Genomic DNA, 55,629 nt, shown 5'->3' on the forward strand with positions numbered 1-55,629 from the left:
ATCTGGCGCTGCCAAAAATCAACGCGTTCTTGAGTGGTCATAGCGGAAATCCCAACGTAGATACGATGGGTTTCAGTGTGCCGAGGTGATCTCAGTAAAAACAGGTGCTGATTCAGGGGCGCTTACAAAATAACCATAGCAATAACAGCGGCTGATACCGATAACTGAAGGATGGCGATAATTACGGCGTTTTCATCCAGGGAATGGGGTGATTTTGATAAAAGTCACCATTGCCAAGCACTAAAACAAACCAGTTTGACTTGCATCAAGCCTGAATTTTTTTTATAGCGCAAAATCGTGCCCAGCAAATCTATCCCTTAAGGAGGCAGATGTGGATATTATCAAGACCGATGTTGCTATCATCGGTGCCGGTGGTACTGGCCTGCGTGCCGCTATCGCCATTGCAGAAGCCCATCCGGAACTCGAAATCGCCCTGATTTCCAAAGTCTATCCGATGCGTAGCCACACAGTGGCTGCGGAAGGCGGTGCGGCAGGCGTAGTACGCGATGACGACTCACTCGAAAACCATTTCAATGACACCGTTTCCGGTGGTGACTGGTTGTGCGAGCAAGACGTGGTCGACTACTTCGTCAACAACGCCACCAAAGAGATGGTCCAACTTGAGCACTGGGGTTGCCCCTGGAGCCGCAAGCCGGATGGCAAAGCCAACGTGCGTCCTTTTGGTGGAATGAAGATCCCCCGCACCTGGTTTGCAGCAGACAAGTCCGGTTTCCACATTCTGCATACCCTGTTCCAGACCTCTATCAAATACCCGACCATCAAGCGCTTCGATGAGCATTTCTGTCTCGATTTGATCGTGGATGATGGCCGTGTACAAGGTGTTCTGACCTTTGACATCCAGAACGGCATTACCCGTTTCATCCAGGCCAAATCCGTGATTATGGCTACCGGTGGTGCGGGTCGTGTTTACCGCTACAACACCAACGGTGGCATCGTCACCGGTGACGGCATGGCACTGGCTTATCGTCACGGCGTCCCGCTGCGTGATATGGAGTTCGTCCAGTATCACCCGACCGGCCTGCCTGGTACCGGTATCCTGATGACCGAAGGTTGCCGTGGTGAGGGTGGTGTTCTGCTGAACAAAGATGGCTACCGTTACCTGCAAGACTACGGCTTGGGCCCGGAAACGCCGATTGGCCAGTCAAAAAACAAACACATGGAGCTGGGTCCGCGTGACCGTCTCTCTCAGGCATTCTGGCAAGAGCAGCAAAAAGGCCGCGTGATCCAGGGCCCGATGGGCGATGTGGTTCACCTTGACCTGCGCCACCTGGGTGAGAAGTACCTGAAAGAGCGTCTGCCTTTCATCTGCGAACTGGCCAAAGCCTACGTGGGTGTGGATCCGGCCAAAGAGCCGATCCCGGTACGTCCGACTGCCCACTACACCATGGGTGGTATCGAGACTGACAACAAGTGCGCAACCCGCATGCCTGGCCTCTACGCCGCAGGCGAGTGTGCTTCTGTGGGTCTGCACGGTGCCAACCGTCTGGGTTCCAACTCCCTGTCCGAGATCGTGGTATTCGGCAAGCTGGCGGGTGAACAGGCTGCCGAGTTCGCAGCGACTCAGCAGCACGGCAATACCGAAGCACTGCTCGCCAAAGCCGAAGCGCTGATCAAACAGCACCTCTCGCTGATGGACATCGACGGTACCGAAAATCCGGCGGATATCCGCAACGAATTGGGCCTGTCCATGGAAGCCGGTGTCGGTATCTACCGTACCGAAGAGCTGATGCAGGGCACCATCGACAAGATTAACGAGCTGAAAGCCCGTTACAAGAAGGTCAAGATCAACGACAAGTCCTCTGTCTTCAACACGGATCTGCTGTACGCCATCGAACTGGGCTACATGCTGGACGTGGCCGAAGCCATGGCTCACTCCGCCATCAACCGTAAAGAGTCTCGTGGTTCCCACCAGCGTCTGGACGGTTATGAGGAGCGCGATGACGTGAATTTCCTCAAGCACTCTCTCTCCTTCTACGCACCGGAAGGCGCCCCGACCATCGATTATTCCGATGTGAAGATCACTAAATCCCAACCGGCCAAGCGCGTGTACGGTTCCGAGGGTGAGAAACAAGACGAGGCTAAGAAGAATGGCTGAGATGATTGAAATTGAAATCCTGCGCTACCGCCCAGAGCAGGACAATGAACCCTGGATGCAAACCTTCCAGGTACCGTACCTCAGAGAGATGTCTCTGCTGGATGCCCTGCAATACATCAAGGATCACCTGGACTCTACCCTGAGCTTCCGCTGGTCCTGCCGGATGGCGATCTGCGGCTCCTGCGGCATGATGGTCAACGGTGTACCCAAGCTGGGTTGCAAAGCGTTCCTGCGCGACTATCTGCCAGGCAAGATGACCATAGAGCCGCTCAACAACTTCCCGATCGAGCGCGATCTGGTGGTCGACATGTCCGATTTCATCGAGAAGCTGGAGAGCATCAAGCCCTACATCATCCCGAGCGAACCGCGCAGCCTGTGTGATGGCGAATATAAGCAGACCCCTGCTGAAATGGCCCAGTATCACCAGTTCTCCCAGTGCATCAACTGTGGTCTGTGCTACGCCGCCTGCCCGCAATATGGCATCAACAAGAAGTTCACCGGTCCGGCGGCACTGGCGTTGGCCTATCGCTACAACGCCGACAACCGCGACAGCGCGTCCAAAGAGCGGATGAAGATCATCAGCCAGGATGAAGGCGTCTGGGGTTGTACCTTCGTGGGTTATTGCTCCGATGTCTGCCCGAAAGGTGTGGATCCGGCCGCAGCCATCCAGCTTGGCAAGGTCGAGAGCGCCAAGGACTACATGATCGCCATGTTCAAGCCAGATTGAGATCAGGAATGAGACCATGAACAACACCAATAGCAAACGTAAGCCTTACGTCCGCGAAATGAAGAAAGACTGGTGGCTGAAGAATGCCTTCTACACCGGTTACATGATCCGCGAAGGCACCAGTATCTTCGTCTCCATCTATGCCGTCGTGCTGATGTGGGGTCTGCTGCGTCTGGTCCAGGGTCAGGAAGCATTTATCGGCTGGCTGGAATCCCTGCAAAGCCCGGTGGCCATCCTGTTCCACGTGATCGCACTGGCAGCCTGCCTGTTCCACGCCAAGACCTGGTTCGCCCTGGCGCCCAAGGCCATGCGCATCTTCCGTGGTGAAGACCTGGTGCCGGAGAAGCCTATCGTTATCGCCCAGTATGTGGCGCTGGCAGTGGTATCCCTGCTGATCCTGATCATCGTGGCTTGAGGAGAAAATAATGAGACGTTCTGACGAACCCATTTACTGGGGTCTGTTTGGTGCCGGTGGCATGGTGGTTGCCATGCTGCTGCCGGTGATTGTCCTCATCACAGGTCTGCTGGTGCCCATGGGCATCATGGACGTGGAGACCATGAGCTACGAACGTGTACTCGAGTTCGCCAGCTCCTGGTGGGGTGCCTGCATCCTGCTGGTGATCATAGCCCTGCCCATCTGGCACGGCATGCACCGTATCTACCACGGCCTGCACGATCTCGGGATCCACACCACCAAGCTGCACCACTATGTGTTCTATGGCTTCGCTTTCCTGGTGTCTGCCATTACCGTCGGTCTGCTGATGGTGCTGGTATTCCAGTAAGCGCATCCTGACTGAATGACCAACCGGGCCAAGTGCCCGGTTTTTTTATGACGTTCACTTCATCGGCGGCAAGAATCTGCGCATCACCTCGTCGCTGTCATCACTGCCCTGAAAGTCGATGAATACCTGATTGAGACTGATCGCCAGCGCATAGACACATGGCCAGCCCCTGCGACTGGGCTGGGTGAGGGTGAGCAGACCGCTCTCGCTCATCAGCAGCTCGATGTCACTTGGCAAACAGTCGCAACGACGCCCCCAATCCTATCAACAGCCGCATGGCTCGGTTCATCTTGTCCTCCTTGACAACCCTTTGCCGCTTAGTTCCGATGGGCAGTATCGATCACATCCATCAGGTGCCGTCGAGATCGCGCCACAGGGCCAGCAGGGGGGGGAATGGCGCCGTATTGCAGGCGCGGGGTCAGCAGCCACTGGGCCGCCAGTTGCAGATGACGGGCGTCCATCAGCGAGAGATGGGGCATCGACATGAAAAACCACTCCTTGGTTTCAGGGTGCCGCGCTCGCCGCGCCAGTGCGATGATAAACGGGGAAGCAACGTCCTGCGGTCAGGTCATCAGCATGCCCAACTCGGCGGTAAATGAAAACGCCCCGCTCAGGGTTTGGTGATGACGGCCACATCGGCATGGGGAAAGAGAACGTCGGCCTGCCAGCGGGCCGCCAGGGCGCGAAACGAGGCCTCGGCAAAGAAGACAATGTGGGTCGGGTCGTGGCGGTAGCGCCAGCGCCTGAAACGCTCGTCGCTGAGTACCCGCTGGGTCTGCAACACCAGGATGCCGCCTGGCTTGAGGCAGTCCCAGAGCCCGTCCAGCACGGCGCGCGGCTCGGCGATATGTTCGATCACCTCGGTGCTGGTGATGAAGTCATACTGCCGCGTCAGCAACTCAGGGAAGTCGGCATAGAACTTGTCGTAACCCGCCATCTCGTAGCCCGCCTCTGTGCCCATGGCCACCAGCGCCGGCCCCGGGCCGCAACCGAAATCGAGACCGCTGGCAGGCAGCGGCACCCGACTCAACACCTCGCCAAAGGCCCGCATCAAAAAAGCGCGATAACGGGGATCATCCACCTGATTATCGTGACCGTCATAAACCGCCTTCTCCGCCGCTGGCGCCAGATGACCGCTGGCATCCAGCCAGACCAGCTCGCAGGCCTGGCACCGATGGTACTGCTTGCCGGCCACCGGCAGCACATAGGAGTCGACTGCACCGCACAGCGGGCAAGGGGACGGGCACATGGGGTTTCCTCACGAGAGTGGCTGGCCCAATCCGGGATGGGCTCGAAATGGGCGCCAGCTTGCCTGCCCTGACCGCCGCTGACAAGGGGTTTGTCCCCGGGGATCACGCCCTGCCATTTGGCTGACAACCCCGTTTTTCACCACCTACCGGTACAAATCGACACTTATTTTCCCCTCTTAAGGGTTTCTTAAGTTTGCCCATTTAGTCTGACAGCAACAGACCAGAAGGAGCCATCCATGACCACAGACATTCAAGCACCCTACCGTTTGGTGCTGGCCGATACCCAAGAGCAGGTCATGGCGTTGCAGGCCTACATACAGGCGGCCTACAGCCACGAGTTCGACGCCCGCATTCCCCATTTTCTGCCCTGCCTGCTCGGTCTCTATCGGGCAGATGGCATCCTGGTGGGTGCTTGTGGCCTCAAGTTGGCCAGCACCGAGCATCTCTATCTGGAACAGTATCTGGACCACCCCATAGAGGCCTCCATCGAAACCCGATTGGGGGTACGCGCCCGGCGGGATCGCATCGTCGAGGTGGGCAATCTGGCTTGCAGCGAACCAGGCAACGCCCGCCTGATGTTTGCCGCGCTGTGCCGCCTGCTGTGTGACAACGACCTCGATTACGTTGTGTTCACCGGCACCGCCAAGCTGCGCAACAGCTTCCATCGCCTGCACCTCACCCCGGTCGAGCTGGCTCCCGCCCAAGCCGACAAGGTGGGTGACGATGCCAGCGCCTGGGGCGCCTATTACCACTGCCAGCCCAAGGTGATGGTCGGGGATCTCGGCCAGGGACGTCAGGCGCTGACCCAGGGCAGCCTGCTGCTTTCCCTGCTGGCGCCCATGCCATTCCTGTTCAACTGCCCGCACCGGAGCGCCTTATGATGCTGTTTGACCAGATAGCCCACTTCACCCTCCATGCGCCCCACAGCCCGGCCCTGAGCGGCAGCGAGCATCGCATCAGCTACGCACAGTTGTGGTTGCAGATCTCCGCCCTGGCCGAACGCCTGCAACAGGCTGGTATTGCCCGGCTGGCGCTGCAACTGGACAACGGCCTGCCCTGGGCACTGATCGATTTGGCCTGTGCCAAGGCTGGCATAGTGGTGATCCCGGTCCCCCACTTTTTCAGCCCGGAGCAACAGGAGTGGCTGCTGGAGAGCAGCGGGGCCGACGCCCTGATCGGCCCCCATCACCCGGGCTGGCAAGCAAGCGAACCGCTGCACCTCTCGATCGGTGAGCTGCCACTGTGGCGCAAAGAGCCGCCCCACATAACTCCCCTACCTGCTGGCACGGCCAAGATCACCTACACCTCCGGCAGCACGGGGCAACCCAAGGGGGTCTGCCTCTCCCTTGCACATATGATGGCGGTCTGCGAATCGCTGGCGCAGCGTGTCGCCCCGGCCGGGGTCGAAAAGCACCTGACTCTGCTGCCACTGACCACCCTGTTGGAGAACCTGACCGGCCTCTACGTGCCACTGCTCACCGGCGCCAACAGCCATATTCCCTCGCTGGGGGAGCTGGGCTTTTCCGGCTCCAGCAAACTGGATCCCGCCACCCTGGCCCAGGCCCTGCTGCGCTGGCCCACCCACAGTCTGGTGCTGGTGCCCGAATTGCTGCGCCTGCTGCTGGCCCTGTGCAACGCCAATCCGGCACTGGCCAAACAGCTGGCGGCGCTGCGTTTCGTCGCCGTGGGCGGGGGCAAGGTCTCGCCCGAGCCCATCAGTCGCGCTCGCAAGCTGGGGCTGCCGGTCTATGAAGGTTATGGCCTCTCGGAATGCGGCTCAGTCGTGGCACTCAATGGCCCGGATGGACACAGCCTTGGCAGCGTCGGCCAACCGCTGCCCCACTGCCGGGTATCGATCGCCGCCGACGGTGAAATTCTGGTGGAAGGAGCCGCTATGCTCGGCTATCTGGGGGCTGAGGAGCCACAACGGCTCCAGCTTGCCGTCCCCCAGCTGATTGCCACCGGCGATCTGGGCCACCTGGATGATGAGGGCTATCTGCACATCACGGGACGCAAGAAGAACGTGCAGATCACCGCCTTCGGTCGCAACTTCTCCCCCGAGTGGATCGAGGCGGAAGCCCAGCTCTGCCCGGCCATCGCCCGCATCGTGATCTTCGGCGACGGCCAGCCCGCCAACGTGGCCCTTATCCAGCCGCTGCCCGGTGCCGACGCCCAACTGGCCCAACAGATAGCGCAGCTCAACCACCGCCTGCCCGATTACGCCCGTATCCATCACTGGCTACCGGTGGCACTGGATCAGCATCCCGACCTGCTGACCGCCAACGGTCGCCCCCGCCGCGAGCGGATCTATCACCACTTTTCCCGGCAAATCAGCCAATGCCTTACAGGAGAAACCTCATGAGCTTCTATCACCTGCTGCAACAAGCCACAGCCCCGGATCGGGAGCATCTGTTCAAGGCCCCCATCATAGAGGCGTGTCGCAAGGGCGAGATCTCCCGTGACACCTATCTGCGCTTCCTCTCCCAGGCCTTCTATCACGTGCGCCACACTGTGCCGCTGTTGATGGCCACCGGCGGCAAGCTAGGTCAGGAGTATGAGTGGGTACGCGGCGCCATTGCCGAATATATCGATGAGGAGTATGGCCACCAAGAATGGATCTTAAACGATATCCGCGCCTGTGGTGGCGATGCCGAGGCGGTGCGGCACGGCCAGCCCGGGCTGCCCATCGAGCTGATGGTGGCCTTTCTCTATGACCAGATACAGCGAGGCAACCCCATGGGCTTCTTTGGCATGGTGCAGGTGCTGGAAGGCACCAGCGTCGCCATCGCCCTCACCGTGGCAGACCAGCTGAAAAAGGGCCTAGGTCTGCCCCCTCAGGCGATGAGCTACCTGAGCTCCCACGGCGCACTGGATCAGGAGCACCTCAAGTTCTTCGAATCCCTGATGGATCGGGTCGAAAACCCGGCGGATCAAGCCGCCATCATTCACTCGGCCAAGGTGGTTTACCGCCTCTACGCCGACATGCTCTATCAACTCACGGAAACACAAGCATCATGAAGCTTGAAGGAAAAAAGGTGTTGCTCACGGGCGCGAGCGGCGGGATCGGCGAAGCGCTGGCCCAAGCGCTGGCGGCCCAGGGGGCGCACCTGCTGCTGCATGGACGCAGAGCCAGCGTGCTGGAGCGCCTCTGCAAGGAGCTGCCGTACCCGGAGCGCCATCAGATAGTGATCGCCGATCTGGGATCTCCTCAGGAGCGGGCCCGGCTGTTGCAACATCCCGCGCTGGAGGAGGGGCTGGACGTGCTGATCAACAACGCTGGCTGCAACCAGTTTGCCTGGCTGGAAGATCAGAGTGTGGAGCAGGTAGAACGCCAGCTGCTGCTTAATATCGAGGCGCCGATCCAGCTGACCCGCGCCCTGCTGCCCCGGCTGCGCAAACCCGCCGTGGTGATGAACATAGGCTCCAGCTTCGGCGCCATCGGCTATGCGGGTTACAGCGTCTACTGCGCCAGCAAGTTCGCCCTGCGCGGCTTTAGCGAGGCGTTGGGCCGCGAGCTGGAAGGCACCGGCATCAAGGTGCTGCACTTCGCCCCCCGCGCCACCCGTACCCGCCTCAATTCGGAGGCGGCCTACGAGATGAACGCCGAGCTTGGCACCCAGACTGACAGCCCGCAGGACGTGGCCGAAGCCGCCGTCATCGCCCTGTGCAACGAGACTCGCCGCAGTTGGCTCGGCTGGCCGGAGAAGCTGTTCGTGCGACTCAACGCCCTGCTACCCGGCCTCGTTGACCGGGCGCTGGCCAAGCAAAAACCCATCATAGAGCGCTACGCTCGCCACTCGCCGCCCCCACCCGCTGCGGGCAAAGGCAACCCCACCGCCGTCATGACAGAGAAGGAACGTTAACATGAAGCACGCCACTCTCCGCCCCCGTTTGGGTCATAGCGCTATCCTGCTCCTCGCGCTGGGCTCTGGCCTGGCTCAGGCCGCCGACGCCCTGCACGTCATCCAGCAACAGTGGGCCGTCTGCCAGTATCAGCAGACCGGCAAGGCCAAGGAGAGCTGCCTGGAGCAATTGAGCAGCCTGGCCGATGAGGCCAGCGCCAAGGAAGCCTTTCGTACCGACCTGTTGATCTGGTCGGCCATCGTCAAGAGCAGCTGGGCCGGCGCCAAGGGCGGGCTGGGGGCGCTGGGTCTGGTCAAGGAGGCCAAGGCCAAGCTGGAGATAGCCCTCAAGCAGGATCCCAAGATGCTGGAAGGCTCCGCCTACACCAGCCTGGGTTCGCTCTACTATCAGGTGCCGGGTTGGCCGGTGGGATTTGGCGATAACGAGAAGGCCGAACAGCTGCTCAAGCAGGCGCTGGCCATCAACCCGACCGGCATAGATCCCAATTTCTTCTACGGCGACTTCCTGCTCGATCAGGGCCGCAAGGACGAAGCCAAAACCTATCTGGACAAGGCACTGGCGGCGCCGGACCGCCCCGGCCGCGAGGTGGCTGATCAGGGGCGTCGCATCGAGATCCGGGACCGCCTTGCCAGGCTATAAAATCAAGCTGGATCAAACAGCTATTTAAACTCTGCCCGCCCGCTTGCATACTGGTGGGCAGCGTCGTTTAAGGGGGAGTGACTATGCGGATCCTGTTGGTCGAAGATGATGTGATGCTGGGCGATGGCATGGTGGATGCCCTGCGCAGTAGTGGCTATACGGTGGACTGGTTGCAGCAGGGGCTGCCCGCCCTGCAGGTACTCAAGAGCGAAGAGTTTACGGCCCTCATTCTGGATCTCAACCTGCCGGATATCGACGGCATCAGCCTGCTGCGCAAGTTGCGACGGGAAGGCCAGACACTGCCCGTGCTGATCCTCACCGCCCGCGATGCCCTGGACGACAGGGTACTGGGGCTGGATGCTGGCTCCGATGACTACATGGTCAAACCCTTCGCCCTGCAGGAGCTCAACGCCCGTCTGCGCGCTCTGGTGCGGCGCAGCAAGGGGCAGGCTCAGGCAATACTGGAATATGGCGAACTGCTGCTCAATCCCGAGTCACAGCAGGTCACCTATCGGGGCGAACCGGTCAAACTGACCCCTCATGAATACAAGCTGCTGCAGGAGCTCATCACCCAGAGCGGCCGGGTGCTGAGCAAGGATCAGCTGCAACAGAGCCTCTACGGCTGGGACGAAGGCGCCGAAAGCAACGCGGTGGAGGTCCATATCCACCACCTGCGCAAGAAGTTCTACAGCGACCTCATTCGCAATATTCGCGGGGTCGGCTACATCATTCCGCAGCTTGAACTGCCACAGCACAGAGACAACCGGGCATGAATCGTCCCCGCTCCATCCGCCATTTTCTGCTCTCAGGCATACTGGCGCTGGTCAGTGCCAGCCTGGCTATCAGCGCCCTTATCGGCTATCTCGAGGCCAGCCATGAGATGGAGGAGCTGTTCGATGCCCGCCTCGCCCAATCTGCCCGCATCACCAACCAGTTGCTCAGCCGCTATCTGGAGCAAAATGGCGATCTGCCCGCCAACGGCACCGTCTACGAAGATTGGGAGCAGCACAACCCGGATCAGTGGCAGAAGGACACCAGCCTCAATCTGCGCGGCGAAGACAGGGAGCTGACCCCCTTCGGCCACGAGTTCGAACGCAACCTCTACTTCCAACTGCTGAACGAGCAGGGCAGCATACTGCTGCGCTCCCCCAGCGCCCCAAGCCAGCCGCTGGTCGAACTGGCACCCGGTTTCAACACGGTCGAAAAAGACCAGCATCCGTGGCGCACCTTCACCCTCTACAACCAGGACGAACATACCTGGCTGGTGGTGGCAGAGCGGGACGACGAGCGCAGCGAACTGGCCAGCAAGATGGCCACCCTGGCCATGTTGCCGCTGCTGATCACCTTGCCCTTCCTGCTCGGCCTGCTGTGGTGGCTCATCTCCCGTGGTCTGGCGCCGCTGCGGCTGCTGGCCCAGGCCATAGGCGAACGCCACCCCGCCAATCTGAGCCCGCTCAACCTGAAGATCCGCGCCCAGGAGCTGACCCCGCTCACCAACGAGATCAACCGCCTGATGCACGCTCTGGCCGACACCATAGAGCGGGAGAAACAGTTCACTAACGAGGCGGCCCACGAGCTGCGCACCCCGCTGGCGGTGCTGCGCATACACAGTGAAAATGCGCTGGCCGCCGAAGATAACGCCAGCCGCGAGCAAGCATTGCAAAAGATGCTGCTGGCGCTCGATCGCAGCGATCGCCTGCTGCGCCAGCTGCTGACTCAGGCCCGCATCGACAGCCAGCAGGGGGTGGCGCTGACCGAGCTCAACCTGAACCAACTGCTGCAAGGCACGCTGGCGACCCTGGCCCCCATCGCCCTGAAAAAGGATCAGCAGCTGTCGCTGGAGGGGGCGGAGCAGCTGACCGTGATGGGCCAGGCCACCCTGCTGGATCTGATGTTCAGCAACCTTATCGACAATGCGCTGCGCTACACCCCAGCCCGGGGTGAGATTGCGGTCGAGGTGCGGCACGAAGGTAAACGGGTCAGGGTCGATATCCGCGACACCGGCCCCGGTATCCCCACCGCCGCCCTGCCACGCCTGTGCGAACGCTTCTTTCGGGTCAATCCCCAGCAGGGAGACGGCGTCGGCCTCGGCATGGCCATCGTTTCGCGCATCGCCCAGCTGCACGGCGCGGATCTGGATATCCACAACCGGCCAGAGGGAGGGCTGGAGGTGAGCGTGCTGCTGCCTGTTCCGCCGCGGCCTTCCTCATAAAACCGAGTCGGTGCACATAGCACACGGGGGCCTGAGCCCCCGTTTCTGTTGTTTGCAGCGCATCGGTGCGACACCACTCAGCGGCAGCCGGGCTGCACCGTGAAGGTACGGCGCGAATCCACGGCCCCCAGATCCGCCAGCAGACGGCGACCAAGCAGCACCGGATAGATCATCTTGCTGCGATCCCGCAGGGTGAACCACTCCTCATACACCTTGTCACCCAGGCAGATAGCCATGGTGACAGTGGGTCTCTGCTCCATGCCGCCAGCGCCGCGCACCGTCACCATGTGCTCCACCGGCCGCTCCAGGGTCTGGCGCACCTGCTGGGCGGTGTTGGCATCCGTCAGCTGCAAGGTAAAGCGCACCCAGGGTTTGCCATCGCGCTTGAAGTGGTGCAGATCCCGTGCATCCATCGAGGAGGTGAGTGCCCCGGTATCCAGCTTCATCTTCACCGCCACGCCGCTTGGCATGAGGAGCCCCTTCTCGATCCAGCCATACACGGCGGGAGCAGAGGCGGCACGGGCCGCCCCCGGCAGGGAGAGGCAGGCCAGCAGCAACAGCGGCATCATTCGCGATCCAAACATGTCAGTTCCTCGTCCAGACAGGGCCCAGGCTGGCCCGAGAGGCCAAGAATGAGGATGCAAACGGCGGCTGTCAACTGGCGAAACCCGGCGGCTGGCGGGCTTGTTCTGCCGGGGTCGGAGGCGCCACATGGGTGGGTAAAAAGACGTGATTGAGGGCTATGTTCGCAGGGAGGTTCAAGCCGAAAAACGGCGTTGGATGACACCCAGCGCCGCACTCAGGTTGTGACGCCAAAGGCTAACACAATGATGCGCGAATTATCAGTCTTGTTCTGGCGGGATTTGTGCCTACACTGTTGTAAACCGGAGGCCCTGAAAACCACCGGTTTTTTTGCGCCTGCCGAAAATTGACCACTGCAAAAGTGACTTTCAACAAGGCTCAATAAGGAATTCGTCATGCGTATCGAAGAAGACTTGAAGCTCGGTTTCAAGGATGTTCTGTTTCGCCCCAAGCGCTCTACTCTCAAGAGCCGTTCCCAAGTTAGCCTGACCCGTCAGTTCACCTTCAAGCACACCCAGACTCAATGGCAGGGCGTCCCCGTCATCGCCGCCAACATGGATACCGTCGGCAGCTTCGCCATGGCCAGAACCCTGGCCGGTTTCGAGATGATGACGGCGGTACACAAGCACTACAGCCTTGCGCAGTGGCAAACGTTCGTGAGCGAGACAGACCCGACCCTGCTCGGCCATGTTATGGTATCGACCGGCACCTCCGAAGAGGACTTCATCAAGACCCGCCAGATCCTGGCCATGTCAGCAGCCCTGCGCTTCATCTGCGTGGACGTGGCCAACGGCTACTCCCAGCATTTCGTCGAGTTCCTGCGCAAAATACGTGAAGCCTGCCCGAACCACGTCATCCTGGCCGGCAACGTGGTCACCGGCGAGATGGTGGAAGAGCTGATCCTCTCCGGCGCCGACATCGTCAAGGTCGGCATAGGCCCGGGCTCGGTCTGCACCACCAGGGTCAAGACAGGTGTCGGCTACCCCCAGCTCTCTGCCATCATAGAGTGCGCCGATGCGGCCCACGGCCTCGGTGGCCAGATCGTCGGTGACGGCGGCTGTACCTGCCCGGGGGACGTGGCCAAGGCGTTTGGCGGCGGCGCCGACTTCGTGATGCTGGGCGGCATGCTGGCAGCCCACGAGGAGTGCGGTGGCGAAGTGGTTGACGTGGATGGCGCCCCTTTTATGAAGTTCTACGGCATGAGCTCATCGAGTGCCATGGACAAGCACGCCGGCGGCGTCGCCGACTATCGCGCATCCGAGGGCAAAACCGTGCTGCTGCCCTATCGCGGCCCGGTCGAGAACACGGTGCGCGACATCCTGGGTGGCGTGCGATCCACCTGCACCTACGTCGGCGCCAGCCAACTCAAAGAGCTGACCAAACGCACCACCTTCATCCGGGTGCGTGAACAAGAGAACAACGTCTACGGCAAGGAATGAGCTGACCCCGAGAAATGAGCCGAACTCAGCACACACCACCTTCATCCGGGTGCGCGAGCAAGAGAACAACGTCTACGGCAAGGAATGAACCTGTCCCGAGAAAGGCGCTGAACTCAGCACACACCACCTTCATCCGGGGGCGCAAGCAAGAGAACAACGTCTACGGCAAGGAGTAAACCGGCCCCTGCTAGCCACGAGCGCAAAAAGCTGAGGCAAGCAGAAGGCGACGGCCCCTCTGCCAGGGGGAGCAGGGAGAAGGTCAATGCCCCCTTAGAAGCCAATCCACCGGTGTGCTACCCTGCACACCGGTTTTTTTGTATCTCTCATTTCCATCGGATCCCTGACATGACGACCTCTTCGCCACGCAATCTGCCGCCATTCGACTGGGATATCTTCTGCTGCGTCGTGGATAACTTCGGTGACATAGGCGTCACCTGGCGGCTCGCCCGCCAGCTGGAGCAGGAGGGGCATGGTAAGGTGCGGCTCTGGGTGGACGATCTGGCCAGCTTCGCCCGCATCTGCCCGGGACTCGATCCCGCGCAGGATGGCCAGTGGGTAGCCGGCATCTATATCCAGCTCTGGCACGACACCCTGCCGGCGGATGTGACGCCAGCAACGGTGGTCATAGAAGCGTTCGCCTGCAAACTGCCCGCCCCCTTTATCGATCGCATGGCCGGGCTCACACCATCCCCCTGCTGGGTCAATCTGGAGTACCTCTCGGCCGAATCCTGGGTCGAGGATTGCCACGGCCTCGCCTCGCCCCAGCGGGTCGGCAACCTGAGCCTCAACAAATACTTTTTCTTCCCGGGCTTCACGGCTAAAACCGGCGGTCTGCTCTGCGAGCGTGGGCTCATCGCCGAACGCGATCAGTGGCAACAGGATAAGGCGGGCCTTGCCGCTTACTGGGCCAGCCTCGGTTTGCCAGCGCAACAAGAGAACGAGCTGCGGGTCAGCCTCTTTACCTACGAGAGCGACGCGCTGGTGAGCCTGGTTGCAAGCTGGTGCCAAAGCCCAACCCCTGTCACCCTGCTGCTGCCGCTCGGTCGCTCGCTACAGGATGTGCTGCGCGGCGCTGGCCTTGAACAAGCTATCGCCACCGCCAAGGCGGGTGACCTGCTCCACTCGGGCAACCTCACCATCAAGCTGCTGCCCATGACCGATCAGGCTGGCTACGACCGGCTGCTGTGGAGCTGCGATCTCAATCTGGTGCGCGGCGAGGACTCCTTCGTGCGGGCCCAATGGGCCAGCCGTCCCTTCCTGTGGCACATCTACCCGCAGGAAGAGCAGGCCCACATGGTCAAGCTGGACGGTTTTCTCGATCACTACCTGGCAGACTTGCCCCCGGACGCAGCCCAGTGGCTGCGCGCCTTCAGCCACGCCCTCAATCAGGGGGAGCAGACCTGCGAACTTTGGGCCCAATGGCCCCGATATAACGCCAGTTGGCAGCAACATGGGCGAAGCTGGTCACAGAAGCTACTCACGGACGGGGATCTCGTCACGCGATTGGTGAAATTTTTAGAAAGCCGTATATAATCTGGCAGTTTTTATCCGTCCGTTTCACGAACAGGAATTTTTTACATGAAAACCGCACAGGAAATCCGCGCTGGTAACGTAGTCATGATCGGCACCGAGCCGATGGTGGTCCAGAAGGCTGAGTTCAACAAATCCGGCCGTAACTCCGCCGTGGTCAAGATGAAACTGAAGGGTCTGCTCAACGGTAGCGCGACCGAGACCGTATTCAAGGCCGACGACAAGCTGGACGTGGTTCAGCTGGAGCGTAAAGAGTGCACCTACTCTTACTTCTCCGACCCTCTGTATGTCTTCATGGACACCGAGTACAACCAGTACGACGTCGAGAAAGACAACCTGGGTGACGTGCTGAACTACCTGGTAGACGGCATGGAAGACATCTGCGAAGTGACTTTCTACAACGAGAAAGCCATCTCCGTAGAACTGCCGACCACCATAGTGCGCGAAGTTGAGTACACCGAGCCGGCCGCCCGTGGCGACACCTCCGGTAAAGTGACCAAGCCTGCCCGCCTGAAGGGCACTGCCTACGAGCTGGCTGTTGCCGCCTTCGTAGAGATCGGTGACAAGATCGAAATCGACAGCCGCACCGGCGAATTCAAGCGTCGCATCTCCTGATCGACCCCTTGAGTTGAATGCAAAAAAGCGAGCCAATGGCTCGCTTTTTTATTGATGCCATACACGCGCTTCAGAAAACCGGCCCAGTGCCGCTAACTCAGTTAACCGGGGAGCGCACTATGGCCAGATTATCCTTATCACTGCTGTTACTGACCCTGCTGGCAAGTCACGCTTCGCAGGCCAGCGACGTCGCGCCCCCCATCGCCAAGCCACAGCCCCTCGACTACTGGCAAAATAGCGACTGGCAGGGGCTACCCAACAGCATCCAGATAGACAAGCAGACGGTGCTGTTTGCCAAGCACGACAGCGACAGCTATGTCGGGCTGGCGATCCTGCTGCCGGACTGGCAGCGCAGCGGCCAGCTGTGGCAGCTGACCCGCGCCCTCGGCCAGCTTGGCTTCGATACCCTGCTGCTGCTCCCCTCCCCCCAACAGATTGAGCTGGATCCCGCTGCCGAGAAGAAACAGCAGGCCATTGATGACTTTCGCAAGCAGTTTGCCACCCGCATCAGCATGCTGGGGGACGCCAAGCTGCAGGAGGGGGGCTTCAAGCTGATACTGGCGCAGGGCACCAGCGCCGCCTGGGCCGTCAACCTCATCGCCAGCGAGCAACTGCCCGCCCCCGATGCCCTGGTGCTACTGGACGGCTTCTTCCCCAATCAGCAGAGCAATCAGACCCTGGCCAAGCAGATAGCCCAGGCCACCATGCCGACCCTGGACCTCTATCAGGAAGAGGGCGGCCGCTGGCCCCTGCTGGCCGCCGAGGCCCGCCAGAGCGAGAGCCGCCGCAGCCACAAGCTCAACTACCGTCCCTACGCCCTGATGGATCTGGATGAGACGTCAACCCGCATTCAGGGATGGCTCACCCACCTCGGTTGGCTCTGAGCCCTGCCGCCGCGCCAAAATGCTGCCTGCCTCACATCCGTCGCGATCAGATCGTCGCTGAGCCCGTTCGGGCTGGCTCCCGGACGCCCATGTTTGGCATCATGACGGCTCCAATGGCAGGAGGCGTCATGCAGCAGATAGTTTTTCTCGATAGCGATACCCTGGATGCGGGTGTCACCCTGCACCATCCCGGCTTCCCCCACCACTGGCAAAGCCATGCGAGCACGGCTCCCGAACAGGTGGTGGAGCGGCTCCGATGCGCCAGCATCGCCATCATCAACAAGGTGCGCATCGGTGCCGCCGAACTGGCCCAATTGCCGGATCTGAAACTCATCGCCCTGGCCGCCACCGGCAGCGACAACGTGGATCTGGAGGCATGCCGCGCCGCTGGCGTCGGGGTGTGCAACATCCGCAACTATTCGGGCCCCTCGGTGCCGGAGCACGCCATGGCGCTGATGCTGGCCCTGTCGCGCAATGTGTTCGCCTGGCGCCAATCTCTGCAGGAGGGGCGCTGGCAGCAGAGCGGCCAGTTCTGCTTCTTCGATCACCCCATCATGGATCTGCACGGCAAGCGGCTCGGCATCATCGGCAAGGGCACCCTGGGCCAGGCGCTCGGCGAGCGGGCCAAGGGGATCGGCATGGAGGTGCGCTACGCCCAGAGTCAGGTGGGTGCCAGTCACGATGAAGATCGGCTGCCACTGGACGCGCTGCTGCAAAGCTCGGATGTGATCAGCCTGCACTGCCCGCTCACCCCCTACACCCGTCACCTGATTGGCGAGCGGGAGCTGGCGCTGATGAAACCGGGCGCCCTGCTGATCAACGTGGGCCGGGGCGGTCTGGTGGATGAAGAGGCCTTGCTGCGGGCGCTGGCCAACGGCCGGCTCGGTGGTGCCGGCTTCGACGTGGCGAGCGTCGAGCCGCCTCCCCCCGATCACCCGCTGATGCAGGCCCTGCAATACCCCAACTTTATCCTGACCCCACACGTGGCCTGGGCCAGCGAGGAGTCGATGCAGCGTCTCGCGGATCAGCTGATCGACAACATCAACGCCTTCGCCGAGGGACGGCGCCAGCACCGGCTGGTCTGAACCACAGCATGCGAAAAGGGGCCGGTTGGCCCCTTTTGCTTATGACTCATCACTATGGTGCGCCAACCAGCACGGCTGACATCAGTCATCGTGGTGCCATCTGTGTTTCTTGTGCTTCTTGTGTTTCTTGTGATGCCTGTGCCTATCGTCGTAGTAGCGGTCGTTGTTGCTCTTGTGACCGTCTCCCGTCTTGGCACCTATGGCCGACCCACTGGCACCGCCGATGCCAGCACCGATCAGCTGGCCCGTGCTGCCTCCCACGCTCTTGCCGATGGCTGCCCCGCCCAGCGCACCGACTGCGCCCCCCAGGGCCGCTTCATTCTTGTTGCCCTTGTTGGCAGTGGCGGCGCCACCGGCCGCGCCACCGACGGCCGCTCCCACCAGGGCGCCGGTATCGCCTCCCAGCTCCTTGCCGATCATGGTGCCCGCCACGCCACCGGCACCGCCGCCGAGTATGGTGTTGAGGGTTTCCGAGGCCTGCACTGCGCCGCTCACCAGCAACAGGGAGCCCAACAGGGCCAGGGCGCTCATGCCGTGCTTTTTCATCTCCATGGGGTACTCCTGTCAAACCTGATTAATTTCCCCTGCACTATACAAATCGCCGCTCACTCCGCCAGTGGCCCCCGCGGCCTGACACCTCATACAAAAGCATCCGAGCCAGGAAAAGGTGTTCAAGATGAAAGACTAATCATATGAAAATAAAGATAAAAAAATGCTGTTCAGCACAAGGTGAGCGGTATCCCCCCCCGGCCCGAACTGTCGCAGCCCGCTACGCTCACGCCGGGATAAGACAGATATTGTCAGCGAAGGGGAGCCAGACTCACCGCCACTCTCCGGTGACGAAGAGGGATGCCAGCGATCCCGCCCCAGCCACTTGCGCTGATAGCGGCAGTCGTCGCCCGCTCGAACAGAAAGAGGGCGAACAGCCGGTGTGACCGTATCTGATGGTGAAAATACCGGATTACTCATTGATTTAAATACGCTGAACGAGGGCTAGTTGACAAAAAAGATAACAATGTGAGCGCTCTCATTCAGGCTGCGCATATGTATATCCACAAAAAGTAAAAACAGTGACCACTGTGCGTTGACGGTTAAGCGGGAAGGCGGTGTTATAGTCTATAGCTTGCACAATCGGAGCCGGATGGCCTTCTCTCTGGCCGCCGAATGCGATTATCTGTCAAACCAAGGAGATGTTATGAGCAGTCCGTTTATCGAACAGATCAAAGCACGTCGTACCATCTATGCCCTGGGCGACCAGGTCTCTCACACACCGGAGCAGCTGACGGTCCTCATCCAGGATGCCATCAAGCACAGCCCCTCCTCTTTCAACTCCCAGAGCTCCCGTGCCGTCATTCTGTTTGGCGCCCAGCACCACACGCTGTGGGACATCGTCAAGGCGGAGCTGAAGAAGATAGTACCGCCGGAGGCCTATGCGCAAAGTGAAGCCAAGGTGGATGGCAGCTTCCGGGCCGGCTTCGGTACCGTGCTCTTCTTCGAAGACACCGACGTCATCAAAGATCTGCAACAGAAATTCGCGCTGTATGCCGACAACTTCCCCATCTGGTCCGAACATGCCACCGGCATTGCCCAGTTTGCGGTCTGGACGACCCTGGCTCAGGAGAAGATCGGCGCCTCCCTGCAGCACTACAACCCGCTGATCGACGAAGCAGTGCGCAAGGAGTGGAACCTGCCCGCCAGCTGGCTGTTGCGCGCCCAGATGCCCTTTGGCAGCATCAAGCAACCGGCCGGTGACAAGACCTTTATCGACGACACCAGCCGTTTCCGCGTGTTCAAATAACGGTTGAGATAGCAAAACGCCCCCGGAGTTCGGGGGCGTTTTTATTGCGGCAGGCCGTGCTGATGGCGATAACTCATACCGCAATATGCGGCCGCCGCGCGCTCCGCCGCTCAGGCGGGCAGCGTCACTAGCAGGGACTCGCCTTCCCCCAACTCCACCTTCACCTCTCGCCAGTCGCGGATCACCGCCACCACCGCCGGATTGAGCGGCGCATCGCCCCCTACCTGCACCACGGTGCAGCCTGCATGCAGGGCGCTCTCGATACCGGCTGGCGCATCCTCGAACACCAGACAGCGAGCGGGCGGTACGCCAAGTCGCGCGGCGCCCAGCAGATAGGGTTCGGGATCGGGTTTGCCATTGGTCACCGCTTCGGCCCCCACCAGCACGGCGGGCAACGGCAAACCGGCACAATTCAGGCGATGGCGAGCAACCCGATCACTGGCGGAGGTCACGATGGCCCAACGCTGTGGCGGCAAGCGGCGCAGCAGCTCGTCACACCCGGCGATGGCCTCGCCACCGGTATGTTCCATCTCCAGCTCGTCGAGCCGCGCGGCCTCCCACTCCACATCCAGTTGCGGGGCCAGCGCCCGGATCACCTCCCGCGAGCGCATGCCGTGACACATGGCCAGCACCGGCTCGGGGGCAAGCTGATGATGCTGGCACCAGAGCCGCCACACCTTCTCCACATCACCGGTCGAGCAGACCAGGGTGCCATCCATATCGAGCAGCAGGGCGGATACCGACAAGGTGATGTTACTCATGCCGGCACTCCTTTCTGTTCTCATATCGGCGCTCATACCAGTACTCATGCAGACACCCCGGCCAACTCGGGTGCAGCGCCAGAGATCGCATCGGCAAAGGCCTGTTGCTGGGCGGCACGCTCGTAACAGGCCAGCGCCTGCTCGGCATTGCCCGCCCAGACCTGCTGGGGGGCCACCCAAAATCCCTGCTGCAACAAGCTCGCTAGCAGCTCCCCCGTCTCCGGTGCCGCCAATGGCTGGGCCATCACCAGGGTTCCCTTGATCAAAAAAAGATAACGTTGAGTCGACATGATATGGCTCCTTGTTTCAGGTCGGAGGGAGCCGCGACTCCCTTTACCGGACCATTAGAACAAGTCGATTAGATAATTTATAATCAATAAATCGCCACTTTAGATAACCATATGGAATGAAATTCGACCTGAGGCAACTGCAGGCGTTTGTGACGCTGGCCGAGACCGCCAACTACCGGGAAGCCGCCAGCCGGCTGTTCATCACCCAACCGGCCCTGACCAAGCAGATCCAGGGGCTGGAGCAGGCCCTTGGCAGCACCCTGTTCAATCGCGGTCGCCACGGCGCCGGATTAACGGCCATCGGCGCCCAGCTGCTCACCCAGGCGAGCGCACTGGTCGAACACGGCAGGGAGTTTGAAAGCCACGCGCTGGCGGTGGCGAGTGGCGTGGCCGGGCGGCTCAAGATTGGTTTCGGCCTGTCGAGCTTTGCACTGGCCCCTGCGCTGGTGGCCCGCTTCAAACAGCAGGTCACGGACGTGATGGTCCATCTGCAGGATATGCCCTCCGCCATCCAGCAGGAGCAGCTGCTCTCCGGCCAGTTGCAGCTTGGCTTTATGCGCAGGCCCCAGATACCACAGCTGCGGGAACACCGGCTGCTGATCGATCGGCTGGTGCTGGCAGTACCGACCCGGATGACCGCGCCCGATCCGGCCGCATTCGATGTCCAGCACGCCTTGGCCAGCCAGCCACTGCTGCAGATGGTGGGCCGCCGCTGTCCCGGTCTCAGCCAGCAGATCGCCGGTTTTCTCGGCGCCAACCGGCTGACGGGCATGATCCAGGAAGCCGAAGATATCCAGACCCTGGTGGCACTGGTGGCCGCAGGCATCGGCAACGCCATACTGCCGCGCAGCGTCAGCTTTATCGCAGGCTCCGATGTCACTCTCTACCCCCTCTTTGGCCCCGGCTCCGAGTGGGAAGTCAGCATGGTATGGAACCCTGATGTGGCCGACCCCATCCGGGATCACTTCGTCAGGCAGGTGATCGCCAGCCACCCCACGCCGGTATCGGCCACTCCCGAGCGCTGATACCAACGCTCACGGGCGGCCAAAACAGTGCGCCCCATAAAGGGGCGCATTCAGAATGAGAGCAGCAGCAAGGATCAACAGTTGGCGCAGTGACGGCGGTGTTTACCCGCCCCTTTGACGCAATAGAGCGCCGCATCGGGCACCGCCAGCCCTCCCTTCCCCATCCCCGTCCATCTTCATATTCGGGCAGTGTTGAGGAACCAGGTTGCCTCGTCGCAGGAGGTCATCTGGGAACAATACTCACGACCATCGCACTCATAGCGACGAGCCGGCATCTGCGAGGCGCTGGAGGCACGGCTTTCGCCGCCGACGGAGGAAACCGGCAAGGGGGCCATCGACTCGCCAGAGCAGCGGGAATAGATGGAAAATAGGCCCGCGAGCACCAGCAGTGCCTTGTTTATTAACTCAGATCCCTCGTGATGGCGCTCGGCGTCTTATACCAACCCCAGCGCATAGCGCAGCGCCATCTCCTTGACCGGGCCTGCCTTGTCCGCCAGATTGAGGGCCAGATTGCGGGCCAACTTGAGGGGACCTATCTCGTTGCTGAACACCCCGTAGAAGAGATCCATCCCCGATTGCATTAACAGGTTATCGGAGCGACGGCGACGCTCGTAACGCTCCGCCAGGGCCAGCTGATGCCAGTCGGCACCGGCCTTTTCCAGTAACCCGGCCCAGCAGGCCACGTCCTTGAAGCCGAGATTGACCCCCTGCCCCGCCAGCGGGTTGATGGTGTGGGCGGCATCGCCGAGCAGCACTACCCGACCGGCGTGATAGTCGTTGGCGTGGCGTCGTACCAGCGGGAAACTCCCCTTGGCCGTAACGGTAAACCCGCCGAGCCGGGCCGGAAAGTGGCGGCGCACCTCCTCCCCCAGCCTTTCGTTGCTCATGGCCGACAGGGCGCGAATGCGGGCCGGGCTGTCATACCACACCAGGGAGCCATGCTGGCCGGGCAGCGGCAGGAAGGCACGCGGGCCGCTCGGGGTAAATTGCTGCCAGGTGATGTCTTCCTGTGCAAACGCTGTGTCGATATTGATCAGCATACAGTGCTGGCGATACTCGAAGCGCGACACGCCTATGCCCGCCAGCTGGCGCATCTGGGATTCGGCGCCATCGCAGGCCAACACCCAGTGGGCGGCGAGTTCAGTGCCATCGTCCAGGGTCAGTACCGCCTCGTTCCCCCCCTGCTGCAGGCGAGTGACCGCCGCCGGTGTGTGGGTCTGGATGTTGGGAAAATCCTCCATCCGCTTGAGCAGGGCCAGCTGCACCAGCCGGTTTTCGATGATGTAGCCAAGCAGGGGCAGGCCCAGATCGGCCGCATTAAAACGGGTGGCAAAACCATCCAGCTCCCAGGTCTCCAGCCGGCGGTAGGGACAGAGTCGCATCTGCTGCAGGTGCGACCAGGCGCCAGCCTGAGCCAGCAACGCCACCGAGGCCTGGCTGATAGCGGAAACCCGCAGATCCAGCGGCTGCGAGCAGGCGTATTGCTCGGGCAATTGGGTCTCTATCACCCGAATGGAGAGGCCCTGCGCCGCCAGCAGACAGGCGGTAGCGGCACCGACCATGCCAGCGCCGACAATAGCGATATCACACTGTTCCATAACTTGATTCCTGAAAGGGGACGCCCCGGACAAGGGTAGACGGGGCCAAACCGAATGGAGACATGATACCGCAAGGGACCGGCAGAAACAGTGAGACAATTTGCGAATTGCCACGCAAAATCAAGGAGAAAGCCCGAGCAAATACCGGCCGGCCAAGAGGGAGAGAGCCCCATGACGGGCTGGATATTAGCTAGGCAGTATCCAGATTGCGGAGTAAAATGCCCGGTCCTTTGACCATGCCGATTTCAACACAAGTCAAGAGAAGCAATGAGCAAGAAACTTCACATTAAAACCTGGGGTTGCCAGATGAACGAGTACGACTCGTCCAAGATGGCCGACCTGTTGGATGCCAGCAATGGCTATGAACTGACCGAGGAGCCCGAAGAGGCAGATGTCTTGCTGCTGAATACCTGCTCCATCCGCGAAAAAGCACAGGAGAAGGTGTTCCATCAGCTGGGGCGCTGGAAAAAACTCAAGGCCAACAAGCCCGGTCTGGTGATCGGTGTGGGTGGCTGTGTCGCCTCTCAGGAGGGGGACAACATTCGCACTCGCGCCCCCTATGTGGATATCGTCTTCGGTCCCCAGACACTGCATCGCCTGCCCGCCATGATCAAGCAGGTGCAGGAAGGCCGGGGTGCCCAGGTGGACATCGCCTTCCCCGAGATCGAAAAATTCGACAACATGCCGGAACCCCGTGCCGAAGGCGCCACTGCGTTCGTCTCCATCATGGAAGGCTGCTCCAAATACTGCTCCTTCTGCGTGGTGCCCTACACCCGTGGCGAGGAGGTGAGCCGGCCGATGGACGACGTGCTCTACGAAATCGCCCAGCTCGCCGAACAGGGCGTGCGCGAGGTGAACCTGCTGGGCCAGAACGTCAACGCCTACCGGGGCCCGACCTTTGATGGCAGCATCTGCTCCTTCGCCGAGCTGCTGCGACTGGTCGCTGCCATCGATGGTATAGACCGTATTCGCTACACCACCAGTCACCCGATCGAGTTCACCGACGACATCATCGAGGTCTACAAGGACACGCCGGAATTGGTCAGCTTCCTGCACCTGCCGGTGCAAAGTGGTTCGGATCGCATCCTGACCATGATGAAGCGCCCGCATACCGTGCTGGAGTACAAGTCCAAGATCCGTCGCCTGCGCGCCGCCCGTCCCGACATCACCATCAGTTCCGACTTCATCGTCGGCTTCCCGAACGAGACGGACGAGGATTTCGAGGCCACCATGAAGCTTATCGAAGAGATCAACTTCGACATGAGCTTCAGCTTCATATATAGCCCGCGCCCCGGCACGCCGGCCGCCGACATGCCCGACGACGTCGACATGGAAGTGAAAAAGGCCCGGTTGGCACGGCTGCAGCATGTCATCAACAACCAGTCGATGCAGATTGGCCGTGCCATGCTGGGCTCCACCCAGCGCATCCTGGTGGAAGGTCCCTCCCGGCTCGACCCCATGCAGCTGTGTGGCCGCACCGAGAACAACCGGGTGGTCAACTTCGAAGGGCTGCACACCCTGATCGGCGGCTTTGCCGACGTGGAGATCACCGAGGTACGCCCCAACTCCCTGCGCGGTCGTTTTATCCGCGGCGAGGATGAGATGAACCTGCGCATTGCCACGGCGCCACGCGAGATCCTGGCACGCCGTCCAGACAACGTGCCGGACGAGCTGGGCGTAGCCGCCTTCACTCCCCACTAATCTCTTCGTGCCCATCTGGCCTGGCCTGATGGGCACTGCATCAAGACGAGGATATTTTGAGCCGACATATCTCGACCCTGAACCTGCATCTGGAGCCCGCCGACAATCAGCGCCTCGCCAGCCTGTGCGGTCCCTTCGATGACAACATCAAGCAGCTGGAACGCCGCCTCGGCGTCGAGATCAGCTACCGTGACAGCCACTTCCAGTTGGTGGGCAAACCGGCCCAGCTGGATGCCGCAGCCGTCATCCTCAAGCACCTCTATGTGGAAACCCAGCCCCTCAAGGGCGGCAAGGTGACCGACATAGTGCCAGAGATGGTGCACCTGGCCATTCAGGAGTCGCGGGTGCTGGAGCAAGATGACGAACCGGCCGCCAGCGTCCCCCATGGCAAGGAGGTGACTGTCAAGACCAAGCGCGGCCTCATCAAACCACGCAGCCCCAATCAGGCGCAGTACATCGCCAACATAGTCCAGCACGACATCAGCTTCGGCATAGGCCCGGCCGGTACCGGCAAGACCTATCTGGCGGTGGCAGCGGCGGTAGACGCGCTGGAGCGTCAGGAGATACGCCGCATCCTGCTGACCCGCCCGGCGGTGGAAGCGGGCGAGAAGCTCGGTTTTCTGCCCGGCGATCTCTCCCAAAAGGTCGATCCTTATCTGCGCCCGCTCTACGACGCCCTGTTCGAGATGCTGGGCTTTGAGCGGGTCGAGAAGCTGATGGAGCGCAACATCATCGAGGTAGCGCCGCTCGCCTACATGCGCGGTCGCACCCTCAACGATGCCTTTATCATCCTGGATGAGGCCCAGAACACCACCACGGAGCAGATGAAGATGTTCCTGACCCGCATCGGCTTCAACTCCAAGGCGGTGGTCACCGGCGACATCACCCAGGTGGATCTGCCGCGCAGCACCAAGTCCGGCCTGCGCCATGCCCTGGAAGTGCTGCAAGGGGTCGACGGCCTGTCGTTCAACTTCTTTGAATCCAAAGACGTGGTACGCCATCCGGTGGTCGCCCGTATCGTGCAGGCCTACGAGGCGTTCGACGCCAAACAGGCCGAGTCCATCCCTGCCAAAGCCCATAAAGAGAGTGCCCAATGAGTGTGACCCTGGATCTGCAACTGGCCTGCGCTCAGACGGAAGATCTGCCGAGCGAAGCCAGGCTGCAAGGCTGGCTTGACGGCACCATACTGGGCTTTCAGCAAGAGGCAGAGGTGACGGTGCGCATCGTTGACGAGGCGGAGAGCCGCGAGCTCAACCTCACCTATCGCGGCAAGGACAAGCCCACCAATGTGCTCTCCTTCCCGTTCGAGGCGCCACCCGGCATGGAACTGCCGCTGCTCGGCGATCTCGTCATCTGCCGCCAGGTGGTGGAACAGGAAGCTGTTGAGCAGAACAAACCGCTGGAGGCCCACTGGGCCCACATGGTTGTGCACGGCAGTCTGCATCTGCTAGGTTATGACCATATCGAGGATGAGGAAGCCGAAGAGATGGAAGCGCTTGAGCGCGACATCATGCAGGAACTCGGTTTTGCCGACCCTTATCTGAACGACGAAGAGTAAACGCGTAAAGGACGGGACAGTCATCGCCTTGAAACAGCCGATGGCCATCCTTATATCACCAAGACAATTCCAAATGTGTTCAAGCGAGTAACCAAGAGAAAAAATGACCGACGATCACCCTAGTACCGGCTCGCCGAAGAAAACCTGGCTCGACAAACTCAGCCAACTCTTCCAGGGCGAGCCAAAAGACCGCAACGATTTGGTGGATGTGATAGCCGATGCCGAGGAGCGCGATCTTATCGATCAGGACACCAAGGACATGATTGAAGGCGTGCTCGAAATTGCCGAGCTGCGCGTTCGCGACATCATGATCCCCCGCTCCCAGATGGTCACCATAGAGAAGTCCCAGCCGGTGGACGACATCTTGCCCGTGATCATCGAATCCGGTCACTCCCGCTTCCCGGTGATCAACGAAGACAAGGATCATGTGGAGGGCATCTTGCTCGCAAAGGATCTGCTGCCGTTCGGGTTTGGCGGCCATCACGCCAGCGAGCCGCTGCAGCTCGAAAAAATCTTGCGCCCTACCGTGATCGTGCCCGAGAGCAAGCGGGTCGACCGTCTGCTCAAGGAGTTTCGTGAAGAACGCTACCACATGGCCATCGTCGTGGACGAGTTTGGTGGCGTCTCGGGTCTGGTGACCATTGAAGACATACTGGAGCTCATCGTCGGCGAGATCGACGACGAGTTTGATGACATCGAAGATGAGCCGGACGAGATCCGCCGCATCAGCAAGCGGGTCTTCTCGGTCAGCGCCCTCACCGAGATCGAGGATTTCAACGACTTCTTCGGCACCCAGTTCAGCGATGAAGAGGTGGATACGGTGGGCGGTCTGGTGATGCACGCCTTCAGCCACCTGCCGAAAAAGGGCGAGGAGATAGAGCTGGACGGCTACCTGTTCAAGGTGATGCACGCCGACAGGCGCCGCCTGCAGCAGCTGCAGGTGAAGATCCCCGACAACCATGTCGCGGCCCAGTCTGAAGCCCAGTAAATTCAGCGCGGCCCCCAGCCAGCCGTGAAGCATCAGCGCCCCGATCGTCGGGGCGCTTGCCATTTGGCCACAGGAGAAGGTAACCCTACCCTCTGACCCCGCACGTCATCCTTTGCCCGGCACGCCGCCCTTTATTTCCCGTTTCCCGCCCGGTGGCGCCCACCACAGCCGGGAGGCTCGCCGTTGACCGTATTTACAGGTTAAGATACCGGCCAATCAACCTGTTGCAGTCCAATCCGAGCCTCTATTGCCCGTGAAATCGAAACTCCTGACAAGCCTCTGTGCCATGGCATCCGGCGCGCTCGCCGTGCTGGCCTTCTCCCCGTTTAACTACTGGCCGCTGGTGATCCTGTCCCTGCTCGGCCTCTATGCCCTGCTGGACAAGGCCAACCCCAGGCAGGCAGCCTGGCGTGGCTTTGGCTATGCCATGGGTCTGTTTCTGCCCGGGCTCTGGTGGATCCACGTCAGCATGACCATGTTTGGCGGCATACCACTGCCGGTCGCCTTCGTGCTGCTGGTCGGGCTGTCGGCCTATCTGGCGCTCTACCCGACTCTGGCCTGCTGGGCCTTCGCCCGCTTCTTCAGTGGTCGTCACTGGAGCCGCTGGCTGCTCGCCTTCCCGGCGCTCTGGCTGGTGGCCGACTGGTTGCGCGGCTGGGTGATGACAGGCTTCCCCTGGCTCTGGTTTGGTTACAGCCAGATCGACGGGCCGCTCAAGGGCCTGGCCCCCATCCTGGGGGTGCAGGGCATCACGCTGGCACTGCTACTGTCGGCCTCCGCTCTCTGGCTGGTGTGGCAGAGCCGCAAGCCGGTCTGGCTGCTGCTGCCCGTCGCGCTGATCGGTGCCGCTCAGGGGCTGATGCAGATCAACTGGGTGACCCGGGGCGAGCCGGTCAAGGTCGCCCTGGTGCAGGGCAACATAGCGCAGTCTCTCAAATGGGATCCCGAGGCGCTGGTACCGACGGTGCGCAAGTATCAGGATCTCAGCCGCGAGCACCAGGATGCCGACATCATCATCTGGCCGGAATCGGCGATCCCGGCCATCGAGAAGGAGATGGGCAACTACCTGGATAGCCTGGACAAGGCAATGAAGGTGAACGACACCGGCCTGCTGGTGGGCATCATTCATTATGATTTCGAGCAGCAGCGCTTCTTCAATACCGTGCTGGGCATGGGGGTGCAGGACGCGGATGGCAAGGAGTCGTATCACTATGGGCACCAGAACCGCTACTACAAGCACCACCTGCTGCCCATCGGCGAGTTCGTGCCGTTTGAAGATCTGCTGCGTCCCATCGCGCCCCTCTTCAACCTGCCCATGTCCTCCTTCAGTCGCGGGAATGCGCAGCAGCCGAACCTGATCGCCAAGGGGTTCAAGTTCGCCGTCGCCATCTGCTACGAGATCATCTTCCCGGACGAAGTGCGCCGCAACGTGCAGCCGGATACCGACTTCCTGCTGACCATCTCCAACGATGCCTGGTTCGGCACCAGTATCGGTCCCTGGCAGCACATGGAAATAGCCCGCATGCGCGCGCTGGAGCTGGCTCGCCCGCTGCTGCGCAACACCAACACCGGCATCACCATAGTCACCGAGATCGACGGCAGCATCATAGCCCAGCTCCCGCAGTTCGAGGCCGGGGTGCTGAGAGCCGAGGTGCGTCCAGCCCACGGTTCGACCCCCTACCTTCGCTTTGGCAGCTGGCCGCTGTACGGGCTGACGGCCCTGCTGCTCGGTCTGGCACTGGCATTGCGCCCCCGTGCTCATCCCTGGGCCCGCGAGCTCTGAACCGGCAGTCCGGCTCATCGCTGAATACAAGAGGCGCCCCCTGGGCGCCTCTTTCCATCTGGTTATCTGACGGGATCAGGGCGAGAGCGGCTCGCGGTGATACTCGTAACCGCCGCACTCGGGGCAGGTATCCAGCGGCTGTGGATGCAGCACAGTATGGCGCCAGCCACACTGCTCGCACACCATGACGCCGAGGCCCACCCAGTCACCCGCCTCGTACACCCCCTTGTGCTCCAGCTCGTCGGCCAGCTCGCGCCACTCCACCTGGGCGCGGTCGGTCACGTCCGCCAGCCAGGACCAGGCGGTATCTTTGAGAGCCAGCATAAAGGCAGACTCCTCCACCTCGGCGCGCCCCTCGTCATAGTTGCCCAGATCCCGCTTCACGTACTCGGCAATCAGCGCCAGCTCATCCTGAGTCAGGTCACCGGCCGCCTCCAGATAGGCCTGCACCTTGGCGATCATCCGGTTGAGGCGCTCCCCCTGAAACTCTTCAGTCTCTTGCCACTGTTTTTGCAACTCGGCAATGAAGGCTTCGTACCCTTTTTGACGCTTGTCCATGGTCGTTACTCCTCTACTGAACCCTGATCATGCCCGGCATAAGGGCTGACGGATGCTGGCGGTTGTTGCCGCCGCTGGATATGGGTATTCTATTGCGATTTCCCAGCTGATTTATCTATTCATTTCACAGATCCGGATGTCACCAATGCAAGAGCAATACGTTCCCCAATCCATAGAACCAGCAGTGCAACAGCACTGGGATGCCAAGAAAACCTTCAAGGCGGTGGAGAAAGTAGACAAGGAAAAGTTCTACTGTCTCTCCATGTTCCCCTATCCGTCTGGTCGTCTACATATGGGGCACGTTCGCAACTACACCATAGGTGATGTGATCTCCCGTTATCAACGCCTCAATGGCAAGAACGTGCTGCAACCCATAGGTTGGGACGCATTCGGTCTGCCGGCGGAGAACGCCGCAGTCAAAAACAACACGGCACCGGCCCCCTGGACCTACGAAAACATCGAATACATGAAGAACCAGCTGAAGATGCTGGGGCTGGGCTATGACTGGGATCGCGAGCTGGCGACCTGCAAGCCGGATTACTACCGCTGGGAGCAGTGGTTCTTCACCAAGCTGTACGAGAAGGGGCTGGTCTACAAGAAAACCTCCTCCGTCAACTGGTGCCCGAACGACATGACGGTACTGGCCAACGAGCAGGTGATCGACAACTGCTGCTGGCGCTGCGACACCCCGGTGGAGCAGAAAGAGATCCCCCAGTGGTTCATCAAGATCACCGACTACGCCGAAGAGCTGCTCAGCGATATCGACAATCTGGACGGCTGGCCGGAGATGGTCAAGACCATGCAGCGCAACTGGATTGGCCGCTCCGAAGGGGTCAACATCAGCTTCGCCATCGACGGTCAGGCTGAGCAGCTGGAAGTCTACACCACCCGTCCGGACACCTTCATGGGCGTCACCTATGTCGGTATCGCCGCCGGTCACCCGCTGGCGCTGCAGGCTGCTGCGACCAATCCGGAGCTGGCCGCCTTTATCGACGAGTGCAAGAACACCAAGGTAGCCGAAGCTGAGCTGGCCACCATGGAGAAGAAGGGCATGGCCACCGGCCTCTATGCCATTCACCCGCTGGATGGCCGCAAGGTGCCGGTCTGGGTCGCCAACTTCGTGCTGATGAACTACGGCACCGGCGCCGTGATGGCGGTTCCGGGTCACGACCAGCGCGACCATGAGTTCGCCACCAAATATGGCCTCGACATCAAGGCGGTCATCAAGCCAGCCGATGGCGAGGTGGATGTGAGCGAAGCCGCTTACACCGAGAAGGGCGTGCTGTTCGCCTCCGGCGAGTTCGACGGTCTCGAGCTCCAGGCAGCTTTCGATGCCATCGCCAGCAAGCTGGAAGCGCTCGGCAAGGGCAAGCGCACCGTCAACTTCCGTCTGCGTGACTGGGGCGTCTCCCGTCAGCGTTACTGGGGTGCCCCCATCCCGATGCTGACCCTGGCGGACGGCACCGTCGTGCCGACCCCGGAAGATCAACTGCCGGTACTGCTGCCGGAAGATGTGGTGATGGACGGTATCCAGAGCCCGATCAAGGCCGACGCCGAGTGGGCCAAGACCACTTACAAGGGTCAGGAAGCGTTCCGCGAGACTGATACCTTCGACACCTTCATGGAGTCCTCCTGGTATTACGCTCGCTACTGCTCCCCCGACTACGACAAGGGCATGCTGGACCCGGCTGCTGCCAACCACTGGCTGCCGGTGGATCAGTACATCGGCGGCATCGAGCACGCCTGTATGCACCTGCTCTACGCCCGCTTCTTCCACAAGCTGCTGCGTGACGCAGGGCTGGTGAACAGCGACGAGCCGTTCAAGCGTCTGCTCTGCCAGGGCATGGTGCTGGCCGACGCCTTCTACTACAAAGACGAAAAAGGCGGCAACGTCTGGGTCAGCCCGACCGACGTCAAGGTCGAGCGTGACGAGAAAGGTCGCATCACCAAGGCCATCGACCTTGAGGGCCGTGAAGTGATCCACTCCGGCATGACCAAGATGTCCAAGTCCAAGAACAACGGCATAGACCCGCAGCTGATGGTGGAGCGTTACGGCGCCGATACCGTCCGTCTGTTCATGATGTTCGCCTCCCCGGCCGAGATGACCCTGGAGTGGTCCGACTCCGGCGTGGAGGGGGCCCAGCGCTTCCTGCGTCGCCTGTGGCGCACCACCTTCGAGCACGTCTCTGGTGGCGCTGTTGCCGCACTGGATGTGGCGGCTCTCACCAACGAGCAGAAAGCGGTACGCCGTGAACTGCACAAGACCATCGCCAAGGTGAGCGACGACGTGGGTCGCCGTCAGACCTTCAACACCGCCATCGCCGCCATCATGGAGCTGATGAACAACCTCTCCAAGCTGGGCTGTGACGAGCAGGACCGCGCCCTGATGCAGGAAGCACTGGAAGCTGTGGTAATCATGCTCTCCCCCATCACCCCGCACATCGGCTTCGAGCTGTGGAAGATGCTGGGCAAGGGTGACGACGTGGATCACGCTGCATGGCCGGTGGCCGATGACGCGGCCATGGTCGAGACCGAGAAGCTGGTGGTGGTGCAGATCAACGGCAAGATGCGCGGCAAGCTGACCGTACCGGCCGAGATCAGCCAGGCTGATGTCGAGAAGCTGGCCATGGCCGATGCCTCGGTGCAGAAATTCACCGATGGTCTGACGGTTCGCAAGGTCGTCTATGTGCCGGGCAAGCTGCTCAATATTGTCGCTAACTGATGGTAGCGAGGACCTCGTCCCCCCCTTGCCAGGGAGGGCGCATGTTGCGCCTCCCCGTGCAAAGGGGAGACAGGGAAGAGGTCCGCTGATCGTTGCCAACGAGGATGACGGCGGGCCCTGCGCCCGCCGTGCTTCACTTTATGCAAAGAGGATTTCATATGGGCACCCCCCTCATTCGCTGGATGGCTATCGTGCTGATGGGCCTGCTGTTGCAGGCTTGCGGTTTTCAGATGCGAGGCACGGCAATCCCGCCCGAGTTGATGACCATGAAGGTGGTCGGTGACAACAAGAGCGACTTATACCGACTGGTCACCACCCGCCTCAAGGCGGCGGGCGTCAAGCTCGCCGACAAAGAGGGCATACCTGTGCTGACCCTGTCCGGTGTCAGCAGCACCAGCCAGGTTGCCTCGGTCGACGCCATCGGCCAGGCCCGTGAATACTTGCTGGGCTACAACACCCAGTTCACCGTCTCCATGCCGGGCAAGCCGACCCAGGTCTTCCCCATCACCTTCAACCGCAGCTTCCTGAACAAGCCGGATGCGGCGCTGGCCTCTTCCCGCGAGCAGGAGCAGCTTGGCAAGGAGATGCAGGAGCAGGCCGCGAACTTGGTTATCCGCCAGCTGAGCCAGCTCAAGTTCTGATGCGAGTATCTTGATGAGAGTCTATCCCGAGCAGTTTGCGGATCACCTCAAGGCAGGGCTCAAGCCCTGCTACCTCGTTTTTGGTGACGAGCCCCTGCTCAAGCTGCAAGAGCAGGCCATCGACCTTGCGACCCACCTACTCAACCAGGCCAAGTTCTGATGCGGATCTACCCCGAGCAGTTTGCGGATCATCTCAAGGCAGGGCTCAAGCCCTGCTACCTCATCTTTGGTGACGAGCCCCTGCTCAAGCTGGAGGCCATCGACGCCATCCGTCAGGCCGCCCGCAAACAAGGGTTCGATGAGCGCCATACCTTCGTGGTGGAGCAGGGACTGGACTGGAATCAGGTTTATGATGCCTGTCAGGCCATGAGCCTCTTCTCCGCCCGCCAAATCATCGAGCTGGAGCTGCCGGCCAAGGTCGACAAAGATCTGGCCGCCCGCATCAGCGAGATTGGCAAGCAACTGCATCCGGATCTGCTGCTGGTGCTCAGCGGTGGTCGCCTCAACCAAACCCAGATGAAGGCGGCCTGGTTCGACAAGCTCAGCCAGAACGGCACCTATGTGCCGGTCAATCACCCCGAGCCACGCTTCTTTCCGCGCTGGATGAGCGCCCGCTTCCAACGTTTCGGCCTCAAGGCGCTGCCGGATGCCATCAACTTCATGTGCCACTCCTACGAGGGCAACCTGCTGGCCGCCAGCCAGGAGATAGAAAAGCTGACCCTGCTGGCGCCGCCCCAGCCCATCAGCGTCGCCTATCTGCAAGAGACCATAGTACGCCACGCCCATTTCACGCCATTCCAGCTCATCGATACCCTGCTGGAGGGCAAGGTGAACCGGGCCCAGCGCATCCTGCTGGCCCTGCGTGCCGAGGGCACAGAGCCCGGCATGCTCGCCTGGGCCCTGTGCCGCGAGCTGGAGCAGCTCACCGAGCTGGCCCTGGCCGCCAGAGCCGGTCAACCGCTGGTGGAACACTTCTCCCGCCTGCGTATCTGGCAGAGCCGCCAGCAGTTGATCCAGCAGGCCCTGACCCGGCTGCCCTTCACCAAATTGCAGCAGCTGTGGCAGCTGATGGCCCAGCTTGACGACGCCCAGCGTCGCTTCGACACCGAGCAAGCCTGGCTGATGTTGCAGACCATAGCCCTGGGTTTTCGCGATGGCACCCCGTTGCCGCTGGTCATGGAGAGCAGCCCGTGCTGAAGGCTGCGATCAGCCTGCTGAGGGCTCCTATCGGCCTGCTTGGCGGCACCTTCGACCCTATCCATATCGGCCACCTGCGACCGGCTATCGAGGCGCGGGACGCTATCGGGCTGGCCGAAATCCGGCTGATCCCGAACCATATTCCCCCCCATCGCGCCAACCCCTTCTGTTCGAGCGAGCAGCGCCTCGCTATGGTCAAACTGGCGGCCGCAGAGAATGCGGGATTCGTGGTGGATGAGCGGGAGCTCAAGCGGGACAAGCCCTCCTGGACCATAGACACCCTGATTGAGCTGCGTCATGAACTGCCCGACACCCCGCTCTGCTTTCTGATGGGGATGGACTCCTTGCTCGGCCTGCCTGGCTGGCACCGCTGGCAAGAGCTGCTCGATCATGCCCACCTGGTGGTGAGTGTGCGACCGGGCTGGCAACCTGATTACCCGGGGGAAGTTGCCGAGCTGCTGGCTCGCCATCACACCACGGATGCCACCGCGCTGCACCAGCGCCTGGCCGGCCATATCTGGCTGGCGGACAACCAACCCATCGAGCTGTCGGCCACCCGGCTCAGAGCCCTGCTGGCGGCCGGGGAGGATCCCCGCTACCTGCTGCCGCCGTCGGTGGCCGATTACATTCGGCAGCAAGGCCTCTACCCGGCAAGCTGACCGCAACCGGCGCCGACTATTGTCTCTGCCGGTTGCGCACTATATTGATCAACAGGGGCCTGGTTTGCCAAGCGGGCACGGCCCCCGTTCCACTCCCCTTCGCCAGACTGGGAAACGGGAGTGACCATGATATAATCCGCCGCCCTCAGGCGTCGGAACACAGGAGAAGATCATTGCAAGGCCAAGAACTGCATGCCTTTATCGTCGACAAGATCGATGACATGAAAGGCCGCGACATCATCACCCTTGATGTGCGCGGTAAATCCAGCATCACAGACACCATGATCGTCTGTTCCGGCAACTCCAGTCGCCACGTCAGCGCCATCGCCCATCATCTGGCCAGCGAAGCTCGCCATGCCGGGCTCGATCTGCTGAGCGTGGAGGGCCAGCTCACGGGGGAATGGGTACTGGTGGACCTGGGACAAGCCATAGTGCACGTGATGCAGGACGAATATCGCGACTTCTACCAACTGGAAAAACTCTGGGGCGCTACCGCTCAAGTGAATGCGCAATAACAGAGCACAAGTGTAACAAACGATGAAGATCCAGTTGATTGCAGTGGGCACCAAGATGCCTGCCTGGGTAGAGCGTGGCTTCGAAGAGTACCGTCGCCGTTTCCCCAAAGACATGCCGTTCGAGCTGGTCGAGATCGGCGCCGGAAAGCGCGGCAAAAATGCCGATATTCCCCGCATCCTGCAAAAAGAAGGGGAAGCCATGCTGGCCGCCGCTGGCCGCTCGCGTATCGTGACCCTGGATATTCCCGGCAAACCCTGGACCACGGAGCAGCTCGCCGTGCAACTGGAAGCCTGGAAGCTGGATGGTCGCGACGTGGCACTGCTGGTCGGGGGCCCGGAGGGCTTGTCGCCCGAGTGCAAGGCCGCCGCCGAGCAGAGCTGGTCGCTGTCGCCGCTGACCCTGCCCCACCCGCTGGTGCGGGTGCTGGTGGCCGAGAGCCTCTATCGCGCCTGGAGCATCACTACCAATCATCCGTACCACAGGGAATAACCCATGGGGTTTTTGTCTTCTCCCTTCGTCTGTCATAAGGTAGCGGCATGCTGAAGAATCGCATCGAAATGCGCGACCACAGCGCCGAGGGTCGCCTCTTCTTCCGACGCACCCTGGTCGCCTACATTGGCATGATAGTGCTGATGCTGGTGCTGCTGGGTAATCTCTATTACCTGCAGGTCGAATCCTTCGAGACCTATCAGACCCGCTCCAATGACAACCGGATCCGGGTCGTGCCCGTGGCGCCGCCACGTGGCCTCATCTATGACGCCAACGGTGTGCTGCTGGCGGAGAACCGCCCCGTCTACAGCCTGGAAATCGTGCCGGAAGAGACCAAAGACCTGGAAAAGACCGCCGACGAACTGATCACCCTGCTGGCACTGCCGGAAGGCACCAAGGAGAAGTTCCTGGCCGAGGTCAAACGCCAGCGCCGTTTCAAGCCGGTGGCTCTGTTCGAGAAGCTGACCGAGTATCAGGTCGCGCTCTTCTCGGTCAACCAGCACAACTATCCGGGCGCCAGCATAGAGGCCTACCTCAAGCGCTACTATCCGTTTGGTGACACCCTCACTCATGCGCTGGGCTACGTGGCCAAGATCAACACCCGCGACGTGGAGCGCCTCGACAAGGAGGACAAGCTCGCCAACTATGCCGCCACCAAGGATATCGGCAAGCAGGGAGTGGAGAAGTTCTACGAGGATCAGCTGCACGGGGTGGCCGGGTATCAGGAGGTCGAGGTCAACAACCGCGGCCGCGTGGTGCGCACCCTCAAATTCCAGCCACCCGAGCCCGGCAAGGACATCTACCTCAACATCGACATTCGCCTGCAGCTTAAAGCACAAGAGTTGCTGGCCGGTCGCCGGGGCGCCATCGTCATGATGGATCCCAATACCGGCGCCATCCTGGCCATGGAGTCGAGCCCGAGCTACGACCCCAACCTGTTCGTGACCGGCATCTCTAACACCAACTATTCGGCGCTGCTCAACGATCCGGCCCGCCCGCTGGTGAATCGCACCACTCAGGGCATCTATGCCCCCGCCTCCACCGTCAAGCCCATGCTGGCAGTGATGGGGTTGAACGAGGGGGCCATCACCCCCAACTACCGCTACTTCGGCGGCCCCAGCTTCTCCATCCCGGGCACCACCAAGAAGTTTCGCGACTGGCGCCGCTGGGGCCATGGCTGGCTTGATGTCTACCGCGCCATCGAGGTGTCGGCAGATACCTATTTCTACGATCTCGCCTATCGGGTCGGCATCGACAAAATGCATAACTACATGACCAAATTTGGCTTTGGTCAGTACAGTGGGGTCGATATCTATGAGGAGACCAAGGGGGTCATGCCATCAAGAGACTGGAAGATGGCTCGCTGGCGCCAGCCCTGGTATCAGGGTGACACCATCTCTGTCGGTATCGGTCAGGGCTACTGGAGCGCCACCCCGATCCAGCTGGCCAAGGCCACCAGCATACTGACCCAGAACGGCCACGATGTGACGCCACACCTGCTCAAGAGCACGGCCTCGCAGGATGGGGTTGTCAACGCCCCCGTCAACCCGAACATGGCGCTCAAGGCCAAGAATGATGCCTATTGGCAGGTAGCCAAGGACGGCATGTGGCGCGTCATCAACGGCACTGAAGGCACCGGGCGCCGCGCCTTTGCCAACACCCCCTACAAAGCGGCAGGCAAGTCAGGCACCGCCCAGGTGGTGGGCATGAAAGAGAACCAGGTCTACGACGCCAGCACCATGAAGGTGGAACACCGTGACAACGCCCTGTTCGTCGCCTTTGCTCCGTTTGACGCCCCAAAGGCCGTAGTCGCCTTGGTGCTGGAAAACGCCGGCGGCGGCAGTAGCATGGCCGCGCCAGTGGCACGCCAGATGCTGGATGCCTATCTGGTGCCACCAGAACCCCAGTTGCCACCGGCTCCCAAGCAGCCGCCCACATCACCCGAGGCCGTTTCCCATGAGTAATTCCGCGCAGCGACAGAGCATCTGGTACCGGCTGCATATCGACCTGCCGCTGTTTCTCGGCCTGCTGGCCCTGATGTCCCTCTCCATGGTGGTGCTCTACTCTGCCTCAGGTCAGAGCGTGGACTCCATCGTGCGCCAGCTGGTGCGCGGCGGACTGGCCTTCGGCCTGATGATCGGCATGGCCCAGCTGCCTCCTTCCCTCTACGCGCGCTGGTCTGTGCCGCTGTTCGTAGTGGTGGTGCTGCTGCTCATTGCGGTGGACGTGTTCGGCCACATCGGCAAGGGGGCCCAGCGCTGGCTGGATCTCGGCTTCATGAAGTTCCAGCCCTCCGAGGTGATGAAGGTCTCCATGCCCATCATGGTGGCAGCCTGGCTCAGCCGCCATTCGCTGCCCCCCAAATTCAGCCATGTGGTCATCGCCCTGGTGATGGTGCTGCTGCCCACCCTGCTGATCGCCGCCCAGCCCGATCTCGGCACCTCCATTCTGGTGGCTGCCTCCGGCTTCTTCGTCATCTTCCTGGCGGGGATCAGCTGGTGGCTGATCGGCCTGGCGGTGCTGCTCATCTGCGCCTTCATGCCGGTGCTCTGGTTCTTCTTGATGCATGACTACCAGCGCCAGCGGGTACTGATGCTGCTCGACCCGGAAAAAGACCCGCTTGGGCGCGGCTATCACATCATACAGTCCAAGATAGCGATCGGCTCCGGCGGCGTCTTTGGCAAGGGCTGGCTGCAAGGCACCCAGTCCCAGCTTGAATTTCTGCCCGAACGCCACACCGACTTTATCTTTGCGGTCTTCAGCGAGGAGTTCGGACTGGTGGGGGTCGCCTTGCTGCTGGTCATCTATCTCTACATCATCAGCCGCTGCCTGTTCATCTCCATGCAGGCCCAGAACAGCTTCGAGCGTCTGCTCGGGGGCGCCCTGACCCTCACTTTCTTCGTCTATGTGTTCGTCAACATGGGCATGGTGAGTGGCATACTGCCGGTGGTAGGGGTGCCCCTGCCACTGGTGAGCTACGGCGGTACCTCCATGGTGACCCTGATGGCGGGTTTCGGCATCCTGATGTCGATCCAGACCCACAGAAGGCTGCTGGCCTGATGAGAGGGGGCTGGTTGGCGCTCGCCCTGTGCTCGCTGACGGCGAGTGCCGCCCCGGAGCCCGCGCGGCTGGCCCTGCTCGCCGAACAGCAGCAGGTGCCGCTGGCCGAATTGCAGGCGGCCACGGCGCAGGCCCGGTTGCGCCAAGAGGTACTCGACACCATCAGCCGACCGTGGGAGGCCAAGCCCTGGCATCGCTACCGCCCGCTGTTCGTCACTCCGGATCGCATCCGTGACGGGCAGCAGTTCTGGCAGCAGCATGCGGCGACGCTGGCCCGCGCAGAGCAGACCTATCGGGTGCCCGCCTCCCTCATCGTCGCCATCATCGGCATAGAGACCTTCTACGGCCGCCAGATGGGCCGCCACTCGGTGCTCGACAGCCTCTACACCCTGGGATTTCACTACCCCGCGCGCGAGGAGTACTTCGCCAAGGAATTTGCCCAGCTGGTGCTGCTGGCCAAAGAGGAGAAGTGGCCACTCACCCGCCTCAAGGGCTCCTATGCGGGCGCCATGGGCATGGGGCAGTTCATGCCTTCCAGTTACCGCCACTACGCTGTCGATTTTGACGGGGATGGCAAGCGGGATCTGTTTGCCAACCCGGTGGATGCCATCGGCAGCGTCGCCAACTATTTCGCCGAGCATCAATGGCGCTGGGGCGAGTCTGCCGTCGAGCCCGCCTTGATCGGCCTGGCCCCCGTCAGTGCTCTGCTCAGACCCGAGCCCGAGCTCAAGCAGCAGTGGGCAGAGCTGGCCGCCGCCGGCATTGAACTCGCCACACAGTTGGCGCCACAGACGCCAGTGAAATTGCTGGTATTGGAACAGGCCGATGGACCGGAATACTGGGTCGCGCGCCACAATTTTTATGTGATCACCCGCTATAACCGCAGCCCTCTCTATGCGATGGCGGCACATCAACTCAGTCAAGCAATCCAGGAAGCGTATGCATTACAGCCACAAATTTCTCCCGCTCAGCCTGAGCTTGTTGCTGGCCGCCTGTAGCAGCCAGCCGGAGCAGGCCCCCCTGCCGCAGGAACCCGTCCAGCAGGAAAAACCCCAGGTCATCGAGATCCCGCAAGCCACAGGCGCCATACCACGTCCCGAGCCCCTGAGTGCCAGCGGCAACCGTGACTACTGGATCGGCAAGCAGAAGCACGAGGTGTGGCGCGACATCAAACACTACAGCGAAGAGGGCACCGCCAGCTGGCTGTCGCCGGACTTGGATGGCCAGAAGACCGCCAACGGCGATGTGCTGGACAGCACGCTGTTCAGCGCAGCCCACCGCAACCTGCCGCTGCCAAGCTATGTGCGGGTCACCAACCTGGCCAACGGGCTGGAGACTATCGTGCGAGTCAACGATCGCGGCCCGTCCGACAGCACTCGCCTCATCGATCTCTCCTACGCTGCCGCCAAGCAGCTGGAGATGATCGATAGCGGTGAAGCGCGGGTACGGCTGGAGCTGATCAACGACAAACCGGATCAGATGATCGAAATGGTGCCCATGATGCCGATGCAACCCATGCAACCCATGCAACCGGCGCAGAGCCCAGCGATCCCGGCCGCGCCGAAAGCTGCGGCGCAGGCGGGTTTTATGGGTGAACCGACCTCGCTCGCCATGGCCACACCGGCCGCCAAACCTTCACAGGCCAAGGCGGCCGCCCCCGCCAGCAGCAGCGACGGCAAGATGATCCAGGTGCTGGCCAGCGGCTCCCAGCCCAGGGCGGAAGCCATGGGCAAGGTGATGACTCAGCGCTACGGCGTGCCATATCAGGTGGTGGTCCACGGCGCCCTCTTCCGGGTCCTGCTGGGACCGGTCGCCGCCGATCAGCAGGCAAGCCTGCTCGAGCAGATCCGTCAAGGAGGGGTGGAGCAAGCCTTTATCGTCCCCTGAAACCATGCGGCTCATCCCGGGTGAGCCAGCGTCTGGTGCCCGTCGTCACGTCGTTTCCCGGCGTGACGACGGCTCCCGATGGAGAAAAAACCAGACCAGATAGTACGCCGGACTATGACCGACGGGCGCTTCTGGTATAGTTAAGCCCGCATTTTAACTTGGGTTACCCCCCTTCCAGGCTCCAGGAGTTTCAAGATGTCCAAATTTGCCCGTTCAGTTATTCTGGCCTCCCTGATCAGCGCCACCGCCCAGGCCAATACGCCAGTCCCCACTCCGAATGCCGCCCCCATGGTCGTTCCCGCCGCGCCGGAGATCTCCGCCAAAGCCCATATTCTGATCGACTACTACTCGGGTCAGGTACTGGCAGAAGCCAATGCCGATGAACGCCTGCCGCCTGCCAGCCTGACCAAGATGATGACCTCCTACATCATTGGTCACGAGTTGCTGGAAGGAAACATCAAGAACACCGACATGGTGACCATCAGCAAAAACGCCTGGTCCAAAAACTACAGCGACTCCTCCAAGATGTTTATCGAGGTGGGCAAACAGGTCTCCGTCGATGATCTGAACAAGGGCATCATCATCCAGTCCGGCAATGACGCCTGTGTCGCCATGGCCGAATTCCTGGCGGGCAGCACGGACTCCTTTGCCAGCCTGATGAATGCCTGGTCCGCCAAGCTGGGGATGAAAGATACCCAATTCAAAAACCCCCACGGACTGGATGAAGAAGGTCACTACAGTACTGCTCGCGACATGGCTCGCCTAGGTCAGGCCCTGATCCACGATCAGCCGGAGGAGTACAAGATCTACGCCCAGAAATCCTTCGTGTTCAACGGCATCACCCAGCACAACCGTAACCGCCTGCTGTGGGATCAGTCCCTGCAAGTGGATGGCATCAAGACTGGCCACGTCAGCCAGGTCGGCTACAACCTGGTCTCCTCCGCCACCAACAACGAAGGCATGCGCCTGATCGCCGTGGTGCTGGGCGCCAACAGCGAAGGTTCCCGCGCCGCCGAGAGCAAGAAGCTGCTCACCTACGGTTTTCGCTTCTTCCAGAGCCTGACCCCGTACAAGGCCGGTACCGAGCTGGTCACCCAGAAGATCTGGATGGGCGACAAGTCTGAAGTGAAACTGGGCGTCGACAAGGATGTGTCCGTGCTGGTCACCCGTGGTCAGGGCAACAACCTGAAAGCGGACTTCCAGCTCGAGAGCGAACTGAAAGCCCCGCTGGCCAAGGGCCAACGGGTCGGTACCGTGTTCCTGAAGCAGGGCGACAAGGAGATCAAGCAGGTTCCGCTGGTCGCGCTGGAAGAAGTGCAGGAGGGCGGGCTGATGAGCCGTCTGTGGGATTACCTGGTGATGCTGGTCTCCAGCTGGTTCAAGTAAGAAAGACGCACAATCCTGACCAAACAGCGGCGCTAACAGGCGCCGCTGCTGTCTTTACCCGGTCATACCGGCGAATAACCCTGCATTCTGCAGGTTCCGCCGACTGTCGATTTGTGGTAAAAAGCAGCATCTCCATGTCTTGTCGAGCTGTCCGGGCCTTGATCTCTGCCCGGGCAATGCCCATATAGGCTTGTACATGACGGCCTGATGAGCCATAGGCCATCAGCCACGCAAGATTAAAGATGAAGTCATCCCGTGATGACGCCAAAAGGTGAGTAGATGAATACCAAGTTTGATGAACTGCTGGAGTTTCCCTGCAAGTTCCCGTTCAAGGTGCTCGGCGTTGCCGACCCGGCCCTGCCGGATCAGGTGGTGGAAGTGCTACAGCAACACGCCCCTGGTACTTACAGCCCGACCGTTCAACCCAGCACCAAGGGTAACTACCACTCGGTGCGGGTCACAGTAACGGCCCAAAGCAAGGAACATATCGAAGCCATGTATACCGCCCTCGGTAACATAGAGCTGGTTCGTTACGTCCTGTAAGCTGCCTCTCTCGCCCCGCCAGGGGCGATTGATTTTGTGCCACCCCGAGTGCTGACCCATGGTGCCGACTCAAGCACCAGCCTGTGAGGAAAAGATGTCACCCCAGATCCCCGCCCAGCCACAGCTGCTCGTCAGACACCTGGGTCGCCGCCCCTACCAGCCGGTATGGGACGCCATGAAGGCCTTCACCGATAGCCGCACCAGCGACACCCCGGACGAGTTCTGGGTGGTGGAGCACGATGCCGTCTATACCCAGGGCCAGGCCGGCAAGGCCGAGCACCTGCTCGCACCGGGCGATATCCCCGTGGTGCAGAGCGATCGCGGCGGTCAGGTAACCTATCACGGCCCTGGCCAGCTGGTGCTCTATGTCCTGGTGGATGTGCGCCGCAGCAAGCTGTCGGTGCGCAAGCTGGTGACCTGTCTGGAAACCGCCATCATCAAGACCCTGGCAAAGAGTGGAATTGAGGCTTATGCCAAACCCGATGCCCCCGGCGTCTATGTGAAGAACAAGCTGGGCACCTCGATGCAGACAGAAGCCAAACTGGCCTCGCTGGGCCTGCGCATCCGCAAGGGCTGCTCGTTCCACGGGCTGGCGCTCAATATCAACATGGACATGACCCCCTTCCTGCGCATCAACCCGTGCGGTTATGCGGGCATGGCCATGACCCAGACCAGCGACCTGGGCGGCCCGCAGAGCGTGGCCGAAGCACAGGCCCTGCTGGTGGCCGAACTGGCCAGCCTGATTGGCTATCACACGATCACGAATATCGACGATGCGGCCTGAGCAAGCCCTGCCGTACGGCCGCGAGGGCACAGAGATGACCCTGACGGCTATCAACCAAACAATAACAAACACCGAGAGTGAATCATGAGCAAACCCGTTCGTATGGAGCCGGGCGTCAAGCTGCGCGATGGCGATAAGATGGCCCTGATCCCGGTGAAATTCATGCCGGATCCCAACGAGGAAGTGCTGCGCAAACCGGACTGGATGCGGATCAAGCTGCCGCCGTCCAGCCAGAAGATCGAGCACATCAAGAGCACGCTGCGCAAGAACAAGCTGCACTCAGTGTGTGAAGAGGCCTCCTGCCCCAACCTGGCAGAGTGCTTCAACCATGGCACCGCCACCTTCATGATCATGGGCGCCATCTGCACCCGTCGTTGCCCCTTCTGCGACGTGGCCCACGGCCGCCCGCTGGCGCTGGATCCCGACGAGCCGAAGAAGCTGGCACTCACCATCAAGGAGATGGGGCTGAAATACGTGGTCATCACCTCGGTGGACCGCGACGATCTGCGTGACGGCGGTGCCCAGCACTTCGCCGACTGCATCAAGCAGATCCGCGAGCACAGCCCGCAGACCCGCATCGAGATCCTCACCCCGGACTTCCGTGGCCGGATGGAGCAGGCACTGGAGGTGTTCCGCGAGACGCCGCCGGACGTGTTCAACCACAACCTGGAAACCGCCCCGCGCATGTACCGTGTCGCCCGCCCCGGGGCCGACTACAAGTGGTCCCTTGAGCTGCTGCGCCGCATCAAGGAGATGCACCCCCATGTGCCGACCAAGTCCGGTGTCATGATGGGCCTTGGCGAGACTAACGAAGAGATAGTGCAGGTGCTCACCGATCTGCGCGAGCACGGTGTCAACATGCTGACCCTGGGCCAGTATCTGCAGCCGAGCCGCCACCACCTGCCGGTAAAGCGCTACGTACCGCCCGCAGAGTTTGACGAACTGAAGGATATCGCCATGGAGCTGGGCTTCTCCCACGCTGCCTGCGGCCCCTTCGTCCGCTCCTCCTACCATGCAGACCTGCAAGCCAAGGGTGAAGAGGTGAAATAACCGCCTCCACCCCTGGTCAAAAAAGAGCGCCCAAGGGCGCTCTTTTTTTATGGGCCAACCGCACACCATCTGTACCGGGCAACCGCAAGCGATGCGTCAGCGCCGTTTGCGCTCACTTCGCCGCCGGGTTAACGTGGGCACCCATTCGTCCGTTGAGTGATGTGCAGGATGCCAACCCCCCCTCGTTCGCCTGATCCCCATGAGCCAGGCCCACTACCCCGCCTACTGCGCCTGCTTCATCGAGGACTATGCGCAGGATCTCGCCAGCAATCATGGCCATGATCTCGCCACCGCCCGTCGCAAGGCCGAGGCCTCCCTGCAGTACTCTCTGCCGCAAGGGGTCGATACCGCTGGCCACGGTTTGCTCTGCATCCTGCCCGCCGGTGAAACGGAGGGGGCTGGCCCAGCGACAGCCGCAGAAATGCTGCCACTGGGCTATCTCTGGCACGCCATCGACCCCGATGCCAGCGCCACCTTTATCTATGACTTCTATGTCGCGCCGGCTCACCGCAGCCAGGGCATTGGCAAGGCCGCCATGGCGGTGCTGGAAACCGCGCTCAGGGCCAATGGCATCAGCCTGATCAAGCTGCGGGTCGCGTACGACAACCCGCGCGCCCTGGCGCTCTACCAGGAGGCGGGCTTCGCCATCACCGGCTACAACATGGCCAAGCGGCTGGGCTGAGCGGTTTGACCCGCCCCTGTACCACCCAGACAGGGGCGTGTCGTCACCCGGCAAGCGCTGCTATGATGTGGCCGCCCCGGCCAGTTGCCGCAGCGGCACGGTTTTTCATTCCCTGTTGTCCCGTTTCAGGATCAAGCTCATGTCACACACCCGCGTTTTCATCGTGCACGGCTACACTGCCTCCCCCCAGTCCCACTGGTTCCCCTGGCTCAAGCAGCAGCTCGAAACCCGCGATATTCATGTCGAGGTGCTGGCCATGCCAGACCCGCACCAGCCGACACCGGCTGCCTGGGATGCCGCCATGGACAACCTGGTCCGGGATCACGATGAGCGCACCTTCCTGCTGGGCCACAGCCTCGGCTGCATCGCCATACTGCGTCAGCTCAGCCGCCTGCCCGTCTCCCGCCGGGTGGGCGGGATCCTGCTTGTGTCCGGTTTCGACCAGCCGCTGCACACCCTGCCGGAGCTGGATCCCTTCATGCAGCCGGGCTACGACCCGGCGCACATCATGACCCTGGCCCCCCAACGCGTCGTGGTCGCCTCCCGCGACGATGCCATAGTGCCCTATCGCTACTGCCAGCATCTGAGCAAGCAGCTGGCTGCGCCGCTCTACAGCCTGGAGCAGGGTGGCCACTTCCTCGATCGGGACGGCTTCCTGACACTGCCGCTGGTCCATGACCGGCTGCTGGGGATGATAGCCCCCGCCGAATAGCAAAACGGCCACGCAAGTGGCCGTTTTCACAGGTGGCGCACCTAGAGTGACATGCCGGAGAGGACATGAAACCAAAGGGCATCAGCCCCACCACGGCAAAGGCAGCGAGCCACAGGATGCAGGTAATGACCAAGGTCATCGCACCGTGCTGTATGAGGTTTGGGGGGAAGCGACCAGAAACAGGCAAAGATCGGGCTCCTTCAGATATGACAGGAACGTGCGGATAAAAACATCACAAACCGTAAACTTATTGGATTTTTATATTTTAAAAAAATAAGTGCAAAACACTCGTTTATCACTGATCTCTGCATTCAAAAACCCAAACAACAAGCGGGGAAGCATCTGCTCCCCCGTCTGGTGACTGGCTTCCTCCCAAAGGGCGGCAACCACCCTCTTCACACCGCCTGCAAACAGCAGATCACATAGCCGTAACTACCCAGATATTGGCGGTGGATGGCCACTTCCCGGGTCAAGTCCTGCCAAGCGGGGCTCTCCCCCAGCTCGTCACAATAGCGCGCCAAATTGACCTCGATGGGGTCCAAATAGTTGTTCCAGGCGCTCATCGGCAATGGCGTGTGTGACAGGCAGCAGTAGCCTGCCGCTTTTACCGTCTCAAGCAGGCCCGCCAGCGTCTGCATGGCAGGATAATCCTGCTGCCAGAACGCCAACGCCTCCTCGGGCGGGTTATCGGTCAGCCAGACCGCATCGCTCAGCACGATGCAAGCCTGCGGGCTTGAAAGCAGCGGACGCCACGCTTTCAGCGCATTGGCAACACCCATCACGTAGGCACTCCCCTCCGCCCAGATGAGGTCTGCCTGGGCCAGATCGTCCGGCAGTGCCGCCATGTTGGCGCAGAGGGTGGAGACATGCTCAAAACCCGCCGCGCGGGCAGAGTGCGCCACGGCGGCCAGTGCCTCCTCTTCCAGATCGATGGCCACAATGTCAGCATCGGTCACCTGAGCCAGCGCCATGGTTGACGCCCCACGCCCGCAGCCCATGTCGAGGATCCGGCGAGGCCGGATGGGCAACGCAGCAAACTGCTGCTGGGTGAAGGCGCGATGCCCCGGCCCCCAGTAACTCATGCCATCCAGCAGCTGGATAAAATCTTTGATGTAACGCTCATGTTCATTCATGTCTTTGCTCAACCATTGCAAGTGGTAGCGATCTTTCTCGCTAAAACCCTGTTTCATCACCCACGCGAAGTAGGCCTCTGGCGCCTCGCGCTGCAGTTGCAACTGCCACGCCTTGAATGCGTCGCCGGAGCTCGGGCGCAGCCCTGCCAGATCCGCCAGCAGATCCCGGGCGCGCTGCATTTGCGCAAGCTCCTCATCCAGCTCCCTGACCCGGGCCTGCAATGCCGCCTGATCTATCTCGCCAGCCAGACAGGCGAGGCACTGCCTGAGGCTGAGACCACCTGCCTGCAGGGCCTGCACCATCTGCAGCCGCTGCAGATCCCCCTCGTCATAGTGGCGATAGCCGTTGGCGGCCCGGGTGCCCGCAATCACCCCCAGCTTCTCGTAATAGAGCAGGGTGGAGCGGGCGAGGCCGCAGCGGCGGGCCAATTCGGATATTTTCATGGCAATCACTCACGGTGCAGGCCCTCAGGTGACCCGATAGAGACGAGCTTAAACTGTGAAGCTATAGACGGGTCAACACTATTTTCCAGACATCAGTTAACAAAAACGGCCACCCGAGGGCGGCCGTCGTCAGCGATGTCAACGATAAATTAGCGATGCTACCGGTTCAGAGACCGGTCGCTTCCAGATGCTCCACCAGCAGCTGCACGCTGCGGTTGCCGCGCCACTCGTTGACATCGAGCCGATAGACCAGCCGCACCCGCTTCACAGAGGCATCGGGCCAACGCTTGAGATCGACGCCAAAAGCGATGGCATCCACCGCATGGCCCGAATCCGTGGTCAGCATCATCTTGAGGTGTTTCTCCCCCACCAGCCGCTGCTGTACCAGCACGAATTCGCCGTCAAACAGCGGCTCAGGGAAGGCCTGACCCCAGGGGCCGGAGGCGCGAATGAGCTCTGCCAGCTCAAGGCTGAGCTCATCCGGCAATAATTCGCCATCGGTGAGCAGCACCCCGGTCAGCAGCTCGGGGGTTACCAGTTCGCTGATGACCCCCTCGAAGGCGCGGCCGAAGGCCTCGATGTTGGCCTTGGGCAGGGTCAGCCCCGCCGCCATGGCGTGGCCGCCAAACTTGCCCATCAGGCCGGGGTGGCGGGTATCGAGCAATTCGAGGGCATCGCGCAGATGCACGCCGGGGATGGAGCGGCCGGAGCCCTTGAGCTCGGTCTCGCTGCTCTCGGCGAAGGCAATAACCGGCCTGTAGTACTGCTCCTTCACCTTGGAGGCCACCAGCCCCACCACCCCCTGATGCCACTCGTCTCTGTGCAGCACTATGCCGGAGGGCACCTCTCCGTCACGAAAGCGGATCTGCTCCAGGGTCGCGAGCGCCTCCTGCTGCATCCCCTGCTCTATCTCCTTGCGCTCCTGGTTGAGGCTGTCCATCTCGGAGGCGAGCTGGCGCGCCAGATTGAGGTCATCGCTGAGCAGACAGGCGACCCCGAGGGACATGTCATCGAGCCGGCCCACTGCGTTGAGGCGCGGCCCCAGCGCAAAGCCAAGATCGGCGGCGGTGAGACGGCGCCCATCGCGGCCCGATACGTCCACCAGCGCCTGGATGCCGGGACGGCAACGACCAGCCCGGATCCGCTGTAGCCCCTGATGCACCAGGATGCGGTTGTTGCCATCGAGCGCCACCACGTCGGCGACCGTGCCGAGCGCCACCAGATCCAGATAATCCGCCACATTGGGGGCTCGAATCCCCTGCCGCTCGTACCAGCCCAGCTGGCGCAGGTGGGTGTTGAGGGCCGCCATCAGATAGAAGGCCACCCCCACCCCGGCCAGTGACTTGGAGGGAAAGTCGCAGCCGCGCTGGTTGGGGTTCACTATCGCGTCGGCAGCAGGCAGCTCCTGGCCCGGCAGGTGATGATCGGTGACCAGCACCTGCATGCCGGCCATCTTGGCCGCCGCCACCCCAGCGATGCTGGAGATGCCGTTGTCTACCGTGATGAGAAACTCGGCGCCACGCGCCACCGCCAGCTCGACTATCTCCGGCGTGAGGCCGTAGCCGAACTCGAAGCGATTGGGCACCAGAAAATCGATGTGGTGACCGCCCATGGCCCGCAGCGCCAGCACGCACAGGGCCGAGCTGGTGGCGCCGTCACAGTCAAAGTCACCGACGATCAGGATACGCTGCTGAGCCGTGAGCGCCGCCGCCAGCAGCGGCACCGCCTGCTCCATACCAAACAGACGCTGGGGCGGCAGCAGCGAGCTGGCACTGCGCTCCAGCAGGACGGGATCCTCTACGCCACGGCTGGCGAAGACTTGGCGAAGCAGTGGATGCAGGGTGGCGGGCAGATGAGAATCATCAACTCGCGGACGACGACGGATTTGCAGGGGCATTGATGTGATCCAGTATCTTGAGCAGTTGTTCAGGGCTCTGATAACCCCGCACCAGATCCCCGTTTGGCAGGACCCAGCTCGGCAGCGCCTTGATCCCGAGCCACTGGCTCAGGCCGATATGATGGGCAAGGATCTCATTACAACCGGCCGTAGGCAAACGATCACTGAGACTGAGTTCACTGAACAGACCGGGATCGCACCAGCGCGCCTGCGCCTCGGCCAGATCGGCGAAGGTTCCCAGCGCTGGCAACAGCTGCACGCTCACCCCCAGCGCCTGCAGTATGGGCAGCTCATCGAGCGCGGCACGGCAGCGGCTGCAGGTCAGGTCGGTAAACAAGGTGACGCTGTGACGCTCGGGTACCGCCTTGAGCTGCATACGCCGTTCGCCGATCTGGGTCAGGGCCCGCTGCCGTTGCTGACGCTGGCCCTGCATGGTGAGGTTTTTCATGTCGTGGCCCAGATCCAGCATGATGCCCTGGAGCACATAGTCTCCCTTGGCATCGGTATAGAGCGGCCCCTGAGCCGTGCCCAGCATAAAGAGGCCAGGCATGGGGGTTTCATCCACCAGATACACCTGTACCCCGAGCCGCTGCTCTATACGCTGTTTCAATAATTGGGGATCCATCCCCGCGCTGGCAGCAAACGTGCACAGCAGCATCATTCCCAGTAGTAAATGCTTCACTCTTTTACTCACTTGGCATGAACGAATGGACTCACAAGGTAACTCAGGCTATATCCAGGTCTCAACCTGTTAATTACTTACTGATTAATAGTGGAGGTCACAAAAAATCCTTCTCTGACAGGTTGCCAATTGGGCAGAGGCCCAGCAAGCTAGCCGTGACGACAGGAAACAAGACGGTCATCCCTCTGTTTTCCTGATATTTTATTATTCAAACGTGGGTGCGACAGCGGTCGCACTCTGCCCAATTGGGGAGGGAAACATGAGTCTGATCCAAGAGTTCAAGGCCTTTGCAGCAAGAGGCAACGTCATCGACATGGCGGTTGGCATCATCATTGGTGCCGCCTTCGGCAAGATCGTCTCCTCCTTCGTGGGTGACGTGATCATGCCGCCAATTGGTCTGGTCCTGGGGGGAGTGGACTTCAGCGATCTCGTCGTGACTCTGAAGGACGCCGAAGGTGCCACCCCGGCCGTGGTCATCGCCTACGGCAGGTTCATCCAGACCATCATCGATTTCCTGATCATCGCCTTCGCCATCTTCATGGGGCTCAAAGCCATCAACACCCTCAAGAAGAAACAGGAAGAGGCCACCACTCCCGCTGGCCCCACCAAGGATCAGGAGCTGCTGAGCGAAATCCGCGATCTGCTCAAATCCCAGCAGGGAAAATAAGCGCCAACTCCTGTCGTGTGTTTAAAAAAACCGCCCCTGTGGCGGTAATGCCAGTCATTTAAGCACTTTTATGACTTAATATTCAAAATTTTGAATAGCAGGAGCGGTGCTATGGTGACAGCGTCAATTTGGCTGATACCTTTGCCCTAACTGGCATCCAATAAAAAGAGGGAGGCATCATGCCTCCCTCACTCTTTAGCCCTTATACCTCGCGGGTTGGGGCTCACACTCTCTTAACTGACTGGCATTACCCTATGACGGTTTTTTGTTGCGCATCAGTGCCTCAGGCGCGGGGGTGGTGCTCCCCGTGCAGCGCCTTGAGTCGTTCATTCGCCACATGGGTGTAGATCTGGGTGGTGGAGAGATCCGCATGGCCCAGCAGCATCTGTACCACCCGCAGATCGGCGCCATGGTTGAGCAGATGGGTGGCAAAGGCGTGGCGCAAGGTATGGGGGGAGAGCTCGCCATGGATCCCGGCGCGCAGGGCATAGAGCTTGATGCGATGCCAGAAGGTCTGCCGGGTCATCATGCGGGCCAGCCTGGAGGGAAACACCACATCCGAGCTGGTGCCCCCCAGCAGCAGGGTGCGGGCCTCACGGTAGTAACGCTCGAGCCAGTGGATCGCCTCCTCCCCCATGGGCACCAGCCGCTCCTTGTTGCCCTTGCCCACCACCCGCACCAGCCCCTGACGCAGGCTGACATGCTCGGCGGTGAGCCCCACCAGCTCGGAGACCCGCAGTCCGGTGGCGTAGAGCAGCTCCAGCATCGCCTTGTCACGCAGCTCCAGCGGATCCTCCACCAGCGGCGCTTGCAGCAGCGCCTCCACCTCCCCTTCACTGAGATCGGAGGGAAGCTTCTTGGGCAACTTGGGGCCCTCCAGCAGCACGGTCGGGTCATCACTCCGCAGCTTTTCGCGGTTCAGATACTGGTAAAAGCGACGCAGGGCAGACAGAAAGCGGGCCGTGCTGCTGGCGGCAAACTGGTGATCCACCCGCCAGGCGAGGTAGTGCTGGATCTCATCCATCCCGGCCAGCAGAAGGGAGCTGCCCTGCCCATCGAGCCAGAGGGCAAATTTTTCCAGATCGCTGCGATAGGAGCTGACAGTGTTGTCAGACAGCCCCCGCTCCAGCCAGAGGGCGTCGAGGAAAGGTTCGATCAGGGGATGATTGTACACGGCAGGCGCTGGCTTGGTCATGGTACTGGGTCTTGGGCAAACGGTGGCCCATTGTAGCGCGCCCGGCGCCGGGCGACAGCGGGATCTGATGAGGCCTGCACCACGCTTGCCCCGTGAAGGGTGGCGGGCAATCTGTTAAACTGGCACCCCTCCCTGCAGCCTCTGCGCGCGCCAGCCCCACGCGCCGCCAGGATAAAGAGCTATCTGTTTTACGGTAAGGACAGTGCGATGAAGATAGGTTTGTTTTACGGTTCCACCACCTGTTACACCGAGATGGCCGCCGAGAAGATCCGCGCCCTCATAGGCCCGGAGCTGGTCGATCTCCACAACATCAAGGATGTGCCCCTTGTCCGCATGCAGGAGTACGACATCCTGATCCTCGGCATCTCCACCTGGGACTTTGGCGAACTGCAGGAAGATTGGGAATCCCGCTGGGAGGACATCAAGGATGTCCATCTGGAGGGGCGCATCATAGCCCTGTTCGGCCTGGGTGATCAGCTGGGCTATGGCGAATGGTATCAGGATGCCCTGGGCCTCTTGCACGATCAGCTGGTGCCCAAGGGGGTCAGGCTGGTGGGTTACTGGCCCAGCGAGGGGTACGAGTTCGACGCCTCCAAGGCGCTGATCGACGATGGCCGTCACTTCGTCGGGCTGGCTCTTGACGACGCCAACCAGTACGACCAGACCGAATCCCGCATCGAACAGTGGGTCGACCAGATCCTCGGCGAGATCCACGAGCTGCTCTGATCTCGCCCGGATGTGACGCCAACCGATGCGATCGGAGCAAGCTGCACCTGGCCCCCCGGGGCGACCAGCGATTAAACAAGGTCCACTGCTGCGTTAATCTTCCTTGCCTGCGGCCAGGATCTGGGCTGCCGGGCGCAGTTATCGCACCGATTTTCTCAATCGGTATCATCGTATGACGCTGTAGCGACTTTTTTGTGCTGGTCTGCAACAATGCAATCGACACTCCATAACACCATCAGACGGGTGTCGGAAGCAAACAGGAAACAGACCAGAAAAGGATATTCTATGACCTCATTTTCCCTGTTGGCCCCCGCTATCGCGCGCGACGTGCTCGATCACGCGCTGGCGCTGGGTGCCGACTTCGCCGAGCTGTTTGTGGAGCGCAAACGCCGCAGCCAGCTCAGCCTGCTCTCCAGCCAGATAGAAAATATCAGCGGCGGCCTCGATTTCGGCATAGGTGTGCGCCTGTGCTACGGCCACAAGGTGCTCTACGGCTACACCAACCTGGCCGAACGCAACGAGCTGCTGCGCATCGTCACCCTGCTGGCGGCCAAAGACAGACGCGACCCAGTGGTGACCGCCACCGCCTTCGACTTCACCCGTTTCACAGACCGCAATCCGGTTACCCTGCCACTCGGTGCTGACAAACTACTGGAGCAGAAGATTGCCTATCTGCATGCCATGGATGCTGCCGCCCGCGCCGAGAGCGCCAAGGTAAGCCAGTTTTCGGGCAATGCCCTGGGCTGGGAGCAGGAGGTGGAGATCTTCAACAGCGAAGGGCTGCAAGTGGCCGATCGTCGCCACTACAACCGCATCATGGCCCAGACCATCGCCATGGAAGGGAGCGAGCAGAGCGTGGGCTACGAGGCCCCCGGTGCCATGATGGGCTGGGAACATGCGGCCCTCATAGACCCGCGCGAACTGGCCCTCACCGCCACCCGTCAGGCGCTGGTAAAACTCGGCGCAGCCCCCTGCCCGAGCGGCACCCTGCCGGTCATCATGGAGAGCGGCTTTGGCGGCGTCATTTTCCACGAGGCGTGCGGCCACCTGCTGGAGACCACCTCGGTCGCCAAGAAGGCCTCGGTGTTCCACGACAAGATGGGCCAGCTTATCGCCAACCCCGTGGTCAACGCGGTGGACGAAGGCTTGCAGGGCAATGCCTGGGGCTCCATCAACGTCGATGACGAGGGGATGGCGGCCCAGCACACCCAGCTCATCAAGGATGGCGTGCTGACCGGCTTTCTGGTCGACCGCATGGGGGCGCTCAAGACTGGCTATGCCCGCACCGGCTCGGGACGGCGCGAATCCTATCGCTTCGCCCCGGCCTCGCGTATGCGCAACACCTATATCGAAGCGGGTAACCACAGCCTGGAGGAGATGCTGGCCACGGTGGATCACGGCATCTATGCCAAGCGGATGGGCGGCGGCTCGGTGCAGCCGGGCACAGGCGAGTTCAACTTCAACGTGCAGGAGGCCTACCTCATAGAGCGCGGCAAGGTAACTCGCCCGCTCAAGTCGGCGACCCTGATCGGTACGGGCCCACAAGTGCTCAAAGAGATCTCCATGGTGGGCCGCGATCTCGCCCTCTCTGCCGGCATGTGCGGCTCGGTCTCCGGCTCGATCCCCGCGTCCGTCGGCCAGCCACCACTCAAGGTCGACAATATCCTGGTCGGAGGGAACGCCTGATGAGCCAACTCGACATGAACCTACTGCTCACCCGCCTGCTGGATAAAGTTGCGAACCTCGGTGCCGAGGCGGACATCATCGCCAATCGGGACAAGGCTTTCTCCCTGAAAGCCGACAAGGGCGAGTTGGGTGAATACAAGGTCACCAGCAGCCAGCAGCTCGGCATCCGCCTCATCAAGGATGGCCGGGTCGGCATCGCCTACTCGGAATCCCTGGATGAGCCGGCACTGGATGCCATGTTGCAGGATGCGCTGGATGCCAGCCGCTTCGCCAAGGTGGATGCGGATCAGGCCATCCGGGTCGGCGGCAGCCAACTCAGCACGCAGTGCGCCGAGATCAACCAGCCCGATACCACGGCAGCGGAAGAGAAGATCGCCCTTGCCCTGCGCCTCGAGGCGGACATGCTGGCCCTGCCGGATGTCACAGGCGCGCCTTATAACAGCGTCTTCGAGGGGGAGAGTCAGCTCTGGCTCGCCAACAGTCTGGGCAGTCTCTGCCAGCACAGTGAATTCAGCGTCGGCTGCTACACCTCGGCGCTGATCGAGCGCTCTGGCCGCCAGTCCATGCACTCACAGGGGCAATATGGCCGCCGCTTTGACGAGCTCGACAGCCAGGCCCTCATAGCGCAGATCCATGCCGTGGCCGACGGCCTGCTGCTGGGGGAAGCCGTGCCGAGCGGTCACTACAGCGCCCTCTTCAGCACCAACTGCTTCGCCAGCCTGTTTGGCTGCTTCCTGGCGGCGCTGTCGGGCAAGTGGGCCCAGCAGGGGATCAACCCCTGGCGCAGCAAGCTGGGCCAAAGCGTGGCCTCCCGCTGGCTCACTCTGGAGAGCCGGGCCTATATGCCGGGCGGCATGAACATCAAGGCATTTGACGGTGAAGGGGCCCCCACCTCGGATCTGTTGCTCATTGGCGAGGGGGAGCTCAAGACGCTGCTCCACAACAGCGCCACCGCTCACCACTTCGGCCTGGCCAGCAACGGCTCGGCCGCACGCAGTGCCCGCGGTGCGCTGGATGTGACGGCGCGCCATCTGGTATTTGGCACAGGCCCCCACAGCGAAGCCGAGGTCAAAACCGGCGAGTATC

56 protein-coding genes and 2 pseudogenes (1 of these 58 only partly in view) are annotated in these 55,629 nt (G+C 61.3%); 44 read left to right on the forward strand and 14 right to left on the reverse strand.

Translation table 11 applies throughout. The features are described from left to right. The first annotated feature begins 331 nt into the window (after positions 1–331). The 4 genes from frdA to frdD are packed head-to-tail and all read left to right on the forward strand — an operon-like array spanning position 332 to position 3,625. The gene (frdA, locus tag GWQ22_RS08010; protein WP_042020383.1) at positions 332–2,116 is read left to right on the forward strand and encodes a fumarate reductase (quinol) flavoprotein subunit; all 1,785 of its coding nucleotides are present in this window, start codon (positions 332–334) and stop codon (positions 2,114–2,116) included. Further along, positions 2,109–2,843 carry a succinate dehydrogenase/fumarate reductase iron-sulfur subunit gene (locus GWQ22_RS08015; RefSeq protein WP_108537042.1) on the forward strand — a complete coding sequence of 245 codons (735 nt, stop codon included), beginning with the start codon at positions 2,109–2,111 and terminating at the stop codon, positions 2,841–2,843. The genes frdA and GWQ22_RS08015 overlap by 8 nt, the downstream gene beginning before the upstream one ends. A gap of 16 nt (positions 2,844–2,859) precedes the next feature. Beyond that, positions 2,860–3,258: a fumarate reductase subunit C gene (locus tag GWQ22_RS08020; RefSeq protein WP_275929973.1), complete on the forward strand. Its 399-nt coding sequence runs from the start codon at positions 2,860–2,862 to the stop codon at positions 3,256–3,258. A gap of 10 nt (positions 3,259–3,268) precedes the next feature. After that, positions 3,269–3,625 carry a fumarate reductase subunit FrdD gene (frdD, locus tag GWQ22_RS08025; protein WP_042034677.1) on the forward strand — a complete coding sequence of 119 codons (357 nt, stop codon included), beginning with the start codon at positions 3,269–3,271 and terminating at the stop codon, positions 3,623–3,625. Between the two features lie 54 nt (positions 3,626–3,679). On the opposite strand, the pseudogene GWQ22_RS08030 reads toward frdD, so the two are convergent. From GWQ22_RS08030 to GWQ22_RS08040, 3 genes and pseudogenes are all read right to left on the reverse strand, one after another. Beyond that, positions 3,680–3,880: pseudogene (locus tag GWQ22_RS08030) on the reverse strand (hypothetical protein); the annotation flags it as partial. Positions 3,881–3,942: 62 nt separating this feature from the next. After that, positions 3,943–4,110, reverse strand: coding sequence for a hypothetical protein (locus tag GWQ22_RS08035; RefSeq protein ID WP_275930010.1), 168 nt, complete (start codon positions 4,108–4,110; stop codon positions 3,943–3,945). Between the two features lie 125 nt (positions 4,111–4,235). Then, positions 4,236–4,874 (reverse strand): class I SAM-dependent methyltransferase, encoded by a 639-nt coding sequence (locus GWQ22_RS08040; protein ID WP_275929974.1) that lies wholly within the window; start codon positions 4,872–4,874, stop codon positions 4,236–4,238. A gap of 237 nt (positions 4,875–5,111) precedes the next feature. On the opposite strand from GWQ22_RS08040, the gene GWQ22_RS08045 reads away from it, so the two are divergent. From GWQ22_RS08045 to GWQ22_RS08075, 7 genes are all read left to right on the forward strand, one after another. Next, positions 5,112–5,756 (forward strand): thermostable hemolysin, encoded by a 645-nt coding sequence (locus tag GWQ22_RS08045; RefSeq protein ID WP_275929975.1) that lies wholly within the window; start codon positions 5,112–5,114, stop codon positions 5,754–5,756. Continuing rightward, complete coding sequence (locus GWQ22_RS08050; RefSeq protein ID WP_275929976.1) at positions 5,753–7,237, forward strand: AMP-dependent synthetase/ligase; 1,485 nt, start codon at positions 5,753–5,755, stop codon at positions 7,235–7,237. Before GWQ22_RS08045 ends, GWQ22_RS08050 begins: the two co-directional genes overlap by 4 nt. Further along, complete coding sequence (locus GWQ22_RS08055) at positions 7,234–7,893, forward strand: iron-containing redox enzyme family protein (RefSeq protein WP_042034683.1); 660 nt, start codon at positions 7,234–7,236, stop codon at positions 7,891–7,893. The genes GWQ22_RS08050 and GWQ22_RS08055 overlap by 4 nt, the downstream gene beginning before the upstream one ends. After that, a complete protein-coding gene (locus tag GWQ22_RS08060) occupies positions 7,890–8,738 on the forward strand; it encodes an SDR family oxidoreductase (RefSeq protein ID WP_042034685.1) in 849 nt (282 codons plus the stop codon). The genes GWQ22_RS08055 and GWQ22_RS08060 overlap by 4 nt, the downstream gene beginning before the upstream one ends. Position 8,739: 1 nt before the next feature. Further along, positions 8,740–9,378, forward strand: coding sequence for a tetratricopeptide repeat protein (locus GWQ22_RS08065; RefSeq protein ID WP_275929977.1), 639 nt, complete (start codon positions 8,740–8,742; stop codon positions 9,376–9,378). An 83-nt stretch (positions 9,379–9,461) separates the two neighbouring features. Further along, positions 9,462–10,151 carry a response regulator gene (locus GWQ22_RS08070; RefSeq protein ID WP_275929978.1) on the forward strand — a complete coding sequence of 230 codons (690 nt, stop codon included), beginning with the start codon at positions 9,462–9,464 and terminating at the stop codon, positions 10,149–10,151. After that, positions 10,148–11,590: an ATP-binding protein gene (locus GWQ22_RS08075; protein ID WP_275929979.1), complete on the forward strand. Its 1,443-nt coding sequence runs from the start codon at positions 10,148–10,150 to the stop codon at positions 11,588–11,590. The genes GWQ22_RS08070 and GWQ22_RS08075 overlap by 4 nt, the downstream gene beginning before the upstream one ends. A 77-nt stretch (positions 11,591–11,667) precedes the next feature. On the opposite strand, the gene GWQ22_RS08080 is transcribed toward GWQ22_RS08075, so the two are convergent. Further along, complete coding sequence (locus tag GWQ22_RS08080) at positions 11,668–12,174, reverse strand: ATP-dependent zinc protease (RefSeq protein ID WP_275929980.1); 507 nt, start codon at positions 12,172–12,174, stop codon at positions 11,668–11,670. A 393-nt stretch (positions 12,175–12,567) separates the two neighbouring features. On the opposite strand from GWQ22_RS08080, the gene GWQ22_RS08085 reads away from it, so the two are divergent. From GWQ22_RS08085 to GWQ22_RS08105, 5 genes are all read left to right on the forward strand, one after another. Next, a complete protein-coding gene (locus GWQ22_RS08085) occupies positions 12,568–13,611 on the forward strand; it encodes a GMP reductase (protein WP_275929981.1) in 1,044 nt (347 codons plus the stop codon). A gap of 345 nt (positions 13,612–13,956) precedes the next feature. Continuing rightward, on the forward strand, positions 13,957–15,144 hold the full coding sequence (gene earP, locus GWQ22_RS08090) for an elongation factor P maturation arginine rhamnosyltransferase EarP (protein WP_275929982.1): 1,188 nt from the start codon (positions 13,957–13,959) through the stop codon (positions 15,142–15,144). 45 nt (positions 15,145–15,189) lie between these two features. After that, entirely contained in the window at positions 15,190–15,756 is a 567-nt protein-coding gene (gene efp, locus GWQ22_RS08095) for an elongation factor P (protein WP_042034694.1), read from the forward strand. 119 nt (positions 15,757–15,875) lie between these two features. Next, on the forward strand, positions 15,876–16,640 hold the full coding sequence (locus GWQ22_RS08100) for a DUF3530 family protein (RefSeq protein ID WP_275929983.1): 765 nt from the start codon (positions 15,876–15,878) through the stop codon (positions 16,638–16,640). 128 nt (positions 16,641–16,768) lie between these two features. Then, positions 16,769–17,725 carry a D-2-hydroxyacid dehydrogenase gene (locus GWQ22_RS08105; RefSeq protein WP_042034697.1) on the forward strand — a complete coding sequence of 319 codons (957 nt, stop codon included), beginning with the start codon at positions 16,769–16,771 and terminating at the stop codon, positions 17,723–17,725. An 81-nt stretch (positions 17,726–17,806) separates the two neighbouring features. Here the strand turns inward: GWQ22_RS08105 and GWQ22_RS08110 are convergent, their stop codons facing one another. Then, on the reverse strand, positions 17,807–18,277 hold the full coding sequence (locus GWQ22_RS08110) for a YMGG-like glycine zipper-containing protein (protein ID WP_042034698.1): 471 nt from the start codon (positions 18,275–18,277) through the stop codon (positions 17,807–17,809). Between the two features lie 643 nt (positions 18,278–18,920). Between GWQ22_RS08110 and GWQ22_RS08115 the strand changes: the two genes are divergently transcribed. Continuing rightward, a complete protein-coding gene (locus GWQ22_RS08115) occupies positions 18,921–19,523 on the forward strand; it encodes a nitroreductase family protein (RefSeq protein ID WP_275929984.1) in 603 nt (200 codons plus the stop codon). A 110-nt stretch (positions 19,524–19,633) separates the two neighbouring features. Here the strand turns inward: GWQ22_RS08115 and GWQ22_RS08120 are convergent, their stop codons facing one another. Both GWQ22_RS08120 and GWQ22_RS08125 read right to left on the reverse strand, forming a co-directional pair. Next, a complete protein-coding gene (locus GWQ22_RS08120; RefSeq protein ID WP_275929985.1) occupies positions 19,634–20,284 on the reverse strand; it encodes an HAD-IA family hydrolase in 651 nt (216 codons plus the stop codon). Positions 20,285–20,328: 44 nt separating this feature from the next. Further along, the gene (locus GWQ22_RS08125; RefSeq protein WP_275929986.1) at positions 20,329–20,574 is read right to left on the reverse strand and encodes a hypothetical protein; all 246 of its coding nucleotides are present in this window, start codon (positions 20,572–20,574) and stop codon (positions 20,329–20,331) included. Between the two features lie 116 nt (positions 20,575–20,690). Between GWQ22_RS08125 and GWQ22_RS08130 the strand changes: the two genes are divergently transcribed. Continuing rightward, positions 20,691–21,599: a LysR family transcriptional regulator gene (locus tag GWQ22_RS08130; RefSeq protein ID WP_275929987.1), complete on the forward strand. Its 909-nt coding sequence runs from the start codon at positions 20,691–20,693 to the stop codon at positions 21,597–21,599. Between the two features lie 176 nt (positions 21,600–21,775). Here GWQ22_RS08130 and GWQ22_RS08135 read toward each other — a convergent pair whose 3' ends face one another. Both GWQ22_RS08135 and GWQ22_RS08140 read right to left on the reverse strand, forming a co-directional pair. Then, positions 21,776–21,982, reverse strand: a complete 207-nt coding sequence (locus GWQ22_RS08135; protein ID WP_345893631.1) for a hypothetical protein — start codon at positions 21,980–21,982, stop codon at positions 21,776–21,778. A 51-nt stretch (positions 21,983–22,033) separates the two neighbouring features. Next, positions 22,034–23,197 carry an FAD-dependent monooxygenase gene (locus GWQ22_RS08140; RefSeq protein WP_275929988.1) on the reverse strand — a complete coding sequence of 388 codons (1,164 nt, stop codon included), beginning with the start codon at positions 23,195–23,197 and terminating at the stop codon, positions 22,034–22,036. A 267-nt stretch (positions 23,198–23,464) separates the two neighbouring features. On the opposite strand from GWQ22_RS08140, the gene miaB reads away from it, so the two are divergent. The 5 genes from miaB (at position 23,465) to lnt (ending at position 29,227) form a co-directional block, all read left to right on the forward strand. Beyond that, complete coding sequence (gene miaB / locus GWQ22_RS08145) at positions 23,465–24,898, forward strand: tRNA (N6-isopentenyl adenosine(37)-C2)-methylthiotransferase MiaB (RefSeq protein ID WP_042034708.1); 1,434 nt, start codon at positions 23,465–23,467, stop codon at positions 24,896–24,898. A gap of 56 nt (positions 24,899–24,954) precedes the next feature. Beyond that, positions 24,955–25,995, forward strand: coding sequence for a PhoH family protein (locus GWQ22_RS08150; protein WP_275929989.1), 1,041 nt, complete (start codon positions 24,955–24,957; stop codon positions 25,993–25,995). Further along, the gene (gene ybeY / locus GWQ22_RS08155) at positions 25,992–26,456 is read left to right on the forward strand and encodes an rRNA maturation RNase YbeY (RefSeq protein ID WP_042034711.1); all 465 of its coding nucleotides are present in this window, start codon (positions 25,992–25,994) and stop codon (positions 26,454–26,456) included. The genes GWQ22_RS08150 and ybeY overlap by 4 nt, the downstream gene beginning before the upstream one ends. Positions 26,457–26,559: 103 nt before the next feature. Then, the gene (gene corC / locus GWQ22_RS08160) at positions 26,560–27,444 is read left to right on the forward strand and encodes a CNNM family magnesium/cobalt transport protein CorC (protein WP_042034712.1); all 885 of its coding nucleotides are present in this window, start codon (positions 26,560–26,562) and stop codon (positions 27,442–27,444) included. 286 nt (positions 27,445–27,730) lie between these two features. Further along, a complete protein-coding gene (lnt, locus tag GWQ22_RS08165) occupies positions 27,731–29,227 on the forward strand; it encodes an apolipoprotein N-acyltransferase (protein WP_042034714.1) in 1,497 nt (498 codons plus the stop codon). 75 nt (positions 29,228–29,302) lie between these two features. On the opposite strand, the gene GWQ22_RS08170 is transcribed toward lnt, so the two are convergent. Further along, on the reverse strand, positions 29,303–29,785 hold the full coding sequence (locus GWQ22_RS08170; protein WP_042034715.1) for a zinc ribbon-containing protein: 483 nt from the start codon (positions 29,783–29,785) through the stop codon (positions 29,303–29,305). A 145-nt stretch (positions 29,786–29,930) separates the two neighbouring features. On the opposite strand from GWQ22_RS08170, the gene leuS reads away from it, so the two are divergent. From leuS to GWQ22_RS08255, 17 genes and pseudogenes are all read left to right on the forward strand, one after another. Next, the gene (gene leuS, locus GWQ22_RS08175; RefSeq protein WP_275929990.1) at positions 29,931–32,507 is read left to right on the forward strand and encodes a leucine--tRNA ligase; all 2,577 of its coding nucleotides are present in this window, start codon (positions 29,931–29,933) and stop codon (positions 32,505–32,507) included. A gap of 158 nt (positions 32,508–32,665) precedes the next feature. Beyond that, complete coding sequence (lptE, locus tag GWQ22_RS08180) at positions 32,666–33,148, forward strand: LPS assembly lipoprotein LptE (RefSeq protein WP_042034717.1); 483 nt, start codon at positions 32,666–32,668, stop codon at positions 33,146–33,148. A gap of 13 nt (positions 33,149–33,161) precedes the next feature. Continuing rightward, positions 33,162–33,272, forward strand: a pseudogene (locus GWQ22_RS08185) (DNA polymerase III subunit delta); the annotation flags it as partial. Between the two features lie 35 nt (positions 33,273–33,307). Beyond that, positions 33,308–34,345, forward strand: coding sequence for a DNA polymerase III subunit delta (gene holA / locus GWQ22_RS08190; protein WP_108535389.1), 1,038 nt, complete (start codon positions 33,308–33,310; stop codon positions 34,343–34,345). Positions 34,346–34,359: 14 nt separating this feature from the next. Further along, positions 34,360–35,004, forward strand: coding sequence for a nicotinate-nucleotide adenylyltransferase (nadD, locus tag GWQ22_RS08195; RefSeq protein WP_275930009.1), 645 nt, complete (start codon positions 34,360–34,362; stop codon positions 35,002–35,004). 173 nt (positions 35,005–35,177) lie between these two features. Next, entirely contained in the window at positions 35,178–35,519 is a 342-nt protein-coding gene (rsfS, locus tag GWQ22_RS08200; RefSeq protein ID WP_042034721.1) for a ribosome silencing factor, read from the forward strand. Positions 35,520–35,541: 22 nt separating this feature from the next. Continuing rightward, the gene (gene rlmH / locus GWQ22_RS08205) at positions 35,542–36,009 is read left to right on the forward strand and encodes a 23S rRNA (pseudouridine(1915)-N(3))-methyltransferase RlmH (protein WP_042034723.1); all 468 of its coding nucleotides are present in this window, start codon (positions 35,542–35,544) and stop codon (positions 36,007–36,009) included. Between the two features lie 47 nt (positions 36,010–36,056). Further along, positions 36,057–37,973 carry a penicillin-binding protein 2 gene (mrdA, locus tag GWQ22_RS08210; RefSeq protein WP_275929991.1) on the forward strand — a complete coding sequence of 639 codons (1,917 nt, stop codon included), beginning with the start codon at positions 36,057–36,059 and terminating at the stop codon, positions 37,971–37,973. Further along, the gene (rodA, locus tag GWQ22_RS08215; protein ID WP_042034725.1) at positions 37,966–39,069 is read left to right on the forward strand and encodes a rod shape-determining protein RodA; all 1,104 of its coding nucleotides are present in this window, start codon (positions 37,966–37,968) and stop codon (positions 39,067–39,069) included. The genes mrdA and rodA overlap by 8 nt, the downstream gene beginning before the upstream one ends. Next, entirely contained in the window at positions 39,069–40,067 is a 999-nt protein-coding gene (gene mltB, locus GWQ22_RS08220; RefSeq protein WP_275929992.1) for a lytic murein transglycosylase B, read from the forward strand. Before rodA ends, mltB begins: the two co-directional genes overlap by 1 nt. Then, positions 40,009–40,956, forward strand: a complete 948-nt coding sequence (locus GWQ22_RS08225) for a septal ring lytic transglycosylase RlpA family protein (protein WP_275929993.1) — start codon at positions 40,009–40,011, stop codon at positions 40,954–40,956. Before mltB ends, GWQ22_RS08225 begins: the two co-directional genes overlap by 59 nt. 195 nt (positions 40,957–41,151) lie before the next feature. After that, the gene (locus tag GWQ22_RS08230; protein WP_042034728.1) at positions 41,152–42,342 is read left to right on the forward strand and encodes a serine hydrolase; all 1,191 of its coding nucleotides are present in this window, start codon (positions 41,152–41,154) and stop codon (positions 42,340–42,342) included. 279 nt (positions 42,343–42,621) lie between these two features. Further along, a complete protein-coding gene (gene ybeD, locus GWQ22_RS08235) occupies positions 42,622–42,885 on the forward strand; it encodes a DUF493 family protein YbeD (RefSeq protein ID WP_042034729.1) in 264 nt (87 codons plus the stop codon). Between the two features lie 94 nt (positions 42,886–42,979). Beyond that, positions 42,980–43,669, forward strand: coding sequence for a lipoyl(octanoyl) transferase LipB (gene lipB / locus GWQ22_RS08240; protein WP_275929994.1), 690 nt, complete (start codon positions 42,980–42,982; stop codon positions 43,667–43,669). An 84-nt stretch (positions 43,670–43,753) separates the two neighbouring features. Then, positions 43,754–44,719: a lipoyl synthase gene (lipA, locus tag GWQ22_RS08245; protein WP_042034731.1), complete on the forward strand. Its 966-nt coding sequence runs from the start codon at positions 43,754–43,756 to the stop codon at positions 44,717–44,719. 199 nt (positions 44,720–44,918) lie between these two features. After that, positions 44,919–45,401, forward strand: a complete 483-nt coding sequence (locus GWQ22_RS08250; RefSeq protein WP_275929995.1) for a GNAT family N-acetyltransferase — start codon at positions 44,919–44,921, stop codon at positions 45,399–45,401. Positions 45,402–45,540: 139 nt separating this feature from the next. Then, a complete protein-coding gene (locus GWQ22_RS08255) occupies positions 45,541–46,113 on the forward strand; it encodes an alpha/beta fold hydrolase (protein ID WP_275929996.1) in 573 nt (190 codons plus the stop codon). A 395-nt stretch (positions 46,114–46,508) separates the two neighbouring features. On the opposite strand, the gene GWQ22_RS08260 is transcribed toward GWQ22_RS08255, so the two are convergent. From GWQ22_RS08260 to GWQ22_RS08270, 3 genes are all read right to left on the reverse strand, one after another. Further along, entirely contained in the window at positions 46,509–47,690 is a 1,182-nt protein-coding gene (locus GWQ22_RS08260) for a MerR family transcriptional regulator (RefSeq protein WP_275929997.1), read from the reverse strand. A 166-nt stretch (positions 47,691–47,856) separates the two neighbouring features. After that, positions 47,857–49,587 carry a single-stranded-DNA-specific exonuclease RecJ gene (recJ, locus tag GWQ22_RS08265; protein ID WP_275929998.1) on the reverse strand — a complete coding sequence of 577 codons (1,731 nt, stop codon included), beginning with the start codon at positions 49,585–49,587 and terminating at the stop codon, positions 47,857–47,859. Next, complete coding sequence (locus GWQ22_RS08270; protein WP_275929999.1) at positions 49,553–50,269, reverse strand: disulfide isomerase DsbC N-terminal domain-containing protein; 717 nt, start codon at positions 50,267–50,269, stop codon at positions 49,553–49,555. The genes recJ and GWQ22_RS08270 overlap by 35 nt, the downstream gene beginning before the upstream one ends. Before the next feature lie 259 nt (positions 50,270–50,528). On the opposite strand from GWQ22_RS08270, the gene mscL reads away from it, so the two are divergent. Beyond that, the gene (mscL, locus tag GWQ22_RS08275; RefSeq protein ID WP_275930000.1) at positions 50,529–50,936 is read left to right on the forward strand and encodes a large-conductance mechanosensitive channel protein MscL; all 408 of its coding nucleotides are present in this window, start codon (positions 50,529–50,531) and stop codon (positions 50,934–50,936) included. 283 nt (positions 50,937–51,219) lie between these two features. Here the strand turns inward: mscL and xerD are convergent, their stop codons facing one another. Further along, entirely contained in the window at positions 51,220–52,131 is a 912-nt protein-coding gene (gene xerD, locus GWQ22_RS08280; RefSeq protein WP_275930001.1) for a site-specific tyrosine recombinase XerD, read from the reverse strand. Between the two features lie 207 nt (positions 52,132–52,338). Between xerD and fldB the strand changes: the two genes are divergently transcribed. The 3 genes from fldB to GWQ22_RS08295 all read left to right on the forward strand — a co-directional run. Beyond that, complete coding sequence (gene fldB / locus GWQ22_RS08285; RefSeq protein WP_275930002.1) at positions 52,339–52,857, forward strand: flavodoxin FldB; 519 nt, start codon at positions 52,339–52,341, stop codon at positions 52,855–52,857. A gap of 285 nt (positions 52,858–53,142) precedes the next feature. Beyond that, positions 53,143–54,543, forward strand: coding sequence for a TldD/PmbA family protein (locus tag GWQ22_RS08290; protein WP_275930003.1), 1,401 nt, complete (start codon positions 53,143–53,145; stop codon positions 54,541–54,543). Continuing rightward, positions 54,543–55,629, forward strand: partial view of a TldD/PmbA family protein gene (locus GWQ22_RS08295; protein ID WP_275930004.1) — the 5' portion only. It continues 254 nt past the right edge of the window; 1,087 of the gene's 1,341 nt are visible here — the first part of the coding sequence; the start codon lies at positions 54,543–54,545; its stop codon lies beyond the right edge, outside the window. The genes GWQ22_RS08290 and GWQ22_RS08295 overlap by 1 nt, the downstream gene beginning before the upstream one ends.

The sequence above is a fragment of the Aeromonas sp. 1HA1 genome, assembly GCF_029237385.1.
Lineage (GTDB): Bacteria > Pseudomonadota > Gammaproteobacteria > Enterobacterales > Aeromonadaceae > Aeromonas > Aeromonas popoffii.

Excerpts from the sequence above, each read along its gene's own strand:
- GWQ22_RS08015 (WP_108537042.1), top strand. The coding sequence starts at position 2,109 with ATGGCTGAGATGATTGAAATTGAAATCCTGCGCTACCGCCCAGAGCAG.
- GWQ22_RS08020 (WP_275929973.1), top strand. The coding sequence starts at position 2,860 with ATGAACAACACCAATAGCAAACGTAAGCCTTACGTCCGCGAAATGAAG.
- frdD (WP_042034677.1), top strand. The coding sequence starts at position 3,269 with ATGAGACGTTCTGACGAACCCATTTACTGGGGTCTGTTTGGTGCCGGT.
- GWQ22_RS08035 (WP_275930010.1), bottom strand. The coding sequence starts at position 4,110 with ATGTCGATGCCCCATCTCTCGCTGATGGACGCCCGTCATCTGCAACTG.
- GWQ22_RS08040 (WP_275929974.1), bottom strand. The coding sequence starts at position 4,874 with ATGTGCCCGTCCCCTTGCCCGCTGTGCGGTGCAGTCGACTCCTATGTG.
- GWQ22_RS08045 (WP_275929975.1), top strand. The coding sequence starts at position 5,112 with ATGACCACAGACATTCAAGCACCCTACCGTTTGGTGCTGGCCGATACC.
- GWQ22_RS08050 (WP_275929976.1), top strand. The coding sequence starts at position 5,753 with ATGATGCTGTTTGACCAGATAGCCCACTTCACCCTCCATGCGCCCCAC.
- GWQ22_RS08055 (WP_042034683.1), top strand. The coding sequence starts at position 7,234 with ATGAGCTTCTATCACCTGCTGCAACAAGCCACAGCCCCGGATCGGGAG.
- GWQ22_RS08060 (WP_042034685.1), top strand. The coding sequence starts at position 7,890 with ATGAAGCTTGAAGGAAAAAAGGTGTTGCTCACGGGCGCGAGCGGCGGG.
- GWQ22_RS08065 (WP_275929977.1), top strand. The coding sequence starts at position 8,740 with ATGAAGCACGCCACTCTCCGCCCCCGTTTGGGTCATAGCGCTATCCTG.
- GWQ22_RS08070 (WP_275929978.1), top strand. The coding sequence starts at position 9,462 with ATGCGGATCCTGTTGGTCGAAGATGATGTGATGCTGGGCGATGGCATG.
- GWQ22_RS08075 (WP_275929979.1), top strand. The coding sequence starts at position 10,148 with ATGAATCGTCCCCGCTCCATCCGCCATTTTCTGCTCTCAGGCATACTG.
- GWQ22_RS08080 (WP_275929980.1), bottom strand. The coding sequence starts at position 12,174 with ATGTTTGGATCGCGAATGATGCCGCTGTTGCTGCTGGCCTGCCTCTCC.
- GWQ22_RS08085 (WP_275929981.1), top strand. The coding sequence starts at position 12,568 with ATGCGTATCGAAGAAGACTTGAAGCTCGGTTTCAAGGATGTTCTGTTT.
- earP (WP_275929982.1), top strand. The coding sequence starts at position 13,957 with ATGACGACCTCTTCGCCACGCAATCTGCCGCCATTCGACTGGGATATC.
- efp (WP_042034694.1), top strand. The coding sequence starts at position 15,190 with ATGAAAACCGCACAGGAAATCCGCGCTGGTAACGTAGTCATGATCGGC.
- GWQ22_RS08100 (WP_275929983.1), top strand. The coding sequence starts at position 15,876 with ATGGCCAGATTATCCTTATCACTGCTGTTACTGACCCTGCTGGCAAGT.
- GWQ22_RS08105 (WP_042034697.1), top strand. The coding sequence starts at position 16,769 with ATGCAGCAGATAGTTTTTCTCGATAGCGATACCCTGGATGCGGGTGTC.
- GWQ22_RS08110 (WP_042034698.1), bottom strand. The coding sequence starts at position 18,277 with ATGGAGATGAAAAAGCACGGCATGAGCGCCCTGGCCCTGTTGGGCTCC.
- GWQ22_RS08115 (WP_275929984.1), top strand. The coding sequence starts at position 18,921 with ATGAGCAGTCCGTTTATCGAACAGATCAAAGCACGTCGTACCATCTAT.
- GWQ22_RS08120 (WP_275929985.1), bottom strand. The coding sequence starts at position 20,284 with ATGAGTAACATCACCTTGTCGGTATCCGCCCTGCTGCTCGATATGGAT.
- GWQ22_RS08125 (WP_275929986.1), bottom strand. The coding sequence starts at position 20,574 with ATGTCGACTCAACGTTATCTTTTTTTGATCAAGGGAACCCTGGTGATG.
- GWQ22_RS08130 (WP_275929987.1), top strand. The coding sequence starts at position 20,691 with ATGAAATTCGACCTGAGGCAACTGCAGGCGTTTGTGACGCTGGCCGAG.
- GWQ22_RS08140 (WP_275929988.1), bottom strand. The coding sequence starts at position 23,197 with ATGGAACAGTGTGATATCGCTATTGTCGGCGCTGGCATGGTCGGTGCC.
- miaB (WP_042034708.1), top strand. The coding sequence starts at position 23,465 with ATGAGCAAGAAACTTCACATTAAAACCTGGGGTTGCCAGATGAACGAG.
- ybeY (WP_042034711.1), top strand. The coding sequence starts at position 25,992 with ATGAGTGTGACCCTGGATCTGCAACTGGCCTGCGCTCAGACGGAAGAT.
- corC (WP_042034712.1), top strand. The coding sequence starts at position 26,560 with ATGACCGACGATCACCCTAGTACCGGCTCGCCGAAGAAAACCTGGCTC.
- lnt (WP_042034714.1), top strand. The coding sequence starts at position 27,731 with ATGGCATCCGGCGCGCTCGCCGTGCTGGCCTTCTCCCCGTTTAACTAC.
- GWQ22_RS08170 (WP_042034715.1), bottom strand. The coding sequence starts at position 29,785 with ATGGACAAGCGTCAAAAAGGGTACGAAGCCTTCATTGCCGAGTTGCAA.
- leuS (WP_275929990.1), top strand. The coding sequence starts at position 29,931 with ATGCAAGAGCAATACGTTCCCCAATCCATAGAACCAGCAGTGCAACAG.
- lptE (WP_042034717.1), top strand. The coding sequence starts at position 32,666 with ATGGGCACCCCCCTCATTCGCTGGATGGCTATCGTGCTGATGGGCCTG.
- holA (WP_108535389.1), top strand. The coding sequence starts at position 33,308 with ATGCGGATCTACCCCGAGCAGTTTGCGGATCATCTCAAGGCAGGGCTC.
- rlmH (WP_042034723.1), top strand. The coding sequence starts at position 35,542 with ATGAAGATCCAGTTGATTGCAGTGGGCACCAAGATGCCTGCCTGGGTA.
- mrdA (WP_275929991.1), top strand. The coding sequence starts at position 36,057 with ATGCTGAAGAATCGCATCGAAATGCGCGACCACAGCGCCGAGGGTCGC.
- rodA (WP_042034725.1), top strand. The coding sequence starts at position 37,966 with ATGAGTAATTCCGCGCAGCGACAGAGCATCTGGTACCGGCTGCATATC.
- mltB (WP_275929992.1), top strand. The coding sequence starts at position 39,069 with ATGAGAGGGGGCTGGTTGGCGCTCGCCCTGTGCTCGCTGACGGCGAGT.
- GWQ22_RS08225 (WP_275929993.1), top strand. The coding sequence starts at position 40,009 with ATGCATTACAGCCACAAATTTCTCCCGCTCAGCCTGAGCTTGTTGCTG.
- GWQ22_RS08230 (WP_042034728.1), top strand. The coding sequence starts at position 41,152 with ATGTCCAAATTTGCCCGTTCAGTTATTCTGGCCTCCCTGATCAGCGCC.
- ybeD (WP_042034729.1), top strand. The coding sequence starts at position 42,622 with ATGAATACCAAGTTTGATGAACTGCTGGAGTTTCCCTGCAAGTTCCCG.
- lipB (WP_275929994.1), top strand. The coding sequence starts at position 42,980 with ATGTCACCCCAGATCCCCGCCCAGCCACAGCTGCTCGTCAGACACCTG.
- lipA (WP_042034731.1), top strand. The coding sequence starts at position 43,754 with ATGAGCAAACCCGTTCGTATGGAGCCGGGCGTCAAGCTGCGCGATGGC.
- GWQ22_RS08250 (WP_275929995.1), top strand. The coding sequence starts at position 44,919 with ATGAGCCAGGCCCACTACCCCGCCTACTGCGCCTGCTTCATCGAGGAC.
- GWQ22_RS08255 (WP_275929996.1), top strand. The coding sequence starts at position 45,541 with ATGTCACACACCCGCGTTTTCATCGTGCACGGCTACACTGCCTCCCCC.
- GWQ22_RS08260 (WP_275929997.1), bottom strand. The coding sequence starts at position 47,690 with ATGAAAATATCCGAATTGGCCCGCCGCTGCGGCCTCGCCCGCTCCACC.
- recJ (WP_275929998.1), bottom strand. The coding sequence starts at position 49,587 with ATGCCCCTGCAAATCCGTCGTCGTCCGCGAGTTGATGATTCTCATCTG.
- mscL (WP_275930000.1), top strand. The coding sequence starts at position 50,529 with ATGAGTCTGATCCAAGAGTTCAAGGCCTTTGCAGCAAGAGGCAACGTC.
- xerD (WP_275930001.1), bottom strand. The coding sequence starts at position 52,131 with ATGACCAAGCCAGCGCCTGCCGTGTACAATCATCCCCTGATCGAACCT.
- fldB (WP_275930002.1), top strand. The coding sequence starts at position 52,339 with ATGAAGATAGGTTTGTTTTACGGTTCCACCACCTGTTACACCGAGATG.
- GWQ22_RS08290 (WP_275930003.1), top strand. The coding sequence starts at position 53,143 with ATGACCTCATTTTCCCTGTTGGCCCCCGCTATCGCGCGCGACGTGCTC.